Origin of the sequence: Chryseobacterium sp. C2(2020) (genome assembly GCF_014218915.1) — a bacterium.
In the GTDB taxonomy this organism is placed as follows: Bacteria; Bacteroidota; Bacteroidia; order Flavobacteriales; family Weeksellaceae; genus Chryseobacterium; species Chryseobacterium mucoviscidosis.
This window is the reverse complement of sequence record NZ_JACLCT010000025.1, coordinates 1-57,671: the sequence shown is the minus strand read 5'-3', so window position 1 is coordinate 57,671 and position 57,671 is coordinate 1. Positions and strand designations below refer to the sequence as shown.

Annotated in this window: 55 protein-coding genes (1 of these 55 running past the window's edge); 27 read left to right on the top strand and 28 right to left on the bottom strand. The window is 36.0% G+C overall.

Annotated elements, in window-relative coordinates; translation table 11 throughout:
- The 4 genes from H6W52_RS14450 to H6W52_RS14435 form a co-directional block, all read left to right on the top strand.
- A protein-coding gene (locus tag H6W52_RS14450; protein ID WP_116098858.1) for a PH domain-containing protein crosses the window boundary here: on the top strand, window positions 1–23 show its 3' end. The gene continues 919 nt to the left of window position 1, outside the view; only the last 23 of its 942 coding nucleotides appear in the window; its start codon lies off the left edge, out of view; the stop codon is at window positions 21–23.
- A gap of 270 nt (window positions 24–293) precedes the next feature.
- On the top strand, window positions 294–1,133 hold the full coding sequence (locus tag H6W52_RS14445) for a PH domain-containing protein (protein ID WP_185216764.1): 840 nt from the start codon (window positions 294–296) through the stop codon (window positions 1,131–1,133).
- A gap of 142 nt (window positions 1,134–1,275) precedes the next feature.
- A complete protein-coding gene (locus tag H6W52_RS14440) occupies window positions 1,276–1,860 on the top strand; it encodes a hypothetical protein (protein ID WP_123891986.1) in 585 nt (194 codons plus the stop codon).
- A 247-nt stretch (window positions 1,861–2,107) separates the two neighbouring features.
- On the top strand, window positions 2,108–2,905 hold the full coding sequence (locus H6W52_RS14435) for a class I SAM-dependent methyltransferase (RefSeq protein WP_116098861.1): 798 nt from the start codon (window positions 2,108–2,110) through the stop codon (window positions 2,903–2,905).
- A gap of 56 nt (window positions 2,906–2,961) precedes the next feature.
- Here H6W52_RS14435 and H6W52_RS14430 read toward each other — a convergent pair whose 3' ends face one another.
- The 3 genes from H6W52_RS14430 to H6W52_RS14420 all read right to left on the bottom strand — a co-directional run bounded on the left by H6W52_RS14430 (window position 2,962) and on the right by H6W52_RS14420 (window position 5,439).
- Entirely contained in the window at window positions 2,962–3,231 is a 270-nt protein-coding gene (locus H6W52_RS14430) for a YtxH domain-containing protein (protein WP_076390001.1), read from the bottom strand.
- 97 nt (window positions 3,232–3,328) lie between these two features.
- A complete protein-coding gene (locus tag H6W52_RS14425) occupies window positions 3,329–4,171 on the bottom strand; it encodes an isoaspartyl peptidase/L-asparaginase (RefSeq protein WP_116098862.1) in 843 nt (280 codons plus the stop codon).
- 380 nt (window positions 4,172–4,551) lie between these two features.
- The gene (locus H6W52_RS14420; protein WP_116098902.1) at window positions 4,552–5,439 is read right to left on the bottom strand and encodes a cyanophycinase; all 888 of its coding nucleotides are present in this window, start codon (window positions 5,437–5,439) and stop codon (window positions 4,552–4,554) included.
- Between the two features lie 389 nt (window positions 5,440–5,828).
- Here H6W52_RS14420 and H6W52_RS14415 point away from each other — a divergent pair, with 389 nt between their 5' ends.
- The 7 genes from H6W52_RS14415 (at window position 5,829) to cphA (ending at window position 13,789) form a co-directional block, all read left to right on the top strand.
- On the top strand, window positions 5,829–6,668 hold the full coding sequence (locus H6W52_RS14415; RefSeq protein WP_116098863.1) for a GLPGLI family protein: 840 nt from the start codon (window positions 5,829–5,831) through the stop codon (window positions 6,666–6,668).
- Window positions 6,669–7,297: 629 nt separating this feature from the next.
- A complete protein-coding gene (locus H6W52_RS14410) occupies window positions 7,298–7,543 on the top strand; it encodes a hypothetical protein (RefSeq protein WP_116098864.1) in 246 nt (81 codons plus the stop codon).
- Window positions 7,544–7,695: 152 nt separating this feature from the next.
- Window positions 7,696–7,971, top strand: coding sequence for a hypothetical protein (locus tag H6W52_RS14405; protein WP_116098865.1), 276 nt, complete (start codon window positions 7,696–7,698; stop codon window positions 7,969–7,971).
- Between the two features lie 87 nt (window positions 7,972–8,058).
- Entirely contained in the window at window positions 8,059–8,538 is a 480-nt protein-coding gene (locus H6W52_RS14400) for a hypothetical protein (protein WP_185216763.1), read from the top strand.
- A 139-nt stretch (window positions 8,539–8,677) separates the two neighbouring features.
- Window positions 8,678–9,133 carry a dCTP deaminase domain-containing protein gene (locus H6W52_RS14395; protein ID WP_410500333.1) on the top strand — a complete coding sequence of 152 codons (456 nt, stop codon included), beginning with the start codon at window positions 8,678–8,680 and terminating at the stop codon, window positions 9,131–9,133.
- 133 nt (window positions 9,134–9,266) lie between these two features.
- Complete coding sequence (locus tag H6W52_RS14390) at window positions 9,267–10,424, top strand: DNA/RNA non-specific endonuclease (protein ID WP_116098868.1); 1,158 nt, start codon at window positions 9,267–9,269, stop codon at window positions 10,422–10,424.
- Between the two features lie 737 nt (window positions 10,425–11,161).
- A complete protein-coding gene (gene cphA, locus H6W52_RS14385; protein WP_185216760.1) occupies window positions 11,162–13,789 on the top strand; it encodes a cyanophycin synthetase in 2,628 nt (875 codons plus the stop codon).
- A 71-nt stretch (window positions 13,790–13,860) separates the two neighbouring features.
- On the opposite strand, the gene H6W52_RS14380 is transcribed toward cphA, so the two are convergent.
- The 9 genes from H6W52_RS14380 to H6W52_RS14340 all read right to left on the bottom strand — a co-directional run bounded on the left by H6W52_RS14380 (window position 13,861) and on the right by H6W52_RS14340 (window position 23,377).
- On the bottom strand, window positions 13,861–14,307 hold the full coding sequence (locus H6W52_RS14380; RefSeq protein WP_116098870.1) for a hypothetical protein: 447 nt from the start codon (window positions 14,305–14,307) through the stop codon (window positions 13,861–13,863).
- Between the two features lie 15 nt (window positions 14,308–14,322).
- The gene (locus H6W52_RS14375; RefSeq protein WP_116098871.1) at window positions 14,323–15,507 is read right to left on the bottom strand and encodes a hypothetical protein; all 1,185 of its coding nucleotides are present in this window, start codon (window positions 15,505–15,507) and stop codon (window positions 14,323–14,325) included.
- Between the two features lie 83 nt (window positions 15,508–15,590).
- The gene (locus H6W52_RS14370) at window positions 15,591–16,427 is read right to left on the bottom strand and encodes a type 1 glutamine amidotransferase (RefSeq protein ID WP_116098872.1); all 837 of its coding nucleotides are present in this window, start codon (window positions 16,425–16,427) and stop codon (window positions 15,591–15,593) included.
- Window positions 16,428–16,462: 35 nt separating this feature from the next.
- The gene (locus H6W52_RS14365; protein WP_076390024.1) at window positions 16,463–17,581 is read right to left on the bottom strand and encodes a carboxylate-amine ligase; all 1,119 of its coding nucleotides are present in this window, start codon (window positions 17,579–17,581) and stop codon (window positions 16,463–16,465) included.
- A gap of 27 nt (window positions 17,582–17,608) precedes the next feature.
- Window positions 17,609–18,562, bottom strand: coding sequence for a RimK family alpha-L-glutamate ligase (locus H6W52_RS14360; protein ID WP_116098873.1), 954 nt, complete (start codon window positions 18,560–18,562; stop codon window positions 17,609–17,611).
- Window positions 18,563–18,610: 48 nt separating this feature from the next.
- The gene (locus tag H6W52_RS14355; RefSeq protein ID WP_116098874.1) at window positions 18,611–19,324 is read right to left on the bottom strand and encodes an alpha/beta hydrolase-fold protein; all 714 of its coding nucleotides are present in this window, start codon (window positions 19,322–19,324) and stop codon (window positions 18,611–18,613) included.
- A gap of 160 nt (window positions 19,325–19,484) precedes the next feature.
- Complete coding sequence (locus H6W52_RS14350; protein ID WP_116098875.1) at window positions 19,485–20,696, bottom strand: acetyl-CoA carboxylase biotin carboxylase subunit family protein; 1,212 nt, start codon at window positions 20,694–20,696, stop codon at window positions 19,485–19,487.
- 140 nt (window positions 20,697–20,836) lie between these two features.
- Entirely contained in the window at window positions 20,837–22,252 is a 1,416-nt protein-coding gene (locus H6W52_RS14345) for a M17 family metallopeptidase (RefSeq protein ID WP_116098876.1), read from the bottom strand.
- A gap of 3 nt (window positions 22,253–22,255) precedes the next feature.
- Window positions 22,256–23,377: an alpha/beta hydrolase gene (locus H6W52_RS14340; RefSeq protein ID WP_116098877.1), complete on the bottom strand. Its 1,122-nt coding sequence runs from the start codon at window positions 23,375–23,377 to the stop codon at window positions 22,256–22,258.
- A gap of 215 nt (window positions 23,378–23,592) precedes the next feature.
- On the opposite strand from H6W52_RS14340, the gene glgB reads away from it, so the two are divergent.
- From glgB to apaG, 9 genes are all read left to right on the top strand, one after another.
- Entirely contained in the window at window positions 23,593–25,542 is a 1,950-nt protein-coding gene (glgB, locus tag H6W52_RS14335; RefSeq protein ID WP_185144424.1) for a 1,4-alpha-glucan branching protein GlgB, read from the top strand.
- Complete coding sequence (locus H6W52_RS14330; RefSeq protein WP_116098879.1) at window positions 25,542–26,096, top strand: hypothetical protein; 555 nt, start codon at window positions 25,542–25,544, stop codon at window positions 26,094–26,096. The genes glgB and H6W52_RS14330 overlap by 1 nt, the downstream gene beginning before the upstream one ends.
- Window positions 26,097–26,124: 28 nt before the next feature.
- The gene (locus tag H6W52_RS14325) at window positions 26,125–27,531 is read left to right on the top strand and encodes a glycogen synthase (protein ID WP_116098880.1); all 1,407 of its coding nucleotides are present in this window, start codon (window positions 26,125–26,127) and stop codon (window positions 27,529–27,531) included.
- A 4-nt stretch (window positions 27,532–27,535) separates the two neighbouring features.
- On the top strand, window positions 27,536–28,069 hold the full coding sequence (locus H6W52_RS14320) for a hypothetical protein (protein WP_123891988.1): 534 nt from the start codon (window positions 27,536–27,538) through the stop codon (window positions 28,067–28,069).
- Between the two features lie 15 nt (window positions 28,070–28,084).
- Window positions 28,085–29,353, top strand: a complete 1,269-nt coding sequence (locus tag H6W52_RS14315) for a glucose-1-phosphate adenylyltransferase (protein ID WP_087710421.1) — start codon at window positions 28,085–28,087, stop codon at window positions 29,351–29,353.
- A 184-nt stretch (window positions 29,354–29,537) separates the two neighbouring features.
- Window positions 29,538–30,578, top strand: a complete 1,041-nt coding sequence (locus H6W52_RS14310) for an SRPBCC domain-containing protein (protein ID WP_116098882.1) — start codon at window positions 29,538–29,540, stop codon at window positions 30,576–30,578.
- Window positions 30,579–30,702: 124 nt separating this feature from the next.
- A complete protein-coding gene (locus H6W52_RS14305) occupies window positions 30,703–33,516 on the top strand; it encodes a 2-oxoglutarate dehydrogenase E1 component (protein ID WP_116098883.1) in 2,814 nt (937 codons plus the stop codon).
- A 38-nt stretch (window positions 33,517–33,554) separates the two neighbouring features.
- Window positions 33,555–34,811, top strand: coding sequence for a 2-oxoglutarate dehydrogenase complex dihydrolipoyllysine-residue succinyltransferase (gene odhB / locus H6W52_RS14300; RefSeq protein ID WP_116098884.1), 1,257 nt, complete (start codon window positions 33,555–33,557; stop codon window positions 34,809–34,811).
- 96 nt (window positions 34,812–34,907) lie between these two features.
- On the top strand, window positions 34,908–35,282 hold the full coding sequence (apaG, locus tag H6W52_RS14295) for a Co2+/Mg2+ efflux protein ApaG (protein ID WP_228459451.1): 375 nt from the start codon (window positions 34,908–34,910) through the stop codon (window positions 35,280–35,282).
- A gap of 73 nt (window positions 35,283–35,355) precedes the next feature.
- On the opposite strand, the gene H6W52_RS14290 is transcribed toward apaG, so the two are convergent.
- The 3 genes from H6W52_RS14290 to H6W52_RS14280 are packed head-to-tail and all read right to left on the bottom strand — an operon-like array spanning window position 35,356 to window position 37,825.
- Window positions 35,356–35,910, bottom strand: a complete 555-nt coding sequence (locus H6W52_RS14290) for a 3'-5' exonuclease (protein ID WP_116098886.1) — start codon at window positions 35,908–35,910, stop codon at window positions 35,356–35,358.
- A 37-nt stretch (window positions 35,911–35,947) separates the two neighbouring features.
- The gene (locus H6W52_RS14285) at window positions 35,948–36,934 is read right to left on the bottom strand and encodes a glycosyltransferase family 2 protein (protein WP_116098887.1); all 987 of its coding nucleotides are present in this window, start codon (window positions 36,932–36,934) and stop codon (window positions 35,948–35,950) included.
- Between the two features lie 6 nt (window positions 36,935–36,940).
- Window positions 36,941–37,825, bottom strand: coding sequence for a lysophospholipid acyltransferase family protein (locus H6W52_RS14280; protein ID WP_116098888.1), 885 nt, complete (start codon window positions 37,823–37,825; stop codon window positions 36,941–36,943).
- Window positions 37,826–37,904: 79 nt separating this feature from the next.
- Here H6W52_RS14280 and H6W52_RS14275 point away from each other — a divergent pair, with 79 nt between their 5' ends.
- Window positions 37,905–38,483, top strand: coding sequence for a thioredoxin family protein (locus tag H6W52_RS14275; protein ID WP_116098889.1), 579 nt, complete (start codon window positions 37,905–37,907; stop codon window positions 38,481–38,483).
- Between the two features lie 32 nt (window positions 38,484–38,515).
- On the opposite strand, the gene H6W52_RS14270 is transcribed toward H6W52_RS14275, so the two are convergent.
- The 3 genes from H6W52_RS14270 to H6W52_RS14260 all read right to left on the bottom strand — a co-directional run bounded on the left by H6W52_RS14270 (window position 38,516) and on the right by H6W52_RS14260 (window position 42,592).
- Window positions 38,516–40,078, bottom strand: coding sequence for a hypothetical protein (locus H6W52_RS14270; RefSeq protein ID WP_116098890.1), 1,563 nt, complete (start codon window positions 40,076–40,078; stop codon window positions 38,516–38,518).
- A 182-nt stretch (window positions 40,079–40,260) separates the two neighbouring features.
- On the bottom strand, window positions 40,261–41,307 hold the full coding sequence (locus H6W52_RS14265) for an HlyD family secretion protein (protein WP_116098903.1): 1,047 nt from the start codon (window positions 41,305–41,307) through the stop codon (window positions 40,261–40,263).
- 4 nt (window positions 41,308–41,311) lie between these two features.
- Entirely contained in the window at window positions 41,312–42,592 is a 1,281-nt protein-coding gene (locus H6W52_RS14260; RefSeq protein ID WP_194304396.1) for a TolC family protein, read from the bottom strand.
- A 194-nt stretch (window positions 42,593–42,786) separates the two neighbouring features.
- Between H6W52_RS14260 and H6W52_RS14255 the strand changes: the two genes are divergently transcribed.
- Window positions 42,787–43,590 carry a helix-turn-helix domain-containing protein gene (locus H6W52_RS14255; RefSeq protein ID WP_116098891.1) on the top strand — a complete coding sequence of 268 codons (804 nt, stop codon included), beginning with the start codon at window positions 42,787–42,789 and terminating at the stop codon, window positions 43,588–43,590.
- A 735-nt stretch (window positions 43,591–44,325) separates the two neighbouring features.
- Here the strand turns inward: H6W52_RS14255 and rplI are convergent.
- The 8 genes from rplI to H6W52_RS14215 form a co-directional block, all read right to left on the bottom strand.
- Window positions 44,326–44,835 carry a 50S ribosomal protein L9 gene (rplI, locus tag H6W52_RS14250; RefSeq protein WP_076390046.1) on the bottom strand — a complete coding sequence of 170 codons (510 nt, stop codon included), beginning with the start codon at window positions 44,833–44,835 and terminating at the stop codon, window positions 44,326–44,328.
- Window positions 44,836–44,967: 132 nt separating this feature from the next.
- Entirely contained in the window at window positions 44,968–45,270 is a 303-nt protein-coding gene (gene rpsR, locus H6W52_RS14245; RefSeq protein WP_002979091.1) for a 30S ribosomal protein S18, read from the bottom strand.
- A 30-nt stretch (window positions 45,271–45,300) separates the two neighbouring features.
- Window positions 45,301–45,642: a 30S ribosomal protein S6 gene (rpsF, locus tag H6W52_RS14240; RefSeq protein WP_029293501.1), complete on the bottom strand. Its 342-nt coding sequence runs from the start codon at window positions 45,640–45,642 to the stop codon at window positions 45,301–45,303.
- A gap of 163 nt (window positions 45,643–45,805) precedes the next feature.
- Entirely contained in the window at window positions 45,806–47,164 is a 1,359-nt protein-coding gene (locus H6W52_RS14235; protein WP_116098893.1) for a chloride channel protein, read from the bottom strand.
- A gap of 40 nt (window positions 47,165–47,204) precedes the next feature.
- Window positions 47,205–47,828: a hypothetical protein gene (locus tag H6W52_RS14230; protein WP_116098894.1), complete on the bottom strand. Its 624-nt coding sequence runs from the start codon at window positions 47,826–47,828 to the stop codon at window positions 47,205–47,207.
- 51 nt (window positions 47,829–47,879) lie between these two features.
- Window positions 47,880–49,307: a serine hydrolase domain-containing protein gene (locus H6W52_RS14225; protein WP_116098895.1), complete on the bottom strand. Its 1,428-nt coding sequence runs from the start codon at window positions 49,305–49,307 to the stop codon at window positions 47,880–47,882.
- Window positions 49,308–49,518: 211 nt separating this feature from the next.
- Entirely contained in the window at window positions 49,519–50,829 is a 1,311-nt protein-coding gene (locus H6W52_RS14220) for a dihydrolipoamide acetyltransferase family protein (RefSeq protein WP_116098896.1), read from the bottom strand.
- A gap of 63 nt (window positions 50,830–50,892) precedes the next feature.
- The gene (locus H6W52_RS14215; RefSeq protein WP_116098897.1) at window positions 50,893–51,720 is read right to left on the bottom strand and encodes an S-adenosyl-l-methionine hydroxide adenosyltransferase family protein; all 828 of its coding nucleotides are present in this window, start codon (window positions 51,718–51,720) and stop codon (window positions 50,893–50,895) included.
- 135 nt (window positions 51,721–51,855) lie between these two features.
- Here H6W52_RS14215 and H6W52_RS14210 point away from each other — a divergent pair, with 135 nt between their 5' ends.
- The 5 genes from H6W52_RS14210 (at window position 51,856) to H6W52_RS14190 (ending at window position 55,781) form a co-directional block, all read left to right on the top strand.
- Window positions 51,856–52,815: a PhoH family protein gene (locus H6W52_RS14210; RefSeq protein WP_087710390.1), complete on the top strand. Its 960-nt coding sequence runs from the start codon at window positions 51,856–51,858 to the stop codon at window positions 52,813–52,815.
- A gap of 141 nt (window positions 52,816–52,956) precedes the next feature.
- Window positions 52,957–53,628, top strand: coding sequence for a porin family protein (locus H6W52_RS14205; protein WP_116098898.1), 672 nt, complete (start codon window positions 52,957–52,959; stop codon window positions 53,626–53,628).
- A 112-nt stretch (window positions 53,629–53,740) separates the two neighbouring features.
- Window positions 53,741–54,250, top strand: a complete 510-nt coding sequence (locus tag H6W52_RS14200; RefSeq protein WP_087710386.1) for a hypothetical protein — start codon at window positions 53,741–53,743, stop codon at window positions 54,248–54,250.
- A gap of 211 nt (window positions 54,251–54,461) precedes the next feature.
- Window positions 54,462–55,070, top strand: coding sequence for an outer membrane protein (locus H6W52_RS14195; RefSeq protein WP_116098899.1), 609 nt, complete (start codon window positions 54,462–54,464; stop codon window positions 55,068–55,070).
- 87 nt (window positions 55,071–55,157) lie between these two features.
- On the top strand, window positions 55,158–55,781 hold the full coding sequence (locus H6W52_RS14190; protein ID WP_116098900.1) for an outer membrane protein: 624 nt from the start codon (window positions 55,158–55,160) through the stop codon (window positions 55,779–55,781).
- Window positions 55,782–55,859: 78 nt separating this feature from the next.
- On the opposite strand, the gene H6W52_RS14185 is transcribed toward H6W52_RS14190, so the two are convergent.
- Together H6W52_RS14185 and ffh are read right to left on the bottom strand one after the other, a co-directional pair.
- Window positions 55,860–56,132: a TM2 domain-containing protein gene (locus H6W52_RS14185; protein ID WP_087710381.1), complete on the bottom strand. Its 273-nt coding sequence runs from the start codon at window positions 56,130–56,132 to the stop codon at window positions 55,860–55,862.
- A 31-nt stretch (window positions 56,133–56,163) separates the two neighbouring features.
- Window positions 56,164–57,525, bottom strand: coding sequence for a signal recognition particle protein (ffh, locus tag H6W52_RS14180; protein WP_087710379.1), 1,362 nt, complete (start codon window positions 57,523–57,525; stop codon window positions 56,164–56,166).
- Window positions 57,526–57,671: the final 146 nt, after the last annotated feature.

Sequence of the window (57,671 nt, the reverse complement as noted above, 5' to 3'; positions counted from 1 at the left end):
AAAAATTATTAGACCGACTTTAATCTCTGTTTTTTTAGCTAAAAACTTTTGAAAAACTAATTTCGGAATTAACGGCAAAAGGGACAAAAGATAATGTTAAAGCGAATTTCCAGAATAATCAAAGCACTCAAAAGAATAAAAATCAAAGATTTTTAAAAACTATGGTGAGCTTTTTTTATTTATCATGATCAACTTTAAATAAAAAATTGAGTAGATCTTTTGCGTTTAAATAAAAGTTCAAACAGACTTTAAATCAAAAATTAAAAACGGGTTAAATATAATAATACATGACAATGAACGATCATTGCGGATTGTGTGGAAAAAAACTGACTTCAATCGACACGATGTTGGGCGAAAATAAACTGTCTGACGGAAATATCATCTGTAATTCATGCCTTGAAAAAGCGAGTGCGATGAACGAAGAATTGCTTTCGGATCTGCATCGCTTCAGCTTAAAAGATCTTGAAAATCTCCTCCAAAACGGAAAAATTGAAATTGCTCAAGAGGAAATCGTTCAGGAAAATATTGACGAAAATTTACCTTCAATAGCAGATTCAGAACAGAATGCGCTTTCAAAAGATCTTTATAAAAAAAGACTGAAAGAGATAAAAAAGCAACTGGAAAGTTTGAGAGCCAATCTTTCTTTGTTTACAAAAGGAGAAATTAAAGAACTTCCGTATGTTCTTGATCTGGATGAGAAAATTTTAGCGATTATAGATGCTCAGTTCGCCAAGACTACGGATGCGGGAATTTTGCTCGTTACGCCCAAAAGAATCATTTCGGTTTCCAAAGCGATGTTTTCTCCGGCAAAAGTGAATGAATTTCTCAATGATAATATTCTTGAAGTAAGCTTCGTCAAAAACTTTGTGTCGCCGAACATCAGAATTCATACAAAAGAAAAAACGGTTGAGTTTGAATCGTTCTTCAACAAAGATTATGCTCAAGATTTTTACCATTTCATCAGTAAAATATACAACAAAGAAGAAGTTTCCAAAGCCTCATCTCCGGAGCAGAATACTGTTTCCGAAAGCGTTCTGGAACAACTCGAAAAATTAGGACAACTGAGAGAAAACGGTATTTTAACAGAAGAAGAATTTACATCACAAAAGAAAAAACTATTAGAAAAACTATGATAAAAGCAATTTTTTTAAAATATTCAACGGAAAATGGTCTGCGCCGTTTTTTATTTCATGTGTCGGTATTTTTTGCTGGATATGGATGCTTATTTTGCCGGTAAATAAAATCATCTGGAATTTATGCTTCATAACGCCGATAATGGTTGCTTTGGGGCATATTATTTTAGGAATATCAAAAATTTTTAAGAAAAGATTCAAAGAAGGTCTTGTACAGGTCGTTCTTTCGGTCGTCTTTATGTTTATTACGGCTGTTTTCTTTACGGTTCTGCTTCCCAAAAGTCCTTACAAAGAATACAAAGGAGATATTTACAACCCCAATAATGTGAAAGTAGATATGCCTTTAAAACTATCTTTTAGTGACGAAAAGCCATTATTTAAAGTCGATAAACCGGAAATGATTCTTTATGATTATAATCAGCCCGGAACCTATAAATATCAGGTTTTCCTTAATAAAATTGAAAAAGGAACTGTTTATCTGAAAATGTTTGATCTTACCACCAACAGAATTTTATCTGAAAAAGAAATTGCAAAAGATACTAAAGTGAAAGTGGAAAATCCTGGTGATGAACTGAAAGAATTCCCTCTGAGTAAACAGTTTAACGTACAGGAGGGAGATTGGGGAGATTATTACGGAAGCAGGGTGGAAGTGTGGTTTAAGCCGGAAGATGCTTCACAGCCTGAAAGAAAGCTTTTGGTTAAAAACTATGTGATTCAGGGTTGGTAATTTTAATATTTTAAAGCTGATTAAGAAAACTGTTTTAAACTAATTTCAGAATTAACCGCAAAAGGGACAAAAGACTTTAGTGGATGTATGTAAAGTATTTCAAAAGTCTGCAAAGAAAAAAAAACTTTGATTTTTTTTAACTTATGTGCTCTTTTTTCCATTTAGGTATTAAATTTAAATAACTAATGTGTTAAAATCTTTTGTGGTAAAAAAGTTTAAACAGGTTTATCAATAAAACTAAAAAACAATGGAAAATTATTTAGAAATTAATAAAAATTCGTGGAATGCCAAAGTAGAACCTCATCTCAAATCCGACTTCTATTTTGTAGATGAATTTTTGCAGGGAAGAACTTCGTTAAATTCAATTGAATTAGATCTTTTAGGAGATGTAAAAGGTAAAACTATTCTGCATCTTCAGTGTCATTTCGGGCAGGATTCTATTTCGCTGTCGAGAATGGGCGCAAAAGTTACGGGAATCGATTTATCGGATAAAGCCATTGCAGCAGCAAAAGATCTGGCTCAGAAAGCAGGAACCGATACAGAATTTCTCTGCACAGATCTGTACAGTCTTCCCGATGTTCTCGATCATAAATTCGACATTGTTTTTACAAGTTACGGAACAATCGGCTGGCTTCCCGATTTAGGAGAGTGGGCAAAAATCATTACTCGTTTTCTGAAACCGGAAGGGAAATTTGTAATGGCAGAATTTCATCCTGTAGTCTGGATGTACGACGACGATTTTAAAGGCGTACAATACAACTATTTCAACGAAAAACCGATTGTGGAAACCTATGAAGGAACGTATGCAGATCAGTCTGCGGATATTGTTCAGGATTATGTTATGTGGAATCATTCTCTGGCTGAAGTTCTTCAGAATTTAATTAATCAGAATCTTCAGATCAAAAAGTTTCAGGAATTCGACTGGTCGCCGTATCCATGTTTCAGGCACGTTGAAGAATTTGAAAAAGGAAAATGGAGAATTCCTCAGTTCGGAAATAAAATTCCTTTGGTTTTTGCCATTGAAGCACAAAAAAAATCATCGTAATAAAAACTACGATGACTTTCCTGTATATATGAATGTTAAAATAAACTATTTATGGTCTAGCTTACTGCTTCCTGAGCCTTATTCTTAAGATCTTCCGCTTTATCCTGAGCCTGAGAAGCTACGTCGTTGGCTTTATCTTTTACCTGCGAAGCAACGTTGTTGGCTTTATCTTTAAGATCATTTCCCCATTTGTTTAGGTTGTCTTTTGCAGTGTTGATCTTATCTTTCACTATTTGCTTATCTTCTTCAGAAGAATTTTTGTATTTCCAGTATGCAAGTGCTCCTAATCCTAATAACGCTAATAAGCCTTTTGTCTTATTTCCCATGATTTCTATTTTTTTAAGTTAATATTAAAGTTTGATGTTAGTAATCATGTAAAATTTGTGCCAAAAAAATAAATAGACTTATAAAATAATGTTAAATTTAATTGAAAACTTCATAATTTTCTCCGTCAAAACTTGCAAAAACCATAGTAGGATAAGAATCTTGGTGGTATATATTTCCGTTTTTATCAATAGCAATCGCACCTGCAAAGCCATCGATGGTTTTTAATTCGTCGAAAGTTTTTGTAAACGCTTCTTTTATCGTCATACCATCGGTAACTCGGGTTACAATTTTCGTTGCAGTGGCATTGCTTACAATATCTTCACCCACTCCGGTACAGCTTACCGCACAGAAAGAATTTGCATAATTTCCGGCAACTGTTGCCGAATCGGATATCCTTCCCGGGATTTCAAAACCTTTTCCTCCGGTGGAAGTGGCAACGGCTAATTTTCCGTCCTTATCAATCGCTACACAACCTACAGTTCCTTTTCCGCCATTTTCAAGTTTCGCTTCATATTCTCTTCTCCTTTGCGGAATTTCAGTTGAAAAATTCTCGAAACCATGTTTTGTAGCATAATTTTTTGCACCGCTTCCTCCCAAAACCCGATCGTCTTCTTTCATCAGTTCTTTCGCTACAAAAACAGGATTCTTCACATCCTGAATATTGATAACACCGCTTAATTTCTGCGTTGCTCCATCCATAATCGCTGCACTCATCCTGATTACGCCATCGCTTTGGATCTGCGAACCGATTCCTGCATTGTACAGCTCATCATCTTCCAGCAAAGAAACGGCGTAGGCAACGGTATCAAATGCCGAGTTGGATTTTAAATATTCAAATGCTTTCTGAGCAATGCTTTTTAATGAATTCTGTTTGGCTGTTTTTACTTCGTGGCTCTGGTCGCTTTCCGAGAAAAATCCGCCGTGGATGATTATTTTCATATATTCTGATGTCGTTTATATTTTATTTGGAGCTTACTCCCGCTATCCACTGTATCTTTTGGGTTACGGACTCCGCTTCGCAACCCAAAAGGATGCCGTTTCTATCGGGGCTAGGATTTTCCTGCATATTTCAATCGTTCACTGTGCTTTTCACTGTTCACGAATCTTATTTATATTGCAATCCTGAAATTCTTTCTATCCACGATAAAATTAAGCATCAATCCTTATTGAAAATCTTGGATTTTCCTGCGCCTTAAAGATTTGAGACGAATAAAAATCTTGCTTCTTTGCGTTTTCCAACAAGAATATTTTATTTAAAAAAGTTCGTTGTAAATATCTAAAATTGTCACAGGAACAATTTACCATTTACCATTCACATTCTACTTTTCCTGTGGAATCGGATTAAACTGAGAGTTCTCAATCGTCAGCGTTTTTGTCGTAAGATCATAATGATCGTTCATCGACATTACGTGAACCGTTAAATTATCAATAGAAATAGGTTCTCCAAGATTAATATTTGTAAGATTGGTGTCTTTAATAAACCTTCCGTCCACCAGAATCACCAGTCCCGAACCTACCGCAGTCATCACATCATTATGGATGAACAATCCGGTATCTTCTCCCAGACCGATCCCCAGAGTTCTCGGATTGTTTACCACCGCCTGAAAAAGTCTTCCGATTCTTCCTCTCTGTACGAAATGCGTATCGATAATCACGTTATCAATCAGTCCTAAACCCTGAGTGGTTTTAATTTCTCCTTTCAGCAAAGCTTCGGAACTGCTTCCCTGATAAATCATATTCTCCGATGCCGCAGCGGCTCCGGCAGAAGTTCCTGAGTAGATGAAATCCTGTTCCTGATATTTCAGTAAAATGGTATCGTGAAACCTTGTTCCGCCAAGAATTGAAGTCAGTCTCAGCTGATCTCCACCTGTAAACATCACCACATCTGCTGCATTGGCTCTCGCAACAATAGCATCAGAATTCGCTTCCTCACGGTTATGAATATCAAGGATATTTACATTTTTAGCGCCTAAAAACTCGAAGGCTTTTTTATATTCGGAACCTACAATTTGCGGAATCTGAGAGGCAGTGGTGATAATCTCAATAACGGAATTCTCTTTCAATTTAGATTCATTAATAATCTTTCGAAGAATTCCCCTCTCAAAAAAATTCAGGTTTTTTTCTACACTTTGATCAAAATCGGTTTCTGCAAAACTTCCTTTGTTTACAGCACCTCCGATAACAATTAATTTTCCAACAGGTTTCATCATAGGGTGCAAATTTAAAAAATAATTAACATTTGAGAAAGGATTAAGAGGGATTGATAATCAATAAGTGAAAATAAAATTTAAAAAGCAGGTATGGGAAGTGATTGTGAGAATATTTAAGTTTTGCAAAAATTAAAATTGGAGCTTTTTTTAAGCTATCGTGATCTTTTTCTTTTATAATCAGTATTTTGAACAAAAGTTTAACTCATCTTTTTGTTATTTTTGTGGTTGTGTAAAAGAATAGAGTTATTTTTTTAATAAAAGTTCAGCCAATTCCTGTCTTTAATCCCATCAAATAAAAACAATGATGAATTGTTAATTGCAGCCATTGAGCCGAATCTTAAATTCAATATACATTTTACACAGTAAATTTCTAAACCAGATCACCAATGTTTCACCCTCATCATTTATTAAAGTCCCTGTTTTTATTCTTAAGTTTTTTCTCCCATGCCCAGATTTCCGTAAGCGGAAATTTTTCTATGAAACCTGATTCTTATGAAGCCATGGTTATTGACAGCAGTTATCAGAATATTTACTATAAAGCAGAATTTGTTAAAGATCCCAAAAAGAAAAAACTGGAAACAACCTGTGTTTTGCAGATAGGAAAGAAATTTTCTAAATTTTCAGATTTTAATGTATTGCGCAAAGATTCTTTAATGGAAAAATACAGTCATTTGGAGAAAATAGGAGCTAAAGAATTAGGTCAGTCCCTTAATTTAGCGGAAAAATGGAGAAGTATTTTAATTAAAAATTTTCAGGAAAATAACATTACGGTACAGGATAAAACAAATATTACGTACCAATATGAAGAAAAACAGCCCGCTCTCGACTGGAAACTTGAAAACGAGACCAGAGAAATCCTTGGGTATATATGCCATAAAGCCACTACGAAGTATCGGGGAAGAAAATATACAGCATGGTATTGCAAAGAAATTCCCATTAACAACGGTCCTTACATTTTTCAGAATCTTCCCGGTTTAATTTTAGAATTGGAAGACAGCGACAATAATTTTCATTTTACAGCCATTGCAATGGATAAAAAGGTAAATGCAGTCTATCTGAGAAATGAAAAAAGGATTCTTCATATAACCCGAGAGCAGTTTAGAAAAGCATTGCAAACATATCATGACAGTCCCGGCTTTTTTCATGGAAAAGCGTATAACGAAGATGGCAGCCAGATCGCTGTAAAATCTCCTCCTCTTCCGTATAATCCCATCGAATTGGAATAAGTTTCAGCGGAGGATAAAAGGCATTGTCTCTACAGAAAACAGCAGTTTTCCAAGCGTAAAAACAGATTGATCTTTCTGAAATAGATTTCAGCTTAAAGGTAAACGCAATTCATCCCACAGAGAACAGCATTTTGATGGACGAAAAACCCTGTTGATCTTTGTGTGCAGTCATTTTGTCCGGAGTCTCCAAATAATTACCCTGCAAACCAAAGGTTTTGACCTGATGAAAAATCTCATTCACTCTAGTTTACAAGTTATTCAATAAATAATTAACTTATTGACTTATCTCTTTTACTAATAAACGTTTCGACATGTTCAGGCTGACAATGTTTAAACATTGCGGTTGGTATTCGAGGTGTCATCCTGAGCTTGGCGAAGGCTCTCTGTTAGAAAACGCTTGCTAATTTTTAATACCATGAAGAACAAATTTTTTCTAACCCATATTTTTTATTTGCTTACCATGAGTAAGGATGATTCTCTTTGGCAGATACTATTATTGCTTAGTTTTCAATGATTTGGAGATATACTGAAAAAGTGAAATAAATATCATTATTGAAAAATATGTTTAACTATATATTGAATTTGTAATAAAAATTATTATATTAGTATTAAATTAAAAACCAATAACCATGTATATCAAACAGGAAGAATATCTTCCGCTGGCAAAAGACCTTATCGCCAGTTTCAGCAGAGACCTTTTGCTTTTTGCAGAGGAAGATCACAATTATACGCAGGCATATAAAGATGCTTTTCAGTCGAAAATTAAAGAAGTAGAGCAGAAAGAAGCCAGTAATACAGCTTTGGTGCAGCAGAAACAGGCTACTCAGGCTCTGTATCTGTTAGGAGAAGATCTGAAAAACCTCTTAAAAGTTTAAGAATACGCATTGAAAGAGCTGGAATTCCCACTAACCTCACCACACAGATTCTGACGGATATTAAGAAACGTAATTTTGAAGGAGTAGGCAGCAAGCTTACAGATCTTATTTCATTAGTCAATGCCCATCTTACGCTTTTACAGGATAAAGGAATGAAAAGTACGATACCTCAGGATTTGCAGGATTTTCAACTGGCTATTGCCGCAAAAGCCGATGAGCAGACCCAGTTAATGAAAAAGGTAGCAGGAATCATCGGCACTCAAAAAGAACTCTACGACGGCTTATACAAATATATTTCTGAGATCTGCGAAGATGGCAAATTAATCTTCGAAGGACAGCAAAAAGCCGATGAATATATCATCAAAAGAATGCTCGCCAAGCTGCATGTGGATAAGGTGAAAAGTGGGGAGGGGAATTTAGGTTCGTAAAATTTATTGATCAGAAATTATGGAAATCCGAATGTCTAATAGGAATTTTGAGAATAAAATATTGAAAAACTTTTAATTATTATAAAAATGGAAAAGTTGAATTTTAAAAAAATAGTTATTATATCATCTATCTTTTTGATTATTATATTATCAGTTATCTTATTTCCTTTATTATATTCTAAAAATTGGGTTGAGAGAGGGCAGATTGGAGATACTTTCAATATTATAAGTTCATTCTCTACTTTAATAGCATGTATAATTGGCTTAATTACTTTTATTTTTTATAGTCAGGAATTAATAGAACAAAAAAAAGAAATAGATTTCACCTCAAAACGACAAAATGAAATTGAAAAAAGCTTACATGATATCTCATTAACTTTAAAAAACAATACTATAGATTCGAGAAAAAATTTAGAAGTAAAATCTTATTTGAATATTATTGAAATGAAGAGGAACCAAATTCAAGAAGCAAAATTAAATGGGTTAACTAACACAACAATTTCTAATCTAGAAATAGAATTAAATGAAAATATATCAAAACTTGAAAACCTTTTAAAATCAATATAATTATGTATTTACTTAATAGACAACAATTAATTAGACATGCAGAAGACACAACGTCTAACTATTTAACAATTTATAATTTTCTAAAGAAAAATCTTCAACACACATCATATTATTATAGACTTGGAGATATACTTACGAAATTGTTAATAGTCCTGATGACAAAGAAATTAAAAAACTAACTAAATTAAAACCGATATTAACAATCGAACCTAATCAGTATATACTTGTTAGATCAGAAGAAATTTTTAGATTGAGTGATAAACTAAAAGCAATGGTTGGTAGTTGTGGTGAATCAGTACAGAATGGATTAATTATAAATCATAGTCCATTTATAGATCCTTTATATGATGGATATTTAGAAGTTGGAATAAAGAATGTTTTAAATGTTTCAGTTCATATAAAAATGTTAGATATAATTGGGAAATTATCATTTTTTGACATTTCAGATACATACCCTATTGAAATTGTTCCAAAATCAATACAAGCAGAAAAATTTGCAATTCGCTCAAATTATGAGTATTCAGATGATGGAATTAAATATCCAGATGAAGAAGATGATAGTGAAATTTATAAGAAGAAAAGATGGAATAGATAAAAATTGCCATCAACAAGTAATTGTCAGCAGCGGAGCTGAAAGATTACGATTGAGAATTTGTGCAGAGTTTAGCACCAGTAATTCTATTTAACATTTGTGCAAAAAATCCCCATATTCGCCAATACTTAGACCATTGGCAGCAATCTTTAAACTAAAAGAAATGATGGAAAGTCTTATAATTGAATCAACAGATCTCGTAACCAGTGAGAAAATTACTGAATCTGCATTAAGAGATCCTGATTTCAGTAATCGGGAAGGTTATAATATCAATTTTCTTAATACAAGTTTGCCTTTACCTATGGTAGATGATAACTTAAGATATCAAATAGCAATTAACCAGCAGCCCAGCAAAAATGGGAAATTATTTCTTGACTACACAAACTTTAGTGTGTTGTTCAACAAAGATAAAAAGCTGCCATTTTATTCTGCAGTTAATATTGAAGGTAAGAGTAACGAAATAGCAAGAGTTCATGATGAACGTGGCAGTAACCCTTGGCGTATAGATAATCGCCTTAAAGTGAATGGCAACAATTTTCAATTTACTAACGACGACTATGCAAACTCTGGTTTTCAACGCGGTCACATGGTTAGATTTTATGACCCAGCATGGGGCAAAACAGAGGATAAAAGAAAAATAGCAATGGGAGATACTTTCCATTTCACAAATTGCTGTCCTCAAGTTGGAAAATTCAATGCTGGCTTATGGAATGACTTGGAAGATTACTATATGGCACGTAGTATTTTTCAAGATAATAAAATTTCCGTTTTTACTGGTCCGATTTTTAATAAAGCAAAACTCATAAACGACTTGTTAGTTCCTTTAAACTTTTGGAAAGTAATCGTTTATAATAAAGGAAATGAAATTGAAGCAATTGGATTTTTGATTAGTCACGAAATTGCAATGCAAAAAATGCTGGATGAAGTAATGTCATTGGAAGTAAAGCGTGTCGATCCATCCTTAAAAGCAGAGGATATTGAGAGGCTCTTCAATAAAAAGGATTTAAAAAAATGGACAGTAAAAATTAAGCTTATTGAGGAAAAGACAGGAATAAAATTTGGACTCAATGATGTAGATATCAATAGAAATGAAAGGCTTTTATTTTATGCAAATACAAACCATATTAATCACTTACATCTTGCTACAGAATTTGACGAATTCATTGCTAAAAATGAAACAAGTGACTTAATAAATGAAGTTAAAAGAATGAAACAGTTAATGAGATATAACAGATTTGTAAATGAACAGCAGAAAAGAAGCGTTGATTATACCAAGTTTATTCAAAACATATAAAAAATATACTACTTGTAGTCGTAGCTTGCAAAAAGTGTGGAAGAAGTGCTTCTATCAAAGATTAGTGTAAGATTCAACTTTAGTAATTCTATTGAATTTTTCGTAGTAACAATTATGACGGAACAATTGACTTTATCGCAGCTTCGTTTTTTGACATTAGAAAGTCAGGGATTAACAAAGCCATACAAACTATTCTATGGATTTAAAAACAGAATCGTTTTTCCATAATTATTTTATGGCAGATTGGTTCAGCTATTAAACGTTTTTAGAATACCTTTATTTAATTTTTTACAGAAAGTTTGTTTAAACTCATTTTAAATTTAACCGCGAAAGAAATAAAAGACTTTATTGGATGTATGTAAAGTATTTCAAAAGTCTGCAAAGAGAAAAAATCTTTGATTTTTTTTAAACTTATCTGCTCTTTCTTTTCATTTAAGGATTAAACTTAAACAACTAAAGTGTTACAATCTTTTGCGGCAAAAAAATTTAGACAAGTTTAGATGTAAACAGCTAACATAAAACGGTTGTTACTAATCCTTATTAAACAATCTTTAATGACGGCAGACATCCAACAAGGTTTCAATTGTATTGATCTTTATTCCTGAGATTTTGAAATTTTTAATATTTTTTATTCATTTTTTACTAAATGTTTAACTGTGGTATAGTTTCGTTTCGGGTTTTACATTATCTTTGATTTTAAATGGAGTTATTGTTAACAAAAAAAATGCAAATAGACTATGAAAATTGAGAAGATACAGGCGTTACGGGGACCAAACATTTGGAGCATCAGAAGAAAGAAGCTGATACAGATGAGATTGGATCTCGAACAAATGGAAAATTTCCCAACCAATAAAATTGACGGTTTCAGAGAAAGAATAGAAAAACTGATTCCCTCTTTGTTCTCTCACAGATGTTCCGAAGGAGTAGAAGGCGGTTTTTTTCACCGTATCGAAACGGGAACATGGATGGGACACGTTATTGAGCATATCGCGTTGGAAATCCAGACTTTAGCCGGAATGGACGTCGGTTTCGGAAGAACGCGTGAAACAAAAACTCCGGGAGTGTACAATGTCGTATTTAACTATATCGAAGAAAATGCAGGAATTTATGCTGCAGAAGAATCTGTAAAAATTGCTGAAGCTTTAATAAAAGGGGAAGAATATGACTTAAATGGCTGTATAAAAAAACTGAAAGAAATCAGGGAAAGAGTGCGTCTCGGTCCTTCAACAGGAAGTATCGTGGAAGAAGCCGTTTCCCGAAGAATTCCATGGATCCGTCTGGGAACCAACTCTTTGGTTCAGTTGGGTTATGGCGTGAATCAACAGAGATTTCAGGCGACTATTACAGGAAATACAAGTTCAATCGCGGTAGATATTGCCTGTAATAAAGAATTAACCAAAAAAATGCTCCATGATGCGGCAATTCCGGTTCCTATCGGAGATTTGATAGTTGATGAAGAAGGATTGAACAGTGTCATTAGAAAAATTGGCTATCCTGTCGTTATCAAACCACTGGACGGAAACCACGGAAAAGGTTCTTCAATTAATGTAAACGACTGGGAATCTGCAAAAATAGGTCTTGAACACGCTCAGAAATATTCAAGAAAAGTTATTGTTGAGAAATACATTACAGGATACGATTTCAGGGTTTTGGTCATCAACAATAAGATGGTTGCCGCTGCAAGAAGAGTCCCAGCTCACGTTGTAGGAGATGGAGAACTGAATCTTCAGCAATTAATTGATAAAGAAAATAAAGATCCGAGAAGAGGTTACGGACACGAAAATGTTTTAACCGAAATCCTAATTGATAAAGATACTACCGAGCTTCTTGAAAAACTTCAGTATACTCTGGAAACCGTTCCGCAGAAAGGAGAAGTGGTTTATCTGAAATCAACCGCCAATCTCTCTACGGGAGGAACTTCTATTGATGTTACCGATATGGTACATCCGGAAAACATTACCATGGCTGAAAGGATTTCAAAAATCATCGGTCTTGATGTCTGCGGAATTGATATTATGGCTGAAAATTTAACCCAGCCTTTAAAAGAAAGCGGAGGTGCCATCATTGAAGTAAATGCAGCTCCCGGATTCAGAATGCACTTGGCTCCAAGTGAAGGGTTGCCGAGAAACGTTGCGGCTCCCGTCGTAGATATGCTGTATCCACAGGGAAAACCTTTTACGATCCCAATTATTGCCGTAACGGGAACCAATGGTAAAACAACCACAACAAGATTAATTTCGCATATTGTTAAAAGCAACGGTTACAGAGTAGGTTTCACCACATCGGACGGAATTTATATTCAAAACACGATGTTAACGAAAGGAGATACAACAGGACCTCTTTCCGCTGAATTTATCCTGAAAGATCCAACCGTAGAATTTGCCGTTCTGGAAACTGCAAGAGGCGGAATTTTACGTTCCGGTTTAGGATTTTCTCAGTGCGATATCGGTGTTTTAACCAATATCAAGGAAGACCATTTGGGAATGAACGATATTCATAACCTGAAAGATCTTACCCGAGTAAAAAGGGTAGTGCTGGACAGCGTGAAGAAAAACGGATGGAGCGTGATGAATGCCGATGACGAATATTCCATGAGAATCGTGAACGATCTTCATTCCAATGTAGCTATTTTTAGTATGGATGAGAACAATCCGCACATCAGGAAATTTGCAAAAGAAGGAAAGATTACCTGCGTGTATGAAGAAGGATTTGTAACGATTAAAAAAGGAGACTGGAAGATCAGGATCGGAAAGGCTAAAGATTTCCCGATCACGATGGAAGGAAAGGCTAAATTCATGATCGAAAACGTTCTCGCAGCAAGTTTGGCATCTTATCTTTATGGTTTCGGGATCGAGGATATTTCGAATTCTTTAAGAACATTTATACCAAGCGCACAGCTTACTCCGGGAAGATTGAACGTATTTAAATTCAAAAGCTTTAAAGTGCTGATCGATTTTGCGCATAATCCTGCAGGGTATGAGGCAATTGAAGATTATCTTAAAAATGTAGAAGCAACGAAGAAAATAGGGATTATTTCTGGGGTAGGAGACAGAAGAGATAACGACATTAAAGAGTGCGGAAAAATTGCAGGAAGAATGTTCGATCACATTATCATCCGAAACGAAAAACACCTTCGCGGAAGAACCGAGGATGAAATCAACGGTTTAATTATCGAAGGAATGCAGTCTTCCGGAAGAGATGTGAGCTATGAGATTATACCAAAAGAAATTGAAGCTCTGAAACACGCCATGGGAATGGCAGAAGAAGGAACCTTCATTACCGCTTTAAGTGATGTAATTTCCAATGCGATTGATCTGGTTCAGGAATATCAGGCAAGAGAATTGCTTGAAGATGATAAAATATAATGTAAATACAGTTTAAAAGTTTCGGCGGCATCGAAGATGCCGCCGAAACTATATCTTGAAGTCAAAAACAATTATTGAGTAACTTTTAGAATTCCGTAATTTTTAGGTTCAATTTTTTCATTAAAAGTATCATAAGAATCTGCTCTCCATTGATTTTCGTGATATATAAATGATAAAAATTCAACCCAGTATTTATTTCTTTGGAAATTGATTTGCAGATTGTCTCCATCTTTTGGTTCATAGTCAAAATCAAAACAGTTTTTATTATTGAGTTGATCCAGTACAAACTCTTCAGTAAGGAATTGACCAATCTTTCCACTTGGCATATTTAAAAGTCCCATAATACCAGTATTGTCTTTAAAACCGGCAAATTCATATAAAATCCAGCTAAATGGTTCCTTGGATTGCAGCAGTTTTTTATTGTGAAACTTTTCTAATCTCTTATGAATATTTATTAATTCATGATCTTTAATTTCCAGACAAGTACAGAATTTCAAATTATTACTAACTTCACACATCTTTCGTTTTAATATCTATTCCTCTGCAAAAAACGCATTTGAACTTCCGATCCAGATCGCATCCTTTTTATTGAAATCTACATTTACCATGGCAGCTTTCGTCATTCTGCCCAGATTTTCCAGTAGAATAGGACGTTCGTCATTTTCGCGCCAGATATACAGTAATCTGATCTCTGCTTTTGAAAACTCTCCGTTGATATCTTCAAAAATCGGCTCATAGTTTACCTTTCTCTGCAAAATATAGTTTTCTTTATCCTCAATAGCATCAGTAATTTCCTTTGTCGGATTTAAATTGACTCCGCTTCCTGCAAAAGAAAATAAAGGTTTTAAAACGAAATTTTCAAGGCTTTCGCTTTCCGGAAATTCATGCAGGAAATAACTTTTCGGAACAAATTGATGCTGTAAAAGTGGAAGGAGGAATTTAGAAATTTTAAAAAACCAGTTCGGATGCGTAACCCAGGTTACATCAACATCTTCACGGAAATCAAATTCAGTTTTCAGATCCGGAATTCTGTCTAATTCGTCAAAAATAACACGGTTGTAAATTCTTCTGATCTCCGTTAGTTTTCCATCGTTTTCGTAGAATAGTTTTCTTCCTTCTTTTTTCACTTTGGTTAAACAAACCGTTTTTATTCCCAGTAATTTTTCAGTCAGAACAAAATCAATGGCAGTTTTTTGCTTTTCAGGATAAATTTCAAGAAGAATTACATTTTCAGGATTTTCATCACCCAGAAGTAAATCCTTCATGTAATTTTTAAAATCATCATGAGGCATTTTATTTTGCAGCTCCGAAAGAAAAGGGTAGACATCACAGAATGTCTGCTCAAAAACCTTCTGAAATGCATACAAAGAAGGGAAAGCCTGAAGTTCGATCAACTGAGGTTCAATCTCGCCGTTTTCACTCTTGCAGATCCCGAAATCTATGGTGAAAAAGTGAGGTTGCTTCGTGTCATTGGGAACTCTGCAGTTATCAGGAATCGCTTTTTGTAGAGTTTCTTCAGGAAGATTCTTAATCTGGCTGATAATGCTCTCGCTGGCGTCAATAAGTTTAGATTCAAATTCTTTTGTCAGAAATAAAGGACTTTCGGAAATTCTGAATCCGGTTTCCAGACCACTTTTCTGTTCTAAAATTTCTTTAAACTGATTGTATTTTTCCTGAGAAAATTCCTGATTAAATTGCTTTCTGTATTTTAGAATCATAATTCTTTTTCTTTTTGTGATTTAAAAAATCGGACAGTTTCTGTGTCCGATTTTTGTATTGATATTTTCGTTTTATTAAAAATTTAAGCCATTGCTTCTGCCTGCTTCAAAACGTTTTTTTTTGCAAACTGTAAGAATCTCGGCAGAATCTGAGCCTGAGTAAGGATGATTTTATCTTCATCATCCATTCTGTCCACGGTTTCAAGATACTTTTCCATTCCGAAATTTTCAATCATCGCCTGCTTGTTCTTTTCGTCTTTCAGATTTTCAATCATGCCTGCAGGATTTGCTTCCGGATGAAACTGTGTTCCGAATATTTCCTCCGAAAAACGAATCGCCATTACCGCTCTTTCAAGGTTAATGTGTGGGCGGAATTTTTCAATAGCCACGATTTTCATACCCAGTTCCTCAAAACGGTCATGATCCGGTTCAATAAACTGATACGCTCTGGAATCTACTGCATAGAAAGGATCGGGAAGGTTTTTAAATAAAAATTCCTGTTCTCCTTCCTCGGTTTTATGAACCGGCATTACTCCGAAAGAATACGATTTCCTTTTGCAGATATTTCCAAGTTTCCAGTGAATACTTGCCAACTGAAAAGAATGACAGATCAGAAACAGATACTTTTTGTCGTCGCTGTACCGGTTATGTTCAAAAACATTATCCAGAAACTGAGCAAATTTATCCTCCCATTCAATACCTTCTCTGTGCGGATCTCCGGGACCGCCTGAAGAAATAAATATGTCGAAATCCTCAACATTGGGCATTTCGTTTTTAAATCTCACATCAAATGTTTCAATGCTTACGTTTTCCTGAATACAGCTCTTTTTAAATGCTTCGGAAATTTCTTTAATATTTTTAAAACCCTGATTCACATGATTGTTGTTCATGTCCAGCAAAGCAATTCGAATATCATTCATACGACTTCATATTTTTTACAAAGTTACCAAAAAAATTATGAAGCGGTTTCTCCGTGTGTGATGCCGTACTCAGTTTCCGAGATCATATAATCCACAACTTTGGTAAGGTCTCCGGTTTCATTGAAGACTTTTAGCTGTCGGTCTGCTCCGGTTCCGTTTTCAAGAATGGTCCATGCATATTCAACCTCTTTTCTGCATCCTAATTCGTCCACCACATCATCAATAAACTCAAGAAGTTCCTTTAAGAGATCAGGATATGGAACAGATTCTTCTTTTCCGAAATCAATTAAGTGAGCTTCAATTCCACTTTTGGAAGCACGCCATTTGTTTTCATTTAGCAATAATCTTCTGTAGCTTCTGAAACTTAAATTCTGCTGATGAAGTTTGTAGATTTTTGCAACCAAAGCCTGCATTATGGCAGCCAGACAAACGGTTTCATCAATTCTCATCGGCATATCGCAGATTCTGAATTCGATTGTAGGGTAGAACGGGTGAACTCTGAGATCCCACCATATTTTTTTAGCATTATCAATGGTTCCTGTCTTTACCAAAAGGTCTACATAACTGTCAAATTCAGCTAAAGAATTGAAAAAACTCGGAATTCCGGTTCTTGGGAATTTTACAAAAATTTCCTGTCGGTAAGACTTAAAACCTGTATTTCTTCCGATCCAGAAAGGAGAATTCGTTGATAGTGCATAAACGTGCGGAAGGAAATATCTCATCACATTCTGTATTCTTACGCCTTCTTCGCGATTTGGGATTCCGATATGGACGTGAAGCCCGAAAATTAAATTCCCTCTCGCCACATCACCCATGTCGTCTACAATTTTAATGTAACGCTCTCCGTTTGTAATGGTGTTGTGTTCCCAGTTGGAGAAAGGGTGCGTTCCGCCGCCGGAAACCCGAAGTCCCTGTTCATGGGCGGTTTTTATAAGATGTCTTCTTAAATTCGTTAATTCGGCTTTTGCCTCCTGAATATTCTGGCAGATGCCTGTCTCCATTTCAATCATGGATTCATGCATTTCATGCTTTAAATTTTCACTTAAAACAGCTTTTCCGCCTTCAATAATTTTCGAAACATGAGAGACCAGATCCCGGCTCTCAACATCAATAATCTGATATTCTTCTTCGATTCCAATAGTAAATTGATGCATTTTTTTTCGTGCTTTTTGTTGATATTCTTATTTTACAGAATCTTTTACGAAAGTTCCCCAAGAGATGTTTGGTTTTCCCGGAACATATTCTTTTGCTTTTTCGATCGCTAATTTTGCTGCGTGTTCTACGATCCATGCAAAATTTTCTTCTCCTACAGAATTTTTGTCTGCATCCGGAGCCGGATTACAGAAGTCGATTGCATAAGGAATTCCGTCTCTTATGGCGAATTCTACCGTGTTGAAATCGTAGCCAAGCGCTTCGTTCATTTTGATGGTGTAGTCGTGAATTGTTTTTAATAATTTCTCCAGTTCTTCACCCTGCGTCTGATGTGTAGTTGCATATCTCAGATGATGAGGATTTCTCGGCTCATAAGGCATGATATGAACATATTTTTTGCCTAAACAGTAGACTCTGTAATAATCGTCAAAGATAATTTCTTCCTGAACCATCATAACCAACTGCTCAGTTTCGCTTAACTTCGACCAAAGATCTTCCGGATTTTCCACGCGGTATACGTTTCTCCATCCGCCTCCGTCATGCGGTTTCATATACGCAGGAAAACCTACATAGTCAAAAATATAATCCCAGTCGTGAGGGAATTTCAGGTTTCTGAAAGAGGTTTCTGAAGTGTTTGTCGGTCTTTCGTGAGACGGAAGCAAAACTGTTTTCGGAAGCGGAATTCCCAGTTTCGTCATTAAAGCGTTATTAAAAAACTTTTCGTCTGCGCTCCACCAGAAAGGATTGTTGATGACATAGGTTCCGTTCAATGCTGCATTTTTCAGGTACGCTCTGTAAAAAGGAACATCCTGCGAAATTCTGTCGATAATTACAGCATATCCGTAATCTGCACCCTGTTCAAGTTTATCAATATGTACAGGTTCTGCGATGATTTCTCCACCTCCCAATTCGTTAACTTTATCAATAAACGCCCAAGGAAACGTATCTTCCATACCGAATAGAATTCCTACTTTTTTTGCCATAAATGTATTTTTTAATGTTGTATTTTAATGTTAAATTTTAAATTATTTTTAAGAGAAAAAGGTTCCGATAAAAGTTGGGAAAACCATTCTCCAAAGCGGCCAGTCGTGATTAATCCACTTTCTTTCATCATACCAGAAATCAATACCTTTTGAAGCTAAAATTTCTGCCATTTCCACGTTTTTATCTTTGCAGATATCTTCATCCGAAGTGCTCAAAACAATATGCATATGTTTGTATTTCCATGCTTCATCATTTCTTACAAATTCACGCGGACAGTTGAAATAAACCAGCTCATCGGAATAGCCGTCCATAAAATTTCTAATGCTGAATGCTCCTGACAGACAGAACAGATGCGAGACAACGTCCGGAAAACGGAAAGCAAAATTAGCCGCATGATATCCTCCGAAACTTGCTCCCGCTACCGCAACGCGGTGCGTCTTATGAATTTTCTGAACGTAAGGAACAAATTCCTGAATCAGAAACTGAACATATTTTTCATAATTTTTAATCCTTTGCTGAGGAGAAATATTGTTGTCATAAAAACTCCATCCGTCTATGGTCTGAACATTGTAAAGTTTAACTTTTCCCTGCTCTATAAACCAATTGATGCTTCCGTTAAGATGAAAATCATGGTTTTGGGTATATTGTCCCTGTGAAGTCGGAAACATGATGATCGGGTAACCGTAATGTCCTGTAACTTCCACTTTAAGGCTTGTTCCTAATATATGTGAATAATAATCTGTATGCTCTATCTGTGGCATTTTTTTTTCGTATTTGGGTTTAATCAGTAAATTGATAATAAGGTCTGCCTTTCCATTCTCCCGATTTAATGATTTCTAAATTAGGGATTAAAAAAGGATTTTAGGGTAAACTTAATTTTATAAAATCAATAATTTCTTGATGTTAATTTCTCTGTTCAAATTATGACATAGGTTTGTCTTTCGGCGGAAGAATATTCAGTAATTCAGCATGAATTTTTTCTGCTGCCGTATCTAATCTTTCCTGTACGACTACCGAATCTTTCGATTTGTAAACGATTCCGACATGATAATCGATAGGCAGGAATTTTACAGCCTCCTCACATTCAAACTGATTGTAATCCGGCTCTTTGTCTTTAATTAAAGCGACAATAAGCCCTGAATAATATCCTGTAGGTTTAGAAACCTCATAGTTTTTTCCTCTTAATAAAGCATCTTCAATTTTCGCCCATTCTCTCCAGATATTGATGCTGCTCGATGCTTCCACAAGATCCGGAATATGCGCTCCACCCACTCTTGAAGAAGTTTCAAGAAAATAATATTTTCCGTCGTCTTTGCTGCGTATAAATTCTGTGTGAGTCGCTCCGTTAATCAGTCCGAAATTTGATAAAACTTTCGAATTTACCTCTTCAAGAGCCTTAAATTCATCAGAATATCTTCCGAGCGTTTTTGTTCTGAAAACGCCTCCTTCATGAGAAACCTGCATCGGCGGAGCCAAATATTTTGAGGCAGAAGTGAAAACAATTTCTTTATTAAAAGTAAGGCTGTCTACATGATACACATCTCCCGGTTTGAAGCTTTCCAGAAGAAACAGGTGACGTTCTTCACCTAAATTATCAAGCGCCTTCCAGAGATCTTCTTTGGAATTCAGTTTTTTAATTCCTGAAGCAGAGGCTTCGGAACGTGGCTTTAAAACCCACGGTGCAGGAACTTTTTCAACGAAATGATTAACCTCATCATTATTAAAAACTGCCGTAAATTCAGGAACATTAATTCCGGAATCTTTTGCTTTCTGTCGCATGGCAAGTTTATCCCTGAAATAGCGGTGCGTAGTCTGTCCCATCCCCGGAATTCTGAATGTTTCGCGGATAAGCGCAGCCTTTTCCACATCATAATCGTCCAGAGCAATAACGGCGTGTACTTTTCTGGTCTGCATGAGATGAGAAAATCCCTGAACGAGATGATCCAGATTCCAGACAGAAGGCTTTACCTCAGGCATGTAAAATACCTCATCAATGGCGTGCCACGGCCAGTTTTTTTCTTTAAGATTTTCGGATGTTACTAAAATAATTTTATTACCGAGTTTTTTCATTTCATCCATGAAATCATAACCCTTGTAATAGCACGAAATACATACTATTGTTTTCTCCTCCATACAATGTTTTTTAGTTTTTGATGAACTTTCAAAAATAAAAACGTTTTTTTATTAATTATTTAATGTTAAAAATTAAAATATTGTGCGCTTTTGAAAATTCTATTTCAATTATACAGAGAATTTTTGTAATAAACTAATTTTTAGTGATAATTTTCGATTAAATCGGCTAATAATTGCACTCCAAATCCCGTTGCTGCCTTTTCTTTGGCATAACCTACATTTCCGAACGCCACTCCGGCAATATCAAGATGCGCCCATTTAGGATGGTTTTCAATGAATTGTTCTAAAAATTTAGCCGCAATAATGCAATCTCCGATAGGTTTCATCGAAATATTCTTAATATCTGCCACATCCGACTTGATATCGTCTTTCCAGACATCCCAAAGCGGTAAATTCCAAAGTCTCTGATTGGTTTTATCGCCGGTTTTTATCAAAAGGTTTTTCAATTCTTCATTGTTGGAAAACAGAGCTCCGCACGTATCGCCAAACATTCTTACGGAACTTCCCGTAAGCGTGGCAAGGTCGATCAGAAAGTCAGTTTTGAAGTTTTTCGCCATATAAGAAAGTCCGTCGGCGAGAATCATTCTGCCTTCTGCATCGGTATTGAGAACCTCAATTGTTTTTCCATTGTAAGCCGTAATAACATCACTCGGAAGAAATGCATTTTCAGAAATAGCATTGTCGGTAATAGGTAAAATAGCAACAATATTAACCGGAAGCTGCATTTCTGCGGCATAAATCAGCGTTCCCAAAACGGCTGTTGCACCGCCCATGTCCGATTTCATATAATGCATATTGTCCGGATTTTTCAGAGAAATTCCTCCTGTGTCAAATAATACACATTTTCCGACCAAGCCGAAAGTGACTGCATTTTTAACATTGGTTTTGTATTCAATAATGGTGAACGCCGCGTCATAAGCACTTCCCTGATTAACTGAAAGATAAGCTCCCAGACCAAGTTCCTCACACTTTTTCCTGTTAAAAGAAGTATATTTTAAATCATATTTTTTAGCTAAATTTTTTAAATATAAACTGAAAGTATCCGGTTTTTTAAGATTGGCGGGCTTGTTCAGCCATTCCTGACAGGCGGTTTGTCCGTTGCTCAGTGCTTCAGCTTTTTTACTGATGGTGTCTAGTTTTTTCTGGCTTAAATTTTCAAAATGAAGCTCAAATTTAGCATTCCAGAACGCATGCGTTTTTTCGAAAGGATAATTATAGGTTCCCAATAATAAACCTTTTACAAATTCTTCAAATTGCTTCTCGTTCAAACAGTCGGCTATAACTAATGTCGGGACGGGCTGTACTTTTCCTTTCTGCGTCTGGGAAAATTTAACAGCAACCTGCTGAATTTCAAAATTCTGTAAAGTAGATTTTCCGATACCTATAAAATACATTATTCCTTCTTCATGGGCATTCACGAAAACTTCATGCTTTTTACCTGTAAAGAAAGTTGAAATGTTTTTATTGAAATTTTTGCTGGTTTTCGTCCATTCTTCTTCTGTGAAAAGATGAAAAACCTGCGTATAATTTTTATTTTTTTTGTTGATTAATTTCATAATTTAATTTTTAATGCTTTCCTGATGTGGTTTTACTTCCACCGGATTTTCTGTGTTGTTATAATAAAGCCATTCAATCGCTCTCGGAAATTCCTGCGACCAGTAAAATTCGCTGTGCGTACCTTCCGGATTGATGCTTGTTCTGAATTCAAAATCGAAAAGATTCTTTTTCTCCCAGCGCTTTAAATATTCTTCAAAAATGTGAATTCTTTTGACCATTTTCGAACCTTCCTGACCGCCTCCGTAAAGGTAGATTTTTGTTTTAAAAGGAACCCTGAAATTCATCATCGGGAAATTGTTGTTCGGTTCTACCCAAAGAGAAGGGGAGAAAATCAAAAGCTTAGAATAGACTTCAGGATAAAGAAACCCGCTGTAAATGCTGATCAGTGCGCCAAGAGAACTTCCTCCGATCCCGGTGTTGTCACGATCTCTTTTGGTGCGGTAAGTCTGGTCGACATAAGGTTTCAAAGTATCTGTAATGAAGCGGATGTATTTTTTACCTTCCGATCCGTTCGCGACATTGTCGTTATCAAAAATATATTCTTTAATCCTTTCTTCGCTTCCGTGTTCTACTGCAATGATGATGACATCTCCACGACCGTATTCTGAGAGAATGGAAAGTTTCTTATCGATTTCCCAGTTTCCGTAACCGCTTCCTTCATTAAATAAATTCTGTGCATCCTGAAGATACAGGACGGGATATTTTTTGTCTGAAACATAATAATCATAGGGTAGAAGAGCCCATACTTTTCTGTAACGGTCAAGTTGCGGAATATAAAATTCCTCCGAAATAATCTCGACAATCGGAAAATATTCATCCTTAAAAGGTCCCCAGTTCAATCGCCATTTCTCAACAATGTCCGATGTTTTTCCTGCTGCTTTTGAAGCTTTTTTATTAGGAGTAATGCTTCCGTACTTATCGAGTTCTACATTTTCCCAGCCTCCTTTTGTAAATTTATACTCTACAATATCCGGTAAAAGGGCATCATCAATTTCGATAAAATAATTTTGAGAGTCTTTTTGGATCAGTTGAAAGTTGTAGTCTTTCGGATTCCAATTGTTAAAATTTCCTGTGATGTAAACCGTTCGTTCATCACTTTCTGCTGTGTAAAGTTCAAACTTCATCCGTGTTTTTCGTAAAATTAAAGCCTAAATTTATAAAAAATCTTTTTAAGACAAATCATTTTAAAACGATAAACACTGAATAAAAAAGCGTTATATTTGATAGAAACAAGTACTGCAAAGAGTTTAACATAATAATTTATTCAAAATTTATTAATGATTATTGCAGATATTTTTTGTAGTTTCAAGAAAAATATAAAAATTAAATCAAAACCGTGATGAATTCGGTTAAAACATATACTCTTTTTACGGATCATGATGTTTATCTTTTCAAAGAAGGTAAGCATTATAAGCTGTATGATAAATTCGGCGCACATTCCGCTGAAAAAGATGGAGTAAAAGGAGTTTATTTTTCAGTCTGGGCTCCCAATGCCAAGAAAGTTTCGGTAATCGGAAATTTCAACAACTGGAACCATAAAGACCACATCCTATTTCCGAGATGGGACGAATCCGGAATCTGGGAAGGTTTCATTGCAGGTTTAACGTGGGGAACTTTGTACAAATATGCTATAGAAACACCGCGTGGAGAAATTTTAGAAAAAAGTGATCCTTATGCTTTGAGCTGGGAACAGAATCTTCAGGCTGCTTCATTGGTTTCCACCACTTGGTACGAATGGAAAGATAAAGACTGGCTGGAAAACCGCTGGAAAAAAAATACGTTAAATGCTCCGTTGTCTGTTTATGAACTGCATCTGGGCTCTTGGGTAAGAGAAGGAAATGATCCGAAAAAGTTTCTGAATTACCGCGATATCGGGAAAAAACTCGTTCCTTATATTAAAGAAATGGGCTTTACCCACGTAGAATTTATGCCGGTGATGGAATATCCTTACGATCCGAGTTGGGGATATCAGATTACAGGATTTTATGCAGCGACTTCACGTTTCGGTTCACCACAGGATTTAATGTCTTTGATTGATGAGCTTCACCAAAACGGAATCGGTGTGATTTTAGACTGGGTTCCTTCACATTTTCCGGGTGATGCAAACGGTTTGCACAGATTTGACGGTTCTTACCTGTACGAACATGAAGATCCCAGAAAAGGCTTTCATCCCGACTGGAAATCATACATTTTCAATTATGGAAGAAATGAAGTGAAATCTTTTCTGATTTCCAATGCGATGTTCTGGCTGGAACGGTATCATGCAGACGGATTGCGTGTAGATGCAGTAACTTCCATGCTTCACCTCGATTATTCCAGAAATGAAGGAGAATGGGAACCGAATATTTACGGAGGAAATGTAAATCTCGAAGCAAAAGCATTTTTGCAGGATTTTAATACCGCAGTTTATAAAGAATTCGGAGACAATATCATCACGATTGCGGAAGAAAGTTCAGATTTTCCTATGCTTACAAAGCCTGTTCATGACGGCGGAGTAGGTTTCGGAATGAAATGGATGATGGGATGGATGCACGATACGCTGGATTATTTTAAAGAAGAACACGAAAACAGAAAGTTTCATCATCATAAGCTTACCTTCGCTTCCATGTACATGTATAATGAAAATTACATGATGCCTTTGTCTCACGATGAAGTGGTACACGGAAAAGCGAGTCTCATTTATAAAATGAAGGGCGATGAATGGCAGAAATTTGCCAATCTTCGCGCACTGTATGTGTATATGTTTACGCATCCCGGAGCAAAACTGCTTTTTATGGGCGATGAATTCGGACAGACCAGTGAATGGAATTTTAAGCAGAGTCTGGATTGGCATTTACTGGAATATCCTGTTCATAAAGGTCTGCAGACATTGGTGAAAGATCTTAACCATCTTTACAGATACGAAACGGCTTTCTATGAAAATCAGTTCAGCAGAGATGGCTTTGAATGGGTGGAAGCAGATGATCTGGAGAATTCCGTGTATGTCTATTTGAGGAAAGGAAAGAAAAAAGATGATGTTTTTATGGTGATTCTCAATCTGAAGCCTGAAGTTCTGGATTATAAAATTGGGGTGAATGCAGCGAGTCATTGGGAGATTATTTTCAATTCTGATGATGAACGGTATTCGGGAAGCGGTTATAAGCCTGAAATTTTCAGTGAACAGTTTGAGGAATACATGAATCACCAGAAATCCATCAGCGTAAGTCTGCCGCCGCTTTCAGGAATTATTTTGAAAAGAAAAGATAAAAAGTACAATAAGCATAACAGAATCAAACAACACAAAAAGTAATGATTCAGTTATTAGAAATTTTAGGAAAAGACTATGAAAGTCCCAAGGATGTCATTATAAGGACGGATTTCGACAGTGAAACTCTGGAGTCGTTTTCGAAAGCCGGAATTAATGCTCCTGTAAGCGATGGAAAATTCAATGGAGATTTATATTTTTTTACTTTTAAAATTGAAAAATATAAAATAGAATTTCTAAGAAACAAGATTTGTGAGATCGATTTCATTGGAGATAAAAATAAAACTCTGGAAATCATAGATTATCTTAGAACAGTGAAAGATTTTGAGTTTAAGTTTATCAGCAAACAGCAGGTTGAAGAAACGGAATGGGAAATAATGGATGACAATACAGAAGAGGAGAGTTTCACGGAATTCAAGAGAAAGCGTTTTGAATTTGATCCTTCTTCCCAATTTGATGCGAATAATATAGATAAATACAGCTTTATGGCTTTTCGGTCAGATGATGTAAACATTATAATTAAAGAAGAGTTTACAGAAAACAGACCCTTTTTTGTATTTGAGATTTATAAATCCCCGAATATCGAAGATTTTAATTAAGATATAAATAATAAACGAGAGAGAAAAAATGATCATTTATCATCTAAGTACGGAATGTTATCCGGTAGCAAAAGTAGGCGGTTTGGCAGATGTAGTGGGAGCTTTACCAAAATATCAGAACAAAATTAAAGATATTGATGCGAAGGTGGTTATGCCTTGGTACAACAAATCTTTCGTGCATGATCATGAGTTTGACATAGTTTTTGATGGCTTCATTCACCAGGGATCAAATATGCTTCAGGTGCAGGTTTTAAAGGAAAAAACCAATGCTTTGGGCTTTGAGCTTTTTATGGTAAGAATTCCGGGGCTTTTGGATCGAGATAATCCTTACGGATATTCGGATGAAAGTTTTCAGTTTTTAGCTTTTCAGCACGGCACGCTTCATTGGCTGAGTGCGATGGGAATTCGACCGGATATTTTGCATTGTCATGACTATCACACAGGGTTAGTTCCTTTCATGATTGAGCATTGTCCTGAATTTTCATTTTTAAAAGGGGTGAAAACAATCGGAACAATCCACAATGGTGAATATCAGGGAATGATGAGCTGGGAAATGGCGAATTATATGCCGTCATTCGATCAGTATAAATGGGGATTGCTGGACTGGAACGGATTCATAAATCCTTTGGCAAGTATGATTAAATGTGCCAATGCTTTTACAACGGTTTCGCAGGGGTATCTTGAAGAACTTTTTGTAAGTTTCAGAGGTCTGGAAAGCCTTGTTCGTGATGAATTCGGGAAAGCCTACGGAATCATTAACGGAATTGATACGGAAGTCTGGAATCCGGAAACCGATCCGATGCTGGATTTTAATTTTAACGTTAAAAATGCCATTGCCCAGAAGAAAAAGAATAAAGAAAGACTTTGTAAAGAATACGGCTTGAAGCCGGAACTTCCGTTGTTTGCCTTCATCGGAAGATTTGCCACAGAGAAAGGAGCAGATTTTCTTCCCGATGTGGTCTGGAAAAGCATTAAGCAGAGTTATGGTGCTTTAAATATCATGATTTTAGGCTCAGGAAACGCTTACATTGAAAATAAACTGAAAGAATACGATTATATTTATTCCAATTTCGCTCTGGATCTTGGATATAAGGAACATCTTTCCCATAAAATATACGCTTCGGCGGACTTTTTGCTCATGCCGTCGAGAGTGGAACCATGCGGTCTTAACCAGATGTATTCCATGAGATACGGAACCGTTCCAATTGTGCGGTATACAGGAGGGTTAAGAGACACGGTAGAAGATATTTCTACCGGAGGAGCGGGAATTAATTTTACGTTTCCGGGAGTAGACGATATTATTCATGCAATGAACAGAGCCTTATTGGTTTACAATAAAAAAGGTGAAATGGAAAATTTAATCCGTGCCAATATGAATTTTGACTTCGCATGGGAAAAATCAGCCGAAAAATACATAGCTTTATATAAGAATTAAAATTTTGAAGAAACTGTATTTTCTATTTACAATAATAATTGTTTTTTCCTGTCATCAAAAAGAGGAAGCGATGATCCATAAAGACGGATACTATTGGTTTTTAACTTATGGATTTCCAGATTTTCAGAGAGAAGAACTTGAAAAAACAGTTAACAAGAAATGGAAAATAAAAACAGTAAGAGTTGCAGGATGTGAAGTTACCCAAGAATTGGTGGACAGTGTAAGATCTGAAAATGAAAAAACAGATCTAGCTCTTCAAAAAAGATATGGCAAAAACTGGAAAGATTTATATGATAAGGATATTCAGGATTATACAATGAAACAGGTAGATATCATGGATGTTTTAATCACCAATAAAGTATTCAGAAAAGAACTGGCTAAGCATAAGATTGAAATTGATGATCTGGATAAAGATGCTGAAGAGTTGGGCAGACCGGACTTTTATAAAGTAAATATTAACAAAATATATCCTGAAAACGGGATTGCATTTACAGTAAATGTAGATTTAAAAAACAGAACAGTAAACCTAATAAAATAAAACGCAAGATAAACTATGAATCGCAATGTAATTTCCATTGTTTTAGGAGGAGGTAGAGGAACCAGATTGTTCCCACTTACGTATTCAAGATCCAAACCGGCTGTACCCATCGCGGGAAAATACAGATTGGTGGATATTCCTATTTCCAACTGTTTAAATTCAGGATTAAATAAAATTCTGGTTCTAACGCAGTTCAATTCAGCTTCATTAAATTCCCATATCAAAAATTCTTATCATTTTGATATTTTCAGCAAAGGTTTCGTAGATATTTTGGCTGCGGAACAGAACGTTGAAAACGACAGTTGGTATCAGGGAACCGCAGATGCAGTTCGCCAGTCGATGAAGCACCTTGAAAAGTACGATTATGATTATATCCTGATTCTTTCAGGAGACCAGTTGTACCAGATGGATTTCAGGGAAATGCTGAATTTTCATATTGAAAAAGGCGGCGATGTAACCATTGCCACCATTCCGGTGAATGCAAAAGACGCTACAGGTTTCGGAATTTTAAGTTCCGATGACGAGGGCAATATCACTTCGTTTGTGGAAAAACCGGGATATGATCTTTTAGAAGGATTAAAATCTGAAGTTTCGGAAGAAAATAAACATGCCGGAAAAGAATATCTGGCTTCCATGGGAATTTATATCTTCACGAAAAGCATTTTGAAAAAGATGTTTGATGAAGGAGCAGGAGATGATTTCGGAAAAGATATCATTCCGAATTCCATCGGAAAATACACAACATTAAGCTATCAGTATGAAGGCTACTGGACGGATATTGGAACCATTGAATCCTTCTATGAAGCCAATCTCGATCTTTGTCAGGACTTCCCTAAGTTCAATTTATTTTCCTCTTCGCCTGTCTTTACACGCGCAAGAATGCTTCCGCCGTCAAAAGTAAACGGTTCTTACGTAAGCAAAGCTGTTTTCGGAGACGGATGTATCATTATGGCAGATAAAATTGAAAATTCTGTCATCGGAAACAGAACCCGAATAGACAAAGGAAGTACCATTGTAAATTCTTATGTGATGGGAGCCGATTTTTATCAGGATACCACAGAAATTGTGAAGAACGACAGAAACGGACAGCCAAATATGGGGATTGGGAAATATTGTTACATCGAAAAAGCAATTCTGGATAAAAACTGCTACATCGGGGATAATGTGAGAATTATTGGCGGAAAACATATTCAGGACGGAGATTACGGAACCCATTCTGTACAGGACGGAATTATCGTGGTGAAAAAAGGAGCCGTTATAAAACCGGGAACTCATATTGGATAGAAAAGTAGGGAAGTTTGAAATTTGAATTTTTTTGGAAGGTTTGATTTAATTAAAATTTTTAAAAATTAAACAGTCAAATAATAAACTTCCATCATCCGTTCCTCCATCTTCCAACTAAAAAAATAATTAAAAACAGAGTGATCAGCATATTGGTCACTCTTGTTATTTTCTATACTTTTGTACAATGCGTTTTTTTAAGATCATAGCAGTAGTAATTGTCTTGTTAATTGGAGCTTATGCAGCTTCCATGTATTATTTTGTGGACGAAAGCAAAGATTTCAAAATAGAAAAAGAGATCGATTATCCTTTGGAAAAAGTCTTTTTGCAATTCAATAATCTACAACATTTTACAAGATGGAATAATTTCTTTACAAGTTCCCAATCTATTGATATCGATTATTATACACCGTATGAAGGGCAGGGAAGTTCTATTAGCTATGTAGACCCTAAAAACGATACGGATGGCGAAATGTTTATCCGTTACGAAAACCCGAATAAATCTCTAAGATATCAGCTTTTTGAAGAAAAAAATGAAAGCCCGACTGTTGTCGACGTTAAATTTAAAGCGGTGTCCGCTGAAAAAACCAAAATTACATGGGTTGTTCATACCCCGAAACTTTCTGTTTTAAGAAGAGTTGAAAATTTCTGGACCGAAGACCGTTTTGCCGAAAACATCAACAAAAGTATGGCAAATCTTAAAAATGTTTTAGGAAATAAAGTGGAAAAAGACAATCAGATGGCTTCAATAAAATACGACAGTCTGATGGTTGAAAATGAAGAAGAAAAATTATTGCTGGGAATAAACGTAAGTACTTCCAACAAAAAAGATGCGCTTTACAAGAATATTGTGATGAATTATAACAAGATTTACAATTACACCACAATGGATCTGGGCAAAAAAGAAGATGAATTCGGTTTCCCGATGCTCATTACGGATGCAGACAATTACAAAGACAAAGAAGTATCCTATTTTCTGGGGATTCCTCTGTCTAAAAAATTTGGGGTTACAGATAATAACTTCAGTTTCAGAACGATTAGTCCCACCCAGAATTATGTGATGTACTATAAAGGAAACTATGCCGGAAGAGTAAAGGCTATACAACAATTAATCCAGAAAGCCAAGAAAGACGAGATGCGTTTTAATGATATTCGTCAGACTTTTATAGAACGCCCGATGGAAGATCAGGATGTCAATATGAAGCTCTCATTATCAGTATTTAAGTAAATTTACAGAATTTATTTCTTTTATAGTTTTTTTAATAGTTTAAAGGCTGTTCAGAATCGGTTTTTTTTATTAAATTTGAAGCTTAATTCTACAAACAAATTTTAATAACAGATAAACTGTAATAATGGACAGATTTTCATTCCTAAACGCAGCTCATTCTCAGTTAATTGAGGATTTATACCAACAGTACTTAAAATATCCCGATTCTTTAGAACCATCATGGAAAGCCTTCTTTCAGGGTTTCGATTTTGCTTTGGAGAACTACGGAGACGATGATAACGTTCAATATGTTCAGGCTCCTGCAGTTTCAGCACCTGTTGTTCAGCAGGCAACTCAGGCAGCAACAAACGGAGAAGTTCCGGAACACATCAAAAAAGAATTCAAGGTAGTAAACCTTATTGAGGCGTACAGGACGAGAGGACATTTGTTTACCAAAACAAACCCTGTAAGAGAAAGAAGACATTATACGCCGACTTTAGACATCGAAAATTTCGGTCTGGATAAGTCAGATTTAAATACAAAATTCAACTGTGCGGTTGAAACAGGAATGAAAGGTCCTGCAACTTTACAGGATCTCATCACACATTTAGAGAACATCTACTGTGATTCTATCGGTGTGGAATATATGCACATCAACAATGTTGAAGAAAAAGATTTCATCAAGCAGTGGCTTCAGGTAAATGAAAACCACCCGAATCTTTCAGCCAACGAAAAAACGGAGATTTTATTAAAATTAAATCAGGCGGTAGCGTTTGAAAATTATCTTCACACAAAATTTGTCGGGCAGAAAAGATTCTCATTGGAAGGTGGTGAAACTTTAATTCCTGCTTTGGATCAGTTGATCTCAAGATCTTCTCAGTTGGGCGTAGATGAAGTGGTTTTAGGAATGGCGCACAGAGGAAGATTAAATGTTTTAACCAATATTTTCGGTAAATCTTACAAGCAGATCTTCTCAGAATTTGAAGGAAAAGAATTTGAAGAAGATGTATTCTCAGGTGACGTAAAATACCACTTAGGTTCATCCAAAAAAATCAAAACAGCTTCAGGAGAAGAAGTTTCTATTAATTTAACACCAAACCCGTCTCACCTTGAAACGGTTGCAGCCCTTGTAGAAGGAATCTGCCGTGCAAAAGTGGACGATAAATACAAAGATTATTCTAAAGTTTTACCGATCATTATTCATGGTGACGGAGCGATTGCGGGGCAAGGTATTGCTTACGAAGTTGCGCAGATGATGACTCTAGACGGTTATAAAACAGGAGGAACGGTTCATATCGTGGTAAACAACCAGGTTTCGTTTACAACAAACTATATGGATGCGAGATCTTCTACATACTGTACAGACGTTGCTAAAGTTACAGAATCTCCTGTAATGCACGTAAATGCAGATGATGCAGAAGCAGTGGTTCATGCAATCCATTTTGCGGCTGATTTCAGAGCGAAGTTTGGAAAAGATGTGTATATCGATTTGTTAGGATACAGAAAATATGGTCATAACGAAGGAGATGAACCAAGATTTACACAGCCTAATTTGTATAAAACAATTTCCAAGCACCCGAATCCGAGAGAAATTTATAAAGATAAATTACTGAAAGATAACGTAACATCCAACGATGTGATCGCTAAAATGGAAACAGAATTCAAAGCACTTTTAGATAAAGACTTTGATGCTTCCAAAGAAATTGAAAAGAACGTAATGGACGTTTTCATGGCAGATGACTGGACGAATTATCCGATTGGGAAAAGAGGAGCAGTTCAGGAGCCTGTTGATACAAAATATGATCTTGAAAAGCTGAAAGAACTGGCTGTTAAAATGTCTACACTTCCTGCAGATAAAAAGTTCTTAAATAAAATTACAAGACTTTTCGAAAACAGATTAAAAGCGATTGAAGGAAACTCTTTAGACTGGGCTCTTGGAGAATGGCTGGCTTATGCAACACTTCTTGTTGAAGGTCACAATGTAAGAATTTCCGGTGAAGATGTAGAAAGAGGAACATTCTCTCACAGACACGCAGTGGTAAAAACAGAAGATACTGAAGAAGAATACATCCCTTTAAGACAGGTTTCTGAAAGCAGATTTGATGTATTCAACTCTCACCTTTCCGAGTATGGAGTTCTTGGTTTTGATTACGGTTACGCAATGGCTTCTCCTAATACGTTAACGATTTGGGAAGCTCAGTTCGGAGATTTCGTGAACGGTGCGCAGATTATCGTAGACCAGTATCTTGCAGCCGCAGAAGAAAAATGGAAAATTCAGGACGGTTTGGTAATGCTGTTGCCTCACGGTTCAGAAGGACAGGGAGCAGAACACTCTTCAGCAAGACTGGAAAGATTTTTAACCCTTTGTGCAAACGAAAACATGGTGGTTGCAAACATCACTTCTCCTGCTAACTATTTCCACCTGTTAAGAAGACAGTTGAAATGGTCATTCAGAAAACCATTGGTGGTAATGAGTCCGAAATCATTGTTAAGACATCCGAAAGTGGTTTCTCCGCTTGAAGATTTCGCTAACGGAGGTTTCCAGCCGGTTTTAGACGATCCTTCAGCAGATCCTAAAAAAGTAGAAAAATTAGTACTTTGTTCAGGTAAATTATACTTCGAATTATTGGCTAAAAAAGAAGAATTGAACGCTGAAAACATTGCACTGGTAAGATTCGAGCAGTTATATCCGCTTCAGACAGATGCTATAGAAGCAATCTTCGAAAAATATTCAAACAGAAAAGAATTGGTTTGGGCTCAGGAAGAACCGGAAAATATGGGAGCTTGGTCTTATATCCTAAGAAACTTCAGAGAAACAGGAATCAATGTTATTGCTCCGGTTCCAAGTGGTGCTCCGGCTCCGGGAAGTCACAAAATGTTTGAGAAAAATCAGAATGCAGTAATCAACAGAGTATTCGACAGAAACGATGCTCCGGTAAAAAGACCTGTAACTGCTTAATTAAAAATAATAATCAATAAAAAAATAAAAAATACGATATGTCAGTTTTAGAAATGAAAGTTCCTTCACCGGGCGAATCAATTACAGAAGTTGAAATCGCAACTTGGCTTGTAAAAGATGGTGATTATGTAGAAAAAGATCAACCCATCGCTGAAGTAGATTCAGATAAAGCTACTCTTGAATTGCCTGCTGAACAAAGTGGTGTAATCACTCTGAAAGCTGAAGAAGGTGACGTTGTACAAGTAGGACAGGTGGTTTGTTTAATCGATATGGATGCTGCAAAACCTTCAGGAAGCGCTGCTCCTGCTGCTGAAGCTCCAAAACAGGAAGAGGCTCCTAAAGCGGCTGAACCTGTTAAACAGGAAGCTCCGGCTCCACAACCTGTAGCTGCTGCAACGCAGACGTATGCAACGGGTGCTCCTTCTCCTGCTGCTAAGAAAATTCTTGACGAAAAAGGAATGGATGCTTCACAGGTTTCAGGAAGCGGAAGAGACGGAAGAATCACCAAATCAGACGCTGAACTGGCTGCAGTTCCTGCATTGGGAGGAAATCCTGTTACCGCTACAGGTTCCAGATCTACAACAACAACTAAACTTTCAGTTCTTAGAAGAAAAATCGCTCAGAGATTAGTTTCTGTGAAGAATGAAACGGCAATGTTAACGACTTTCAATGAAGTTGACATGTCTGAAATCTTCAGATTAAGAAAATTATATAAAGAAGAATTTGCTCAGAGACACGGAGTAGGACTTGGTTTCATGTCTTTCTTTACAAAAGCGGTAACAAGAGCTTTACAGATGTATCCTGATGTAAACGCATCCATCGACGGAGATTTCAAAGTAAACTATGATTTCTGCGATATTTCAATTGCAGTTTCAGGTCCGAAAGGATTAATGGTTCCTGTATTGAGAAATGCTGAAAATATGTCTTTTGCAAGCGTTGAAGCCAACATCAAAGATTTAGCGACTAAAGTAAGAGACGGAAAAATCACGGTTGATGAAATGACAGGCGGAACATTTACCATTACAAACGGTGGAACTTTCGGATCTATGATGTCTACACCTATCATTAACCCTCCTCAATCTGCAATCTTAGGGATGCACAACATTATCCAGAGACCTGTTGCGGTTGACGGACAGGTGGTAATTCGTCCGATGATGTACGTTGCGATGTCTTATGACCACAGAATTATCGACGGAAAAGAATCTGTAGGATTCTTAGTTGCAGTAAAAGAAGCGATCGACAATCCGGTTGGTATCTTAATGAACGGAGACGAAAGAAAAGGTCTTGGATTATAATTATTGATAAAAATTATAGTATAAATATAAATCTCGCCTCAAAAAGGCGAGATTTTTGTATCTCTTGTAATAAATACTAAGATGATGTTTTCTAAAATGACCTCCAATATCAAAGTTTCAGTAATACCTGAATATGATAGCAAAAACAGTTATCCGTCTGAAAACAGACACGTTTTCAAATACAATATCGTTATCGAAAACGAAGGCAGTTTTCCTGTAAAAATTCTTAAAAGAAAATGGCTGATCTTCGACGTAGGCTTCGGATATACAGAGATCATCGGAGATGGCGTAATCGGATTGACTCCTGAGATTCCTACAGGCGAAAATTTCGCTTATTTCTCCAATGTGATGCTTCGTTCCGGAGTGGGAAATATGAGCGGAAAATACCTTGTAAAAAATATGGAAACGCAGGAAAGCTTTGAAATTGATATTCCTAAATTCAATCTTTTATCAGAAGTTTTAAGCAATTAAAATTCCAAAATCTGGAAATTAAATTCTGCATTCTGGAATTTGTCTGTTTCAATTCGAAGGAATAGCAAAAAGATTAAAGTTTTTTTATTTTTAATTTCATCACATCATTCACCTCTTCATTGCTTGTGAGAAACAGTTTTTCGAAAGCCAGTAAAGATATTTTAGCACAAACCTCTGCATCGTCACCCGCTCTGTGATGGTTAAAACTGATCTGGTGGTATTCAGCAAGATGTTTTAATCCATATCTCGGAAGATAATTCCATGATTTTTTAGCTAACTGAATACTGCACAGGTAGTTGAGTTTTGGAGTGAACATTCCATAATGATTCAGGCATCCGCGAAGCACACCTGCGTCAAACCCTGCGTTATGGGCAATCATTAACGTTCCGTACATCATTTCCTCTACTTCATACCAGATTTCATCGAAAGTAGGAGCGTCTTTCACATCATCCGGAAGAATACCGTGAACATCCACATTAAAAGGACTGAAATAAGGAAAACTTGGTGGTTTGATGAGCCATGTTTTGGTCTCAATGATTTTTGAATCCTGCACAACACAGATTCCAAGCTCACACGCGGAATTTCGCTCGTGAGTTGCTGTTTCAAAATCTATTGCGCAGAAATCCATAAATAAAGTTTATAGTTTATTGTTTTAAGTTAAGGGTTTAAATTTTCTTTTTATCCCCTAAAAAATGTTTGAAAACAAGCCATTTGGCTTGGTAATAATCTGATTTCTGATGTTTCTGACGGCGTTTTAAAGTTCCGGGAATCTGTGCGTAAAATCCGAAATGTCCTCTTAAAACTGCCCAAAAATGGGAAATTCCATTTTTATAGGCAAAATAAAATGAGGCAGCTCCGTCAAGGCACAATCTGAAAAAAATCAGCCAGATTAATTTTGGAAAAGGAAGATTCTTTAATAACATCGAAAAGTTATTTCGGATGTTTAGAAACGTTTTCTGTGCACTCTGCTTGTTTAAAGTTCCTCCGCCAACATGATATACTTTTGATTTTCCGGTGTAAAAAACTTTCTTTCCCGAATTAATCAGTCTCCAGCAAAGATCAATTTCTTCCTGATGTGCAAAAAACCGTTCATCAAAACCTTTCTGCTCCCAAAAATCTTTGCTTCGAATAAATAAACAGCATCCGGAAGCCCAGAAAATTTCCGTTTCATCATCATACTGCCCTTTATCTTCTTCCAGATCATCAAAAACTCTTCCTCTGCAATACGGATAACCTAGATTATCGATTAATCCGCCTCCTGCACCCGCAAATTCGAAGTAATTTTTATTGTTGTAGGAAAGAATCTTAGGCTGGACCGCGGCAATGGAAGAATCTTTTTCAAAGAGTTCTAAAACAGGATCGATCCAGTTTTCGGTAACCTCCACATCAGAATTCAGAAGACAGTACAATTCATTTTTAATTTCTTTTAAACCTTCATTGTAGCCTCCTGCAAAGCCGTAATTTTTATTGTTTTCAATAATCTGTACCGAAGGAAAATTCTTTTGAAGAAAATCGACAGAATCATCGGTGGAAAGATTGTCAACCACATAAATATCAGCATTTTGAGAAAACTGAACCACATTGGGAAGAAATTTTTCCAGCCAGCTTTTCCCGTTCCAGTTTAAAATAACGACTGCTAATTTTTTCGACATGAGAAATTAAATTTTTTCTGAATCAAAAGTTTTTATAGAATCCTGATATTTCCATTTTCTGTGCGACCAAAGATAGTTATCGGGTCTTTTATTCAACGTATTTTCCAATAGTCTATGGAATTTTTTCACCACTTCATTTTCCACAAATTTTTCTCCGTCCGGATAAATTCTGTGATAATTAACCTGATAATAACCGCGTTTTACCTTCTTCATTTCACAGTAAATGAACGCCAGGTCCATTCTTGTTGCCAATTTATCATAACCGATGAAAACCGGAGTTCTCTGGTTTAAAAATTCTAAACCGTAATTAACGTGGGAAAAGTGGGGAGTCTGGTCTGCCACAAACATATAGGCAGAACTGCCTTTGCTTTTGGATCTGAAAATGTGCATGATCACTTCATTCGCTTCCAGTGCTTCATTCCCGAATTTATTACGGACTTTTTTCATCTGATTTTCCCAGAAATCACTGTTCACTTTTCTGTAAACAGGATGGCAGTGATCCTGCGGAATTACTTTAGCAAGAGCATTGATCCATTCCCAGTTGAAAACATGTCCCGCAAGCATAATCACATTTTTTCCTTCCGCTTTTGCCTCATGAAAAACTTCCTGATTGATGTGCTGCATTCTTACCCGCGATTCTGTTTCTGAAATACTGAAAGATTTTACCGTTTCTACAAGATAATCGGAAAAGTTGAGATAGAATTTCTTCCGGATCTCTGCAATTTCTTCCTCCGTTTTTTTTGGAAAAGAATTCTTCAGGTTTTGGGTAATTACATTTTTTCTGTAGCCGACGATATAATGATTCAGAAAGAAAATAATGTCTGAAAATACATACAAAACTTTCAGCGGAAGTTTGGAAATCAGATATAATATTTTGATAAGGAAATTCATAAAACATGCAAATTTACGCATAATAAAATTATGGTTCTGTTTTTGCTTACAAATAGTATTATTTTTTTATTTTTAACGTATGAAAAAATTATCATTAATCGCATTTCTGGGTTTAAGTTCCATTGCTTTCTCCCAGAATACCAATACCGTAAGACAGGAAGTTAAAAGTGGTTCAGAAGAAAAATCGTTATTGGTAAAGACAGATCATGCTGAACTGGATGCCAAGAAAAAAGCAGCAGAAGAGAAGGCGAAGCTTCCAAAACCTTATGATCCGAAAGCAGATGCAGAAAAAGATATTCAGAATCTTATTGCAAAAGCGAAAAAGGAGAAGAAAAACATCATGATTCAGGCAGGAGGAAACTGGTGCATCTGGTGTTTAAGATTCAATCAGTATGTACAGACTACTCCGGAACTGAAAAAATTAGTGGACGACAATTATCTATATTACCACCTGAATTATTCTCCGGAAAATAAAAACGAAAAGATATTTGCTAAATACGGCGATCCGGGAACGAAATTCGGATATCCTGTTTTCATCGTTCTGGATCAGAATGGTAAAATGATCCACGTTCAGCAGAGCGACGTTTTAGAGGAAGGAAAAGGATACAGCCTTGAAAAGGTAAAAGAGTTTTTCAACGTCTGGTCTCCAAAATCATAATCATAACCGGGAATTTCTCCCGGTTTTTTTATTTAAATAATATTCCTTACCACAATTTTCACCGGATGATACAGTAAAATAATTACTGCGGTAATTAAAGCCAGCCAGAACAATCCTGTAAAAATCTCCATATTGGAAAGCAGAATTGCCTGTGAATTTATTTTTGACTTAAAGATTCCGGTAGTGACAGACAAAGAGTCATTAACCGGAAGTTTCGAAATGGTATTTCCAAAAATCTGGTTCCATTGCGACGCGAAAATCGGGTTTGTGCTTACAAATTCCGAGCTTAAAGAATCGGAATGTTTTAGCGTTAAAAAAAGCATCAGATTCTGCATCAACGCATAACCGATTGCTGTGGTCCAGAATCTTGTGGCGGTTCCTACTGCGGTTGCATTGGAAACATACTGTTCCGGCATTCCTGCAATTAAGAAGAATACAAGCGGAGTAAAAAGCAAGCCTTGTCCGACTCCCTGAAGAAACAAGGGCGGACAAATCGTCTGAAGCGTTGTATCCGGATAAAAAGTGTAGGTAAACCATGCGCTGTCTATGGCTAAAATTAAAAATCCGGTAAAAAATACAAGCCTTGAAGAAGCACCTTTCGTGATGCACAATGCGGACAGAAAAACGCCCAGAAGACTTCCTGCAACGTTCCAGTACTGAACTTCCACAATATAATCCCACTGCCATTTCCAGACAACAGCCATCACGCTGTATACATTGTTGATGGAAGCTCTGAGAATATAAAAGATAAAGAAAAGAATAACCCCAACAATTACATTTTTCGAGCTGAAAACTTCAAAATGAAAAAACGGGCGCGGCTGATTTCTCTGTTTCAGCATGAATAATCCTCCAAAAACCAGGAACAGTAAAAAACAGAATACAATACTATCAGATTCAAACCACATCAGTCTTTTTCCATAGATCAGCGCGTAACCTCCTGTCTGAAGACATCCCCAAAGCAAAAACCAGCTTGTAATATCAAGCTGATACAAAGGTTTTTTCGGAAAAAATCTGTTTTTATTGAAAATAGCAAAAGCCATTACCAGAACGAAAACGTGAAAATAGACCATCATGAGAATCATGTGGCGGAAATCGTAGTTTTCTATGCTTGATTTCAGCAGGGAAGTGGTTAATGTTCCGCCTGTAAGAATAATGGTGTACATAAAAAGGTAGGCAATTTCTTTGGCGTGTTTTGTCTTTAATTCAGCCACAATAAGCGGGAGAAAAATGGCTCCTTCCAGAACTCCGAAAATTCCTTCCAGAAAACGGATGACAAGAATAATATGATAATCATGCGTAACAGAAAGTCCGTAAAGAATGAGAACGGAAGCGGAAGACATCAGCAAAGTATAATATTTTACGCTGAAATATGCCATAAAACGCTGTATCACCAAAAGCGTGACCACAAATGTTCCGTACATCAGGATCATGAGATACTGGATGTCGTCCGAATCTGCATCCATAAAAGACGCGGTAAATGCACTGTTGGAATGCAGAAGCGACAGCAGCATCAGATGCGGAAAAAGCGCGAGAATAAGAAGCGGAAGTTTCAGCCACTGCGGAACCCATCGATGATAAACTGAATTGTGATACATGATTAATTGAATAAAAAAAATAAAAAATTGCGAAAAGACAGAAAATTGTAAAAAAAGATAAGATGGCAAAATTGTATTCTGCCTTTTCGCTAAAAATAATTGATTGGTTAATTAAAAATCCGAGAAAAAAAAATTTGAAAAATGAAGACTCTAAAAAACTCAAACCCTCTCACTCTAAAACTCTAAATCTTCCTCGCACTCACCAGAACGTTCATTCCGGAAAGCAATTTTTCATTGTTTTGATTTTTGTTGAGAATGATTTTTACCGGAAATCGCTGTTCAATCTTTACAAAATTTCCTGTTGCATTGTCCGGTTTTACCAAAGAAAACTGGGAACCGGAAGCAGGAGAAACCGACAAAATTTTTCCTTTAAATTCCACATCAGGATACGCATCAGCGGTGATAATGACTTCTTTTTGCTGGTCGATTTGTCCCAACTGCGTTTCTTTATAATTGGCAATGATCCATTTTTCTTTGCTTACGATCTGAACCAAAGCCTGACCTTCTTTGATCAGTTGTCCTTCCTGAATGGTTTTCTTTCCTACCCAACCGTCGTAAGGTGCGGTAACATAAGTGTAGGAAAGAAAAAGCTTCGCATTGTTAAGATTGGCAGAACTTTGCTGTATCTGGCTTTTTACCGGAGCGATTTTCGTTTTTTGCTCACTAACGCCTGCTTTTACCGAGTTTTTTTGCTGTTCTAAAGCTATTAGACTCGCTTTTGCCTGTTCATACAAAGCTTTTGCATTTTCAAACTGCTGATCGGTTGCTGCATCTTCATCCACTAAATTTTTATATCGTTTAAAATCCTGTTCGGTTTTCCAGATGTCGATTTTGGCAGAAGCAATTTTTGCATCAATAATTTTAGTATCACTTTCTTTCGTATTCACTCCGCTTTCGATGGTGCTGATATTATCTGAATTAGCATGGAGACCGGCTTCCGCTATTTTTACCTGATTGATAAATTCGCGGTTGTCGATGATAACTAAAGTATCACCTTTATGCACAAACTGGTTTTCATTGAACTTTATTGTCTTTATAAAACCCGAAACTTTGCTGGAAACCGGCGTAATGTACTGTTCGATCTGCGCATCGTTGGTCGTTACATTTTTTCTCGAAAAAAGATAGAAGCTTAACATTCCTGTTATTCCGCTGATGATAAGAATCCACGCCAAAACGCTGATGATTTTATTGATTCTTTTTTCCTTTTGTGTTAATTGTTTCTTCGCCATAGTTTTATAAATTTCCAATCGTGTACTGGAGTTGGTAATATTTTAGTTGTCGGTTAATTTTTACGGAAATAAGGTTGGATTGCGCTTCCAGATAGGCATTGTCGGCATCAATGAGTTCGGTGATTAAACTTAACTTATTCGCATATTTGGTCTTTACGATCCTGTAATTTTCTTTTGCCTGATTGATCGCTTCTTCCGCAATGATTACTTTCTGTTCCGTTTCTTCGAATTTTTTGAAAGCTTCATACACTTCATGCCGGATATTTTCTTCGTTTTCTTCGATCTGCAATCGGGCAAGAGTTATATTTTCTTTTGCTTCCTGCATTTTGTATTTGTTTTTATACAGATTTTCGATGGGGTAGGTAAGATTGATACCGATCATTCCCAAACGGTACGCATAAGGTTCGGGCGGAAAAAACATCATATTGGGATATTTTAAAAAGTACTCTCCGCCTGCGGTAATTTTCGGTAAATAATTCGCTTTGGTAATTTTCTGATCCAGTTCTTTCAGAGTGAGATTTTTATTGGCAATTTCCACAGATTCGTTTTTATGTAAAGCGGTTTGTATTAATTCATTGATGTAAGGGATTTCTGCGTTCTCAGAAATTAAATCTTCCGTTTCTGCATGCATTTCCTGATTTTCCGGAAGGGAAAGCATCGTTTTCAGCTTGTGTTCTGCAATCTGAATATCGTTATCCAGCTCTGTCCGGCTCATTTTATGGTTAGAGAGTTGTAAAGAGGTTCTCAGAACTTCGTTTACCGTAACCACGCCGTTTGCTTTCAGGGCTTTCACTTGTTTGATGTTCACGGAATCTTCTTTCATTTTATCATTAATTAAACGCTGCTGTTCTTTTAAATGATGAATCTGGAGAAAAGCGGTGATAATTTCCATCTTTAGTTGTCTCTCATTCAGATGGGTTTTAAGAGATGAAATTTCGGTATCAATGGCGGCTTTTTTTTCGGTATTTTTAATTTTTCCGCCCATATAAAGAGGAATGGAAGCCGAAAGCGTAAAATCGTACATTCCATTGATGATGTTGTACTTTGTTGCTTTTGCAAACACGCCGTCTTCATGCTGAAAAAGATTGGTGACCTGATTGTAGCTTGTGTGGAATTCTATATCTGGAAGTTTTTCCATTTTCAGATCTTTTTCTCTGGTTTCGGACATCTCATCTTTTAAATGGCTGATTTTTATTTTTTTGTTTTGAATTAATCCGATCTCTATTGCTTTTTGCAGATTAAGATGTTGATAATCGGTTATCTGTGCCTGTAATAAATTACTCATAAGTAATAGGCACAACGCAAACCACTGATATCTGTTTGCGTATGATATCATTTTCATAAATATAGTTAAGATTTTTTGCTGAATTGATTTTGACTCTGCAAATTTACGCGGTGCAGCTTCCGACATGATTTGTGAAAACAGAAAAAGATTTGCTCATTTACGCCATATCGAAATTTTCTCTTTACCTTTATTGAATGAACGAAAGTCATTTTAAAGCAGTAGAAGAAGCAGATTCGGAATTTTACGTTTATCATGTGCTTACCGGAAAGGTGAAAACCGAAATCCATTATCACAGTTCAGCTCAGTTGGTTTATGCAGAAGGCGGAATCGTGCATATTTTCACCGATCTGAAACATTGGTATTTACCGGCAAGATGTTTTATGTGGATTCCTGCCGGAACACCGCATTACATTTTTTCTACCAGTCCGAAAGTGGATCTGTATAATTTTTATTTTAAAAAAGAAGAGAATGAAAATGGCTTTTTTGATGAAATCAATATTTATTCAGTAAGTCATCTTCTTCGGGAAATGATTTTGTATACCAAAGACTGGGATGGGAAAATCACAAAGAATGACGGAATAAAATATGATTTTCTTAAAGCGTTAAAAGGAATTTTACCTGAAAAGAGGGATAAAAAACTGGCATTTCCGGTTCAGCATCCTTTTCCGAATGATGAAATGCTTCTGAAGGTGGCACAGTATATTCATGCGAATCTGGAAAAGCCTTTAAGCATAGAATCTACGGCTAAAGAATTCGGGATGAGTACAAGAACGCTTTCCCGAAAGTTTAAGGAAATTCTGGGCATGAATTACGTCCGTTTTTTACGTGCGCTGAGAATTACCCGCTCTCTGGAACTGATGCTGGAAGGGAAGTACAATATGTATGAGATCGCGATGATGGTGGGATACAACAGTTTGTCGTCTTTCAGTAATATTTTTAAAAAGGTAATTGGGGTTGCTCCGACGGATTATCTTCAGAAGCTGAAGGGAGAGGAGTGATTTTGAGTTGTAGGGTTTGAGAGCTGTAGGGTTTGAGAGTGTTAGAGTTTGAGAGTTTGAGAGTTTGAGAGTTTGAGAGTGTTAGAGTTTGAGAGTGGGAGGGTTTTTGTGTTTTTTCTAAATACTAATGATACAAGTTTTTTATGGAAACATTAATTAACCTTAATTTATCGCAAAGAAAAACAAAAGAATTTATTTATTTATTTATTTATTTATTTATTGAAATTTTTTAAGCTAAACAAAGGCACTTCGTTTATTTAAAAAAGACAAAAATGGTATTACTTTGATGAGTTTTACGCCTTTGTATATCTTAAAAGCAGAATTCCGGATAATCGAATCTCTTTGTTTAACCTTGCATTTAAGAAGACTTATTCCGAACTTAGGATAATTAAATTTCTGCTTCATTCTTTATTTTCGGAGAAGTAAGTGTTGTGAGAACGTATCAGTATTGATTGATGACGGGAATTTTAGCCCCGATTGTAATGAAAATCCTTTTTTGAAAAAAAAAGATTGCAATGGAAAGCGGGAAATAGCTCCTGAAAAATATAGAGATGTTTTGTTTGAGGGTAGATTTCTCCTTCGTCGAAATGACAAATCTGCTGATGTAATGATAAATTGTTGTGAAAGATTGCTTCGTTGCTTCAGAACTACGTTCTCAGACCTTCAGTCTGTCGCAAGGCACAAAAAAACCACTTCGGTTGAAGTGGTTTATATGTTGAGAAAATCTCGTCTTGATTAAGCTTCTTCAGAAGATGCTTCTTCTTTTTTAGCAGGAGCTGCTTTTGGAGCTTCAACCGGAGCGTCAGATACAACATCGAATTCGTAGTTGTACTCAACGTTTCTGTGAAGTCTAACAAGAGCTGAGAATTTACCAGTTCTCTTGATGGTATTTCCAGGAATTTTGATGTATTTTTTATCTACAGATACTCCTGCTTTTCCTAGAGCTGCAGCTAAATCTGCATTGTTGATAGAACCGAATAATTTATCACCAGTACCCACTTTTGCAGGAATTGTGATAGAAGTTTTCTTTAATTGCTCTACTACAGCGTTTGCAGCAGCAACCAATTTAGCTTCTTCTTCTTTTCTAGCCTCCAAAGTAGCTTCTAAAGCTGCGATGTTTTTAGGAGTAGCTAATAAAGCGTACCCTTGAGGAATTAAGAAGTTTCTTGCATAACCAGGCTTTACGCTTACTGTGTCGAATTCAAGACCTAAGTTTTCTACGTCTTTTTTTAGAATAATGTTCATTGTTGTTGTCCGTTTTAGAGTTTGGAGTTCCGGGGTTTATATTCCGGCTTACTCTTCACATCGTTAGAATTTATAAATTAATTCAGCAACAAAAAGCCAAAAGCGAGAAGCTAATGGCTAATTGCAATTTTTTTATTTCAATAAGTCAGCTACGTATGGTAGTAACGCCAAGTGTCTTGCTCTTTTGATTGCAGCAGAAACTTTTCTTTGGTATTTTAAAGAAGTTCCTGTGTATCTTCTTGGTAAGATTTTACCTTGCTCGTTTACGAACTGTAATAAGAAATCAGCATCTTTGTAATCTACGTGCTTAATTCCGTATTTTTTGAATCTACAATATTTCTTTTCAGATTTTGTATTGATATCAAGCGGAGTAAGGAATTTTACTTCAGATTCTCCTCCAGCTGAGGCTTGTTTAGCCATTTCGTCTATTGCCATTGTCTTGTCTTTTAAAAATAGGGTTAATAATTAAGCTTTAGCTGCTTTTACTTTTGCTCTTCTAGTTACAGCATAGTCAACAGCGTGTTTGTCTAGTTTTGTAGTAAGGTAACGGATTACTCTCTCGTCACGCTTGAATGCCAATTCTAAATCAGCAACTACAGAACCTTCACCTTTAAACTCGATTAAAGTGTAGAATCCGTTCTTTTTCAATTGGATCGGGTAAGCTAATTTTTTTAATCCCCAGTTTTCTTTAGCAACGATTTCGCAGTTCTTTTCTTTAATAAGATCTTCGAATTTTTTCACTGCTTCCTCCACCTGTGCATCAGATAGAACGGGAGTTAAAATGAAAACAGTTTCGTAATTGTTCATAATGTTAAAAAATTTGTTAATTATTTCGAGGTGCAAAAGTAGAGAATATATTTGTAATATGCAATACGAAAGCGAATGTTTCTGAAAAATTGTGGTGGTAAATTGTTGTCAGTTCATGGTTTTTGTTTTTTATAAATGAACTTTAAACCCAAAACCCTGAACTCTAAATACTATCGTCTTTTCTGATCTCCGTTAAAAAATTCACTTTTATGACGTCATATAAAGAATGTCGGCTTACCAAAATGGAGGCAATGGAAGACACCATTCCGGCTAACATAAGATGAAATATTAAAGAATGTCTGTCGGTCATTTCCAGAACAATGATTGCCGATGTAAAAGGTGCTCTTGTAATTCCCGTTAAAAAAGCAACCATTCCTGCCAAAACAACAACATTGGTTTCATTCGGGCTTAAATGAATGAATCCTGAAATTACAGAACCAATACTTGCTCCGGCTGTTAAAGCAGGGGCAAAAATTCCTCCTGCGCCGCCGGAAGTGAAGGAAAGGGCAGGACCCAACATTCTTAAAACCGGAACGTACCAGTCTTCATGTTTTTCTGAAGTAAAAAGAACGCGTTCCATGATTTCTTTTCCGGAGCCTAATATTTCTCTGTTGATGAAAAAGGCTATAGAAGCGATGATCAGAGCGCAGAAAATTAAAAATGCTACGTTCGCACGGTCTGTTTTAAGTTTTCTTTTCTTCCAGTCATTCATTTTCAGCATAGTTACGGAGAGCTGACTGGCTAAAATTCCGGCAGTTCCTCCTACTAAAATGATGGGAAACATGACCATTAAAGAAACGTCATTTGTTTTTGGATATCCTAAATACAGGTAAGAACCTGCCAAAGTCTGCGCCGTTAAACCCGCAATGATAACTGCGGTAAACAGAGCGGTTTTAAAGTAATTGATGTGGGTTTTGGAAAGTTCTTCCACAGCGAAAACAATTCCGCCCAAAGGTGTGTTGAAAGCCGCTGCAAGTCCCGCTGCTGCACCCGTCATAATCATATTTTTCTTTGAAATTTTCGGCCACCATTCGGGAAGGTATTCGTTTACTTTTCTGAAAACAGAACCTGCAATCTGAATCGTAGGACCTTCGCGACCGACTGCACCGCCTCCGATAACCAAAACCAAAGAAGAAAGAATTTTAAAAACAATAATTTTTAAGCTTAGTAAACTTCGGATCTTTTTATGTTCTTTCGGGTTGGCTAATTCTACGGCTGCCATCACCTGAGGAATTCCGCTTCCTTTTGCATTCGGGGCAAATTCTTTTACGAGCCACCAAGACAAGACAAAACCAATCGGGGCAATTATGAAGATCATCCAGGAATGCCAGTCCAAAATAAAATGCAGAAGATTTTCTCCCCATGCAAAAATTTTGGCATACATCACCGCTACAAATCCCGTAATCACAGAGCCGATCCAGAAAGGGATTGCCTGAAGCAGATTGTACTTCAGTTGTTCGTTTCTAATATTATCAAAAGATTTTTTTAGAGATCTTCGGATGATGACTATTATTTTCAGCATTAAATGGTTTGTCGCAAGATTGTTGATAAAAATAAGGAATTTATATTTCTTCTAAAAATTTTGCTGCCCGTAAAGCGTTTTGTACAGAAAGTTCTTTAGGCAAGGCGAAGCTTAATAAGTCGTTTTTAATTTCCAGCTTAAAATCTTCATTAGAAAATGCTTTGATTATTTCTTTTCGTTCTGAGTTTAAAAAGGATTGGGTTTTTAAAGGATCACTTCCCAAAACATAAAAATCTTTAAAATCACGGTCTTTAAAATTAACAGTAAAGCTGCTGAATATTCCTGCAATTTTATCTGCCCATTTCTTTCTGTTGACTGAAATAAATCCATAATCACTGCTTAATTTTTTCATTCCCCAGATTTGCAGACTGTCGTATGAAGTTGTTGCGCGTGCTCCTTTTGCGGTGGTTCCTATTTTGCTGACGATAAAGAGATAAAAAGAATTTTGTCTATTTTTATCCGTAATGAAATAGCCTATTTTTGGAGTAAAAAGCGGTATTTCTTCAGCGGAGTTAAATTCATGAAAAGGGGAGGCTTTGATTTCAATAACAGCAATATCGTAAATTTCAAAAAGTTTGTCATAAACCTCAAAAATCAGATTTTCTTCTTCTTTTGAAAAGTCGAAAAGTTTTTTAACGTTTAGGTTTCTGAAATCGAGTTCCACGGTGAAAGTTTTTTTAGTTTAGACAAACTGAGAATTAAAGTTAAACATTGATTATTTTTTTATTAAATCTTGTATTTTGTTAATCATATTTTCTGCGTTGATATTTTCAGGGTTTAATGCTAAAGATTTTTTATAATTTTCTAATGCTAAAGTATAGTTTTTAATTGAAAAATAACTTTCTCCCAAACTGTCAAAAGCATTCGCCGACTGAGGATTTTCTTTAGTATTTAATGCAAAAACTTTTACTGCCTCATTAAATCTGGAATTTCTCATTAAAATATAACCGATATTATTCAAGGTATCTTCAAAATTCCATTTTGAATCTTTTGCTTTAATGTAATAATAATTTTTTTCAGCATTTGGATTGTTTGGCTTAGCAAATTCAGTAATAATTGATTCTTCTGCTAACAGAAAATTATCGGTTAAATTGTTATCCACGATGGATGCAATATGATTTATGAGGTGATATTGTTCTGGAAAAAAGTTATAACCATTTGACATCATAATTATTGCCATATTATTTTGTGGATAAAATCTGAAAGCGCTCACATTTCCTCCAGAAAAACCGTAAGACGAAATATTATTCACTTTATTGATTTCCCAGCCGTATGCAAAGATATTTTTTTTATTTCCATATTCAAATGGCTGCCACATCATGTCTTTTGTTTTTTGATTCAGGAAGTCATTTTTACTTAAATGGCTGCTCCATTTTAAAAATGCAGGCAGAGTAATGGCTATACCGTTTCCGGGACATGCTTTTTTTCCTTCAACATCTTTAGATTTTACATATTTTTTAGTCTCCGAATCGAAATTGTATTTTATAACACGGTTCGGAATTTTTTCAAGAGCATTTGACGAATAAACAACCTGATTTTTTACATCAGAAAATTGATTACTTAGAATAAAATCTTCAAAAGATTGTCCTGTAATTTTTTCAATAATCATAGAAAGAAGCATATAATTCGTTTGATTATATCTGAATTCGTTCCCTGTTGTAAAATCCATTTTCTCTTTGCTCAATCGTTCAATAGTTTTAGAACCTGAATATTCCGGCAGAATATCACTGAAAGCAATAAAATCCGGTATTCCGGAAGAATGGGTCAAGAGATTTTTTACCTTCACATTTTGCCATTCCTGTGGTAGATTTTCAACGTATTTTGAAACATTGTCTTCTAAAGATAATTTTCCTTGTTCTATTAATTGAAAAACACCAACGTCAGTCATTAATTTTGAAGTAGAATATATCCTGAACATTGAACTTGGACTTACTTTTTTAGCGTCTTCCAAATTTTCCGTACCATAATATTGCTCAAAAATTACTTTACTATCTTTTACAACACCAATTGCTAAACCGGGAATCTGATTTGCTTTAATGGCTTCTTTTACGTAATTATCAATTAATGTAAACTGATTGGCTTGCTGCGAAAAAGAGACGGCAGAAATATTTAAGACAAAAGTTGCCAGAAGAATTTGTTTCATATTTTGAGAATATAGGTTCTTGCTTTTATTTTAAGACAGTTAAAAAAAGCATTTTATTACATGGTTTGTCCGGATTTGGTATAAAATGTTACAAAGTTTTTCAAACAAAAAACCTCCGAAAAAAATCGAAGGTTTTTATATTGTAAAGATGTTTCGATAAGCTTAATATGACAATTACATCATTTATCACTTATCATTCATCATTTATAAATTATATTTCTGTATTCAGATCCCAGTTTTCAAGGTAATCATGAACATGTTTAAGCATCATTCCGCCTAAAGAACCATCTACAACTCTGTGGTCGTATGAGTGAGACATGAACATTAAGTTTCTGATTGCAATTACATCTCCGTCCGGCGTTTCAAGAACGGCAGGCTTTTTAACGATAGCTCCGATTGCCAAGATTGCAACCTGAGGCTGAGGAATAATCGGAGTTCCCATTAAGTTTCCGAAGCTTCCTACGTTAGAAATTGTATATGTTGCACCCTGAGTGTCTTCAGGTCTTAATTTTTTGTTTCTTGCTCTGTACGCTAAATCGTTGATTGCTTTTGCCAATCCTGAAAGTGATAACTGATCTGCATTTTTAATAACAGGAACGATAAGATTTCCGTCCGGTAAAGCTGTTGCCATACCGATGTTGATGTTTTTCTTTTTGATGATGTTTTCTCCGCTGATTGATACGTTAATCATAGGGAAATCCTGAATCGCTTTCACAACTGCTTTCACGAAAATCGGCATGAACGTCAGTTTTTCACCTTCACGTTTTTCAAAAAGAGATTTGTTTTTATTTCTCCATTTCACAACGTTGGTAACGTCTGTTTCGATGAAAGAAGTTACGTGCGGAGCAATCTGCTTCGCTTTTACCATGTTTTCAGCGATGATTTTTCTCATTCTGTCCATCGGAATGATCTCATCACCTGCAGCAGCCGTAATCGTAGCAGCAGGAGCTGAAGTCGCAACCGGTTGTGGAGCAGATGCAGTTTGTACAGAAGCTGCCTGTTGAACTGGCTGGTTTCCTCTGTTTTTAACGTACGCTAAAATATCTTCTTTGGTAATTCTTCCTTCCAGACCGCTTCCTTTGATGGTTTTAAGTTCGGTTTCAGAAATATTTTCCTGCTGTGCGATAGATTTTACAAGCGGCGAAAGATAAAGATCTCCCGAAAACTCTGTTGAAGCAGCAACTTTTAAAGGTTCTTCAATGGTTTTTAAGGTTTCCGCGTCCGGAGCAGCCGCCGGAGTTTCCGTTTTTACTTCTTCAGAAGCAGTGTTTCCGCCTTCTCCTTCAATTTCTAAAATAGCAATGGCTTCACCTACTTTTGCAACTTCGTCTTTCTGTTTCAAAATCTTTACGATTTTCCCCGAAACGGGTGTCGGAACGTCTGAATCTACCTTATCTGTTGCAATTTCTACTACGGAATCATCCTCTTTTACGCTATCACCTTCACTGAACAACCAGGAGATAATTGTCGCTTCCATAACACCTTCTCCCATGGACGGAAGCAATAATTTGTATTCTGCCATTTTTAATTTTTAGATTTTGACAAATATATAAAAAAAATCGATTTTTTTATGAAATATTAAATTTTAGAAAAATTCAATGTAAATATTTTCGCCCACGTTAAGTCCAAACAGGGATTTTGCCCCGTTTTTTCTGCTTCCTTTGTAGATGGTAAGCTCCAAAAGCTGACTGTCATTGAAGATTGCAGCAGACTGCCCATGAAATTCTGTTTCCCGATCCCAGTCCGAAACCACTTCCGTATGACTCGAAAAGACTCTTGAAAGTGCTAAGTTTCTGAATTTTATCGTGAAACTTTCGTATCCTTTTGAGATGGTTTCGAAAAAATCTTTATTAATATTTGAGATTATATTTCCGAAATTATCAATGTAGGTAACTTCTCCGATGATCATCTTTTCGGATTCATTATAAACAGGTTTCGGAAACAGAAGCTGTTTTGCGGTGTCTATTTTTCTGCCAATTACTTCGGGAAGTCCTCCGTTTGCCAGATGAACGGCTGCCGGAACAAAAACGTCCGTAGAAGTAAAATTAACGATGTCGTCAAAACGGTTGTTTAATGTAATTTCGTAGATTGCTTCAGGTTTAATATCAAAAAATATCAAACTTAAAACGCCGTTATCTGCCGCCAGAAAGTAATGTCCGTCGGATTTATATAAAATATTTTTCCTGTTTCTGTTGTGAAAACTGTCTACGGAAACAATATGAATCGTGCCTTTCGGAAAGTGTTTGTACGCATTTCTTACGATGTAAGACGTCTGTATAAGGTTAAATGCCTGTATTTCGTGACTAATATCAACAATATTAACCTTCTGATTCAGAGAAAGAATGCTCCCTTTTACAGCGGCGACTCTGTAATCCAAATTTCCGAAATCTGAAGTGAGGGTTATAATTGACATTGATGGTTGTATAGAATGATAGAAATGCAAATTTATCTAAAATAAAAGGAATGCCCGAAAAATTATGGAAAAGAATTTGATATAAATTTCAAAAAAAGCTTTAAATTTAAAATCTAAAATTAATAATAATACTGCATGTTTGAATTGACATATGATCTTGAGGATATCGATGCGAAAATCTTCTACGGAGTAAACAACCAATTTTTCAACCTTATAAAATCTACTTTTCCCACTCTTAAAATTACCGGAAGAGATCACTATATTTTTGCGATGGGCAATCAGGAAGCTTTGGACATTTTTAAGAAAAAGCTCGATGATATTGTCAATTTTATTTCAAAAAACAATTCTATAGACCTGAAAGATGTTGAAAATCTTCTGAATATTAAAGATGAAAACGAAAAGCAGCTTGTTTTCGATCAGGATATCATTGTAAAAGGTGTTAACGGTAAAATCATCAAAGCCAAAACCACCAATCTTAAAAAACTGGTTAAGGAAACCGAGAAAAAAGATATGGTTTTTGCGATCGGACCTGCCGGAACGGGAAAGACGTATACGAGTGTGGCTTTGGCGGCAAAAGCTTTAAGGGATAAAACCGTTAAAAGAATTGTTTTAACAAGACCTGCCGTAGAAGCAGGGGAGAGCTTAGGATTTTTACCGGGTGATCTTAAAGAAAAGCTGGATCCGTACTTACAGCCTTTGTATGACGCATTGCGTGATATGATTCCGCATGAAAAGCTGGAAGGTTTTATTGAAAAGAAAGTGATTGAAGTGGCTCCTTTAGCGTTTATGAGAGGAAGAACTTTGGATGATGCATTTGTAATTCTGGATGAAGCTCAAAATACGACTCATTCCCAAATGAAAATGTTTTTAACCAGAATGGGGATGAATGCTAAATTCATCATCACCGGAGATCCGAGTCAGGTGGATTTACCTCCGAAACAGCAATCCGGATTAAAGGAAGCCATGAGAATTCTAAAGGATGTAAAAGAAATCGGTTTTGTTCATTTAACAGAAGAGGATGTAGTAAGACACCCTGTTGTAAGAAAGATTATCCTTGCTTATAATGACGAGGAGAAAAGACAGCGAAACGATTAAACAATTTATCATAATATAATTGAAAAGCAGATCAACAGGAGTTGATCTGCTTTTTAATTTTTAAACAATCAATAACAAAAGTTTTGATATTAGAAAAAAAATATTATTTTTGCGGCTGATTAATAAAAAAAACTATTAACTATGAAGAAATTATTTCTTTTGACAGCAGTCGCTGTTATGGGGTTGAGCGCAAAAGCTCAGGAATTCAGATTCGGACCTAAAGCAGGATATTCTTATTCAACTCTTAAGCTTAAAGACAACTCAGATTCTGAAACATCAGATCCGTTACATACTTTTTACATCGGAGGTATTGCCGAATATAAAGTAAGCGATAGGTTTGGTTTACAGGGGGAACTTTTATATTCTCAACTTGGAGGAAAACTGAATATTGCAGAAGTTGATCCTAGTGATCCTACAAACTTTTTTAATGTTAAGGCAAAACAGACTTACCATACTTTATTAATTCCTGTTTCTGCTAAATATTTCATTACTGAAGGTCTTTCGGTTTCTGCAGGTGCAAGTTTTGGAGTTATCCTTTCTGCTAAGCAAAAATATTCTGCAGATTTAGGATTAGGCGGTGTTATTCCGGGATTTGAAATCAACAGCAGCGATGAAGTGGATATCAAAGATCAGTTAAATACTTTGAATATTGCTCCATTCCTTGGTGCTGAATATATGCTGGAGAACGGATTATTCTTTGATGCAAGATACAACATGGGAGTATCTAATTTGGCAAAAGACGCTTCAAACGGAGAAAAGTTAACTAACAGCTTTTTACAGGTCGGAGTAGGATTCAAATTCGGAGGAAACTAAGAATTTATTCTCATAAAAAATTAAAGCGGTACAGAATTTGTACCGCTTTTTTTCTGTATAAAATGCTACCACATTTTTATCATTAGAAAATTCAAAATTTAAAATTGTTAAAATGAAAAAACTATTATTATTAGGTGCTTTTGCGTTTTTAGGAGGTCTTACTCAGGCTCAGGAAGGTTTCAGACTGGGAGCACATGTTGGTGCTCCGCTTGGAGATGCATCCGATGCGGCAAGTGTAACTCTGGGATTGGATGCAGCATATATGTGGAATATTACTAAAGGTCTTGATATTGGTGCTGCTACAGGATATTCACACTTTTTCGGAAAAGATAATGTAGATGATTTTGGGTTTGTTCCTATTGCTGTTTCCGGAAAATACAGATTTAACAAGATTCCGTTGTTCGTAGGATTGGATCTCGGAGCAGGAATTTCTACCAGAAACTATATCAACAGCGGACTCTATGTAGCGCCGAGAGTAGGGTATCAGATGAAAAATACAGAGCTGTATTTAGGATTTCAGAGTGTAAGCAGTAAATACAAAGGTCGTGGTCCTTATTGGTACGGTGACGACCGATTTAACTTCGGAGCGGTTAATTTCGGGGTAAATTTTTTTCTGAAGTAAAATTTTTTAAAATCAACTATAATGAACTCCGATTGCAAAATTGGAGTTTTTTTATTCAAAAATTTGTGAAAACGCTAAAAGCCTTTATTTAATAGCTTTTATTATTGGAAATTGCTAAAAAATCCCGATGATATTAATCACATTAACAAATTTTAATATTCACAGCGGTCACTGTAAATTTGCCGTCAGAAAGTATTAAAATTATTAAAAAATGAAAAAGGTATTATTAGCAGGTGCTATTGCACTTTTCGGTTTATCTAATGCGCAAATCGCTAAAGGAACTACATATGTATCAGGAACTTTAAATTTTGCTGCAAGCGAAGATAACAATACAAATATCAAAACTAGTGATTTAACATTAGTTCCTACCATCGGACATTTCGTTGGAACAAACGTAGCAGTTGGAGTTGGTGTAGGTTATGCTTCAAGCGTAGCAAAAAACGAAGGCGCTGTTACTACAACTAAAAACACTCTTTCTGCATTTGTAGTAGAGCCTTTTGCAAGAAAATACTGGACTTTAGGTGAGAAATTCTACATCTTCGGTCAGCTTTCAGTACCAATGGCTTTCGGAAACGATAAGCGTGAGACTACTTTTGCAAACGCAACAACTACTACAGAAGAGAAATTCAATTCTTTCGGTGTTGCTGTGAAGCCAGGTTTAGATTATTTCTTAAACAAAAACTGGACTATCGAGGCTACAATCGGAGAATTCGGATACAGCAACTTCAAATACAAGAATGCTAAAAGTGTAGATAACTACAACTTCGGTCTTGATTTGGCTTCTGTTGGAATCGGTGTAAAATATGTTTTTGCAAAATAATAAACAAAGCATATAAACTAAAAAGTCCTGAGTTTTCTTGGGACTTTTTAATCTTTAAAAAAATCGTTAAAAATAAATTTTATAACTATGAAAAAACTATTATTAGCTGGTGCAATCGCATTTTTCGGATTATCTAACGCTCAGATGACTAAAGGTGACTGGGTAATCAGCGGAAACACAGGAATTGGTTTCAACAATATGGAAACTAAAACTAAGGTAAACGGTGAAACGTATGACGGTGTTAAAGTAAGTACTTTCGCTGTTACTCCATCTGTAGGTTATTTTGTAATTGATAAATTGGCTGTTGGAATCGATTTAGGTTTTACAAGTGTTACAACAAAAGATAGCGGTGATAAGAATACTGTTTCCAGCTTTTCTGTAATGCCAACTGCAACTTATTATTTTGCGAACAGCAGCAAAGTGGTTCCTTTCTTGGGAGCGGGTATTGGTTATGCTTCAAGCAAAACAAAAGAAACTATTTCAGGAACTTCAACAGATTATACTGCTGACGGTTTAGCTTGGAAAGTGAAAGGAGGAGTTACTTATATGGCAACTCAGTCTTTAGGGATTAACTTAGGAGTATCTTTCGATCAATTCTCGAACAAAGAAACTTATTTCGGTACTGAATTTAAGAACAGAGTAAATACTTTCGGGGTAAACGTAGGTTTCTCTTATTTCATCAAAGCTAAAGCTCAGAAATCTGATAAATAATTCAATTTCTTTCATTAGGATAAACAAAAAATCCGGTTCAGATATGAGCCGGATTTTGTATTTGTAAAACTTAAAGTCTTAGAACCATTCTTTCTGATTCTGAACATAAGTTCTGTCAAATTCTTCATCAGATTTTGTAAGGTAAATGATCCCTTCAATAAATCCAACAATACCAACAATTCCACAAGTTACAAGTCCTAAAACTAATTGAATAATACCTGCTTTAGTATATCCAAGATAGAATTTGTGAATTGCAAAAGTTCCCAGTAAAATTCCTAAAATTCCTGCAACAACTTTTTTTTCTGATTTGTAAGGTTGGTTGTAGTTCCCTTGTTTTTCGTTAAGTTCCATAATAATTATTTTTAATCGTTTTTTTTGTGTTTTATTTACCGAACATTCCGCCCATTCCAGGCATATTTGGCATTTTGCTCATCATCTGCATCATCTGTTTTCCTTGAGGACCCTGCATCATTTTCATCATTTTACCCATCTGATCGAATTGCTTCATCAATTGGTTAACATCCTCAATTTTTCTTCCTGCCCCTTTTGCAATTCTGTTTTTTCTCTGGGTGTTGATGATAGAAGGTTTTCTTCTTTCTTCAGGAGTCATAGAGTAGATGATTGCTTCAATATGTTTAAATGCATCATCGCTGATCTCAACATCTTTAATTGCTTTTCCAACGCCCGGAATCATCCCCATCAAATCCTTCATATTACCCATCTTTTTAATCTGGTTGATCTGCTTTAAGAAATCATCAAATCCAAATTCGTTTTTAGCGATTTTCTTGTGAAGTTTTTTCGCTTCCTCTTCATCAAACTGTTCCTGAGCTCTTTCTACCAAGGAAACAACGTCTCCCATTCCTAAGATTCTGTCTGCCATTCTTTCCGGGTAGAAAAGATCCAAAGCTTCCATTTTCTCTCCTGTAGAAATAAATTTAATCGGCTTTTCAACAACAGAACGGATCGTTAGAGCGGCTCCACCACGGGTATCACCGTCTAATTTCGTTAAAACAACCCCGTCAAAATTCAAAGTATCGTTGAATGCTTTTGCAGTATTCACAGCATCCTGTCCCGTCATGGAGTCAACAACGAAAAGTGTTTCGTTTGGCGTAATCACAGAATGAACGGTTTTAATTTCCTTCATCATTTGCTCATCGATTGCCAAACGACCCGCTGTATCCACGATCACTACATCATGACCGTTTGCTTTTGCAAAATTAATCGCATTCTGAGAAATGCTAGAAGGATCCATTGAACCTTCTTCCGTGAAAACGGGAACCCCGATTTGTCCGCCTAAAACTTTAAGCTGATCGATCGCAGCAGGACGATAGACGTCACACGCAACCAAAAGAGGTTTTTTATTTCTTTTTGTTTTTAAATAATTCGCCAGTTTTCCGGAAAAAGTAGTCTTACCGGAACCCTGAAGTCCTGCAATAAGAATTACAGAAGGCTTTCCTGAAAGATTAATACCTTCCTGAGAACCACCCATCAGATCTACTAGCTCATCGTGAACGATCTTCGTCATTAGCTGTCCCGGAGTAAGCGATGTAAGAACGTCCTGTCCTAAAGCTTTGTCCTGAACTCTTTTGGTAAGATCTTTTGCAACTTTATAATTAACATCGGCATCCACCAATGCTCTACGAATTTCTTTTACGGTTTCCGCAACGTTGATTTCCGTGATTTTTCCACGTCCTGAAATATTATGCAGCGCTTTGTCTAATTTATCCTGTAAACTATTAAACATATGTATTGTAAATTATAGGTTTGCAAAAATAAGGAAATTTTTAGGATATATTATAATAATTCAGGAAATTGGATGTACTAATTTAGCGTCCAGTTAAAGTTAAGCATAAAACCTTAATTTTAACCTATGAAACGAGAGAGAAAAAT

Excerpts from the sequence above, each read along its gene's own strand:
- H6W52_RS14445 (WP_185216764.1), top strand. The coding sequence starts at position 294 with ATGAACGATCATTGCGGATTGTGTGGAAAAAAACTGACTTCAATCGAC.
- H6W52_RS14440 (WP_123891986.1), top strand. The coding sequence starts at position 1,276 with ATGGTTGCTTTGGGGCATATTATTTTAGGAATATCAAAAATTTTTAAG.
- H6W52_RS14435 (WP_116098861.1), top strand. The coding sequence starts at position 2,108 with ATGGAAAATTATTTAGAAATTAATAAAAATTCGTGGAATGCCAAAGTA.
- H6W52_RS14430 (WP_076390001.1), bottom strand. The coding sequence starts at position 3,231 with ATGGGAAATAAGACAAAAGGCTTATTAGCGTTATTAGGATTAGGAGCA.
- H6W52_RS14425 (WP_116098862.1), bottom strand. The coding sequence starts at position 4,171 with ATGAAAATAATCATCCACGGCGGATTTTTCTCGGAAAGCGACCAGAGC.
- H6W52_RS14420 (WP_116098902.1), bottom strand. The coding sequence starts at position 5,439 with ATGAAACCTGTTGGAAAATTAATTGTTATCGGAGGTGCTGTAAACAAA.
- H6W52_RS14415 (WP_116098863.1), top strand. The coding sequence starts at position 5,829 with ATGTTTCACCCTCATCATTTATTAAAGTCCCTGTTTTTATTCTTAAGT.
- H6W52_RS14410 (WP_116098864.1), top strand. The coding sequence starts at position 7,298 with ATGTATATCAAACAGGAAGAATATCTTCCGCTGGCAAAAGACCTTATC.
- H6W52_RS14405 (WP_116098865.1), top strand. The coding sequence starts at position 7,696 with ATGAAAAGTACGATACCTCAGGATTTGCAGGATTTTCAACTGGCTATT.
- H6W52_RS14400 (WP_185216763.1), top strand. The coding sequence starts at position 8,059 with ATGGAAAAGTTGAATTTTAAAAAAATAGTTATTATATCATCTATCTTT.
- cphA (WP_185216760.1), top strand. The coding sequence starts at position 11,162 with ATGAAAATTGAGAAGATACAGGCGTTACGGGGACCAAACATTTGGAGC.
- H6W52_RS14380 (WP_116098870.1), bottom strand. The coding sequence starts at position 14,307 with ATGTGTGAAGTTAGTAATAATTTGAAATTCTGTACTTGTCTGGAAATT.
- H6W52_RS14375 (WP_116098871.1), bottom strand. The coding sequence starts at position 15,507 with ATGATTCTAAAATACAGAAAGCAATTTAATCAGGAATTTTCTCAGGAA.
- H6W52_RS14370 (WP_116098872.1), bottom strand. The coding sequence starts at position 16,427 with ATGAATGATATTCGAATTGCTTTGCTGGACATGAACAACAATCATGTG.
- H6W52_RS14365 (WP_076390024.1), bottom strand. The coding sequence starts at position 17,581 with ATGCATCAATTTACTATTGGAATCGAAGAAGAATATCAGATTATTGAT.
- H6W52_RS14360 (WP_116098873.1), bottom strand. The coding sequence starts at position 18,562 with ATGGCAAAAAAAGTAGGAATTCTATTCGGTATGGAAGATACGTTTCCT.
- H6W52_RS14355 (WP_116098874.1), bottom strand. The coding sequence starts at position 19,324 with ATGCCACAGATAGAGCATACAGATTATTATTCACATATATTAGGAACA.
- H6W52_RS14350 (WP_116098875.1), bottom strand. The coding sequence starts at position 20,696 with ATGGAGGAGAAAACAATAGTATGTATTTCGTGCTATTACAAGGGTTAT.
- H6W52_RS14345 (WP_116098876.1), bottom strand. The coding sequence starts at position 22,252 with ATGAAATTAATCAACAAAAAAAATAAAAATTATACGCAGGTTTTTCAT.
- H6W52_RS14340 (WP_116098877.1), bottom strand. The coding sequence starts at position 23,377 with ATGAAGTTTGAACTTTACACAGCAGAAAGTGATGAACGAACGGTTTAC.
- glgB (WP_185144424.1), top strand. The coding sequence starts at position 23,593 with ATGAATTCGGTTAAAACATATACTCTTTTTACGGATCATGATGTTTAT.
- H6W52_RS14330 (WP_116098879.1), top strand. The coding sequence starts at position 25,542 with ATGATTCAGTTATTAGAAATTTTAGGAAAAGACTATGAAAGTCCCAAG.
- H6W52_RS14325 (WP_116098880.1), top strand. The coding sequence starts at position 26,125 with ATGATCATTTATCATCTAAGTACGGAATGTTATCCGGTAGCAAAAGTA.
- H6W52_RS14315 (WP_087710421.1), top strand. The coding sequence starts at position 28,085 with ATGAATCGCAATGTAATTTCCATTGTTTTAGGAGGAGGTAGAGGAACC.
- H6W52_RS14310 (WP_116098882.1), top strand. The coding sequence starts at position 29,538 with ATGCGTTTTTTTAAGATCATAGCAGTAGTAATTGTCTTGTTAATTGGA.
- H6W52_RS14305 (WP_116098883.1), top strand. The coding sequence starts at position 30,703 with ATGGACAGATTTTCATTCCTAAACGCAGCTCATTCTCAGTTAATTGAG.
- odhB (WP_116098884.1), top strand. The coding sequence starts at position 33,555 with ATGTCAGTTTTAGAAATGAAAGTTCCTTCACCGGGCGAATCAATTACA.
- apaG (WP_228459451.1), top strand. The coding sequence starts at position 34,908 with ATGACCTCCAATATCAAAGTTTCAGTAATACCTGAATATGATAGCAAA.
- H6W52_RS14290 (WP_116098886.1), bottom strand. The coding sequence starts at position 35,910 with ATGGATTTCTGCGCAATAGATTTTGAAACAGCAACTCACGAGCGAAAT.
- H6W52_RS14285 (WP_116098887.1), bottom strand. The coding sequence starts at position 36,934 with ATGTCGAAAAAATTAGCAGTCGTTATTTTAAACTGGAACGGGAAAAGC.
- H6W52_RS14280 (WP_116098888.1), bottom strand. The coding sequence starts at position 37,825 with ATGAATTTCCTTATCAAAATATTATATCTGATTTCCAAACTTCCGCTG.
- H6W52_RS14275 (WP_116098889.1), top strand. The coding sequence starts at position 37,905 with ATGAAAAAATTATCATTAATCGCATTTCTGGGTTTAAGTTCCATTGCT.
- H6W52_RS14270 (WP_116098890.1), bottom strand. The coding sequence starts at position 40,078 with ATGTATCACAATTCAGTTTATCATCGATGGGTTCCGCAGTGGCTGAAA.
- H6W52_RS14265 (WP_116098903.1), bottom strand. The coding sequence starts at position 41,307 with ATGGCGAAGAAACAATTAACACAAAAGGAAAAAAGAATCAATAAAATC.
- H6W52_RS14260 (WP_194304396.1), bottom strand. The coding sequence starts at position 42,592 with ATGAGTAATTTATTACAGGCACAGATAACCGATTATCAACATCTTAAT.
- H6W52_RS14255 (WP_116098891.1), top strand. The coding sequence starts at position 42,787 with ATGAACGAAAGTCATTTTAAAGCAGTAGAAGAAGCAGATTCGGAATTT.
- rplI (WP_076390046.1), bottom strand. The coding sequence starts at position 44,835 with ATGAACATTATTCTAAAAAAAGACGTAGAAAACTTAGGTCTTGAATTC.
- rpsR (WP_002979091.1), bottom strand. The coding sequence starts at position 45,270 with ATGGCAATAGACGAAATGGCTAAACAAGCCTCAGCTGGAGGAGAATCT.
- rpsF (WP_029293501.1), bottom strand. The coding sequence starts at position 45,642 with ATGAACAATTACGAAACTGTTTTCATTTTAACTCCCGTTCTATCTGAT.
- H6W52_RS14235 (WP_116098893.1), bottom strand. The coding sequence starts at position 47,164 with ATGCTGAAAATAATAGTCATCATCCGAAGATCTCTAAAAAAATCTTTT.
- H6W52_RS14225 (WP_116098895.1), bottom strand. The coding sequence starts at position 49,307 with ATGAAACAAATTCTTCTGGCAACTTTTGTCTTAAATATTTCTGCCGTC.
- H6W52_RS14220 (WP_116098896.1), bottom strand. The coding sequence starts at position 50,829 with ATGGCAGAATACAAATTATTGCTTCCGTCCATGGGAGAAGGTGTTATG.
- H6W52_RS14215 (WP_116098897.1), bottom strand. The coding sequence starts at position 51,720 with ATGTCAATTATAACCCTCACTTCAGATTTCGGAAATTTGGATTACAGA.
- H6W52_RS14210 (WP_087710390.1), top strand. The coding sequence starts at position 51,856 with ATGTTTGAATTGACATATGATCTTGAGGATATCGATGCGAAAATCTTC.
- H6W52_RS14205 (WP_116098898.1), top strand. The coding sequence starts at position 52,957 with ATGAAGAAATTATTTCTTTTGACAGCAGTCGCTGTTATGGGGTTGAGC.
- H6W52_RS14200 (WP_087710386.1), top strand. The coding sequence starts at position 53,741 with ATGAAAAAACTATTATTATTAGGTGCTTTTGCGTTTTTAGGAGGTCTT.
- H6W52_RS14195 (WP_116098899.1), top strand. The coding sequence starts at position 54,462 with ATGAAAAAGGTATTATTAGCAGGTGCTATTGCACTTTTCGGTTTATCT.
- H6W52_RS14190 (WP_116098900.1), top strand. The coding sequence starts at position 55,158 with ATGAAAAAACTATTATTAGCTGGTGCAATCGCATTTTTCGGATTATCT.
- H6W52_RS14185 (WP_087710381.1), bottom strand. The coding sequence starts at position 56,132 with ATGGAACTTAACGAAAAACAAGGGAACTACAACCAACCTTACAAATCA.
- ffh (WP_087710379.1), bottom strand. The coding sequence starts at position 57,525 with ATGTTTAATAGTTTACAGGATAAATTAGACAAAGCGCTGCATAATATT.